Genomic DNA, 54,602 nt, shown 5'->3' with positions numbered 1-54,602 from the left:
CCGACTCGCTCGGAGGCGCGGACGCGGTCCGCGATCCCCGCGGCTTCGCCCTGAAGTTCTACACCGAAGAGGGCAACTACGACCTCGTCGGCAACAACACCCCGGTGTTCTTCATCAAGGACCCGATCAAGTTCCCCGACTTCATCCACTCGCAGAAGCGTGACCCCTTCACGGGCAAGCAGGAGCCGGACAACGTCTGGGACTTCTGGGCGCACTCCCCCGAGGCCACCCACCAGATCACCTGGCTCATGGGCGACCGCGGCATCCCTGCCTCGTACCGTCACATGAACGGCTACGGCTCGCACACCTACCAGTGGACCAACGAGGCGGGCGAGGCCTTCTTCGTCAAGTACCACTTCAAGACGAACCAGGGCATCCGCAGCCTCTCCGCCGACCAGGCCGCCGAGCTCGTCGGCAAGGACGCCAACTCGCACCAGACCGACCTGCTCCAGGCGATCGAGCGCGGTGTGAACCCCTCCTGGACCCTGTACGTCCAGGTGATGCCGGCCGCCGAGGCGGTGGACTACCGCTTCAACCCCTTCGACCTCACCAAGGTGTGGCCGCACGCGGACTACCCGCTGCAGCGCGTGGGCCGCCTGGTCCTCGACCGCAACCCGGACAACGTCTTCGCCGAGGTCGAGCAGGCCGCGTTCTCCCCGAACAACTTCGTCCCGGGCATCGGTCCCTCGCCGGACAAGATGCTCCAGGGCCGTCTCTTCGCCTACGCCGACGCCCACCGCTACCGCCTCGGTGTCAACCACACCCAGCTGCCGGTGAACGCCCCCAAGGCGACGGTCGCGGAGAACTACGGCCGGGACGGCGTCATGGCCACCCGCCAGGGCTCGCGCCACGACAAGAACTACGAGCCCAACTCGTACCACGGCCCGGCCCAGACCGACGCGGCGCTCTCCGCCCCGCTCGCGATCCACGGCTGGACCGGAACCCACGAGGCGCCGCAGCACACCAAGGACGACGACTTCTTCCAGGCCGGTGAGCTCTACCGCCTGATGTCCGAGGACGAGAAGAACCGTCTGGTCGCCAACATCGCCGGCGGTCTGTCCCAGGTGTCCCGCGAGGACGTCATAGAGAAGAACCTCGCGCACTTCGCCGCCGCCGACCCGGAGTACGGCAAGCGCGTCGAGGAGGCCGTCCGCGCGCTGCGCGAGGACTGACGGACCAGCACCACCCAGACTGCGTACGGCATCTGACGGAAGGTCAGTGTCGTACGTGGTCCGGATCACCGACCCGGATGAGGGGTGGCCGGCGATCCGGACAAGCGTGAGGACCGCGGCGGCGCCGAGCCAGTGCGGTGGTAAGGGCGACAGCCCTCCTTCTTGACCTGAAAGAAGGAAGGCCGCTCCGCCCGTCGACGCCGCCGCGGTCCCAACGCCCCCAGGGCCCTCCTCGAAGAGGCCCCCCAAGACTCCGCCCGGCGGCGCGAACGTCCTGTCGCGCCAGCCTCGTGCCGTCGGGCGGTCACAGACGGAAGAGCGCGGAACCAGGTTTACGGTCCCTGGTTCCGCGCTCTTCTGCGCTCTTCCACCCGCCCGGTCCGTAGCAGCCCCAGCGCATCGTTTCTGCGGTGAAGATCCCCACCCGGCCGGGCGAGCGCACCGCCATTCCGCTACCGTGCGCCCCGTGACCGGCGCTATCCACCAGGACATGATCAAGAACCTGATGCGCGGGCTCGCTCCCCTCGCCCTCGTCCTGTGCCCCCTCGCCGCCCCCTCCCCCGCTCTCTCCGCAGGCGTCGTCCTCTTCCCCGACGCGCTCGCCGCGCTCACCGAGGACGCCGAGAACCCGGCCGGCTACAAGGAGACGGCGTTCCCCCACTGGAACCAGGGCCTCGACCCCGCCGACGGCTGCGACACGCGCGCCGAGGTACTCGTCGCCGAAGCCGTCGACGCCCCGAAGACCGGCGCCGGCTGCGCCCTCACCGGGGGCAGGTGGACCTCGTACTACGACGGACAGAACGTCACCGACCCGGCCCGTCTCCGCGTCGACCACCTCGTCGCGCTCGAAGAGGCCTGGCAGTCGGGGGCGTCCGGCTGGACGGCCGCCCGGCGCGAGAAGTACGCCAACGACCAGGGGGCGGCCGCGACCCTCGTCGCCGTCACCGCTCGCAGCCAGAAGGACAAGGCCGGGCGCGACCCCGCCGAATGGGTGCCCGCGGAGAACGCCCGGTACTGCCGTTACGTCGGCGAGTGGGTGGGCACCAAGCTGCGCTGGGGCCTGACGGTCGACAAGGACGAGATGGAGGCGCTCAAGCTGTTCGCCGACGGCCCGTGCGAGGACACGGTCGTGCACCGCTCGACGGCACCCCGGTAGGCCCCTCGGACCCCCGGCCGGGTACGGGCGCAGGGCCGGTCGCGGCCCGGCGGCGCGTGAACGCGGGGCGGCCCCCGCCCCGGTGCTCATCGGGGCGGGGGCCGTGTCACGGCTCCGCGGTCGGACGTCCTGCGTGATCGGACCTGCTCTCCGGTCGGACGTCCTGCGTGATCGGACCTCAAGGGTCTGGATCAGACCTTGAGGGCCTTCATCAGACCTTGAGGGCCTTGATCGCGGTCGGCGCGTGGGCCGGCTCGGTGGCCAGCTCCTCGAACTCCGTGACGTCGCTCATGTCGACCGTCTTGCTCATGGCGATGTTGGTGATGCGCTCCAGGATCGCCTCGACGACGACCGGGACCTGGTGCTCGACGGCCAGCTTCTTGGCCTGCTCCAGGGCCTCGCCCAGCTTCTCCGGGTCGGTCACGCGGATCGCCTTGACGCCCAGGCCCTCGGCGACCTTGACGTGGTCGACGCCGTAGACGCCGATCTCCGGGGTGTTGATGTTCTCGAACTCGAGGTTGACCTCGAAGTTGATGCCCAGGCCGCCCTGCGCCTGCCGGATGAGCCCCAGGTAGGCGTTGTTCACGAGGACGTGGACGTAGGGGACCTTGTGCTGGGCGGCGACCGCCAGCTCCTCGATCATGAACTGGAAGTCGTAGTCGCCGGAGAGCGCGACGACCGGGGTCTCCGGGTCGGCGGTGGCGACGCCGATCGCGGCCGGGATGGTCCAGCCGAGCGGGCCGGCCTGGCCGCAGTTGATCCAGTGGCGCGGCTTGTAGACGTGCAGGAACTGTGCGGCGGCGATCTGGGAGAGGCCGATGGTGGTGACGTACCGCGTGTCCGGGCCGAAGGCCTTGTTCATCTCCTCGTAGACGCGCTGCGGCTTCATGGGGATGTTCTCGAAGTGCGTGCGGCGCTGGAGGGTGGCCTTGCGGTCCTGGGCGGAGGCGGCCCAGGCGGAGAAGTCGGGCAGCGTGCCGGCGGCCTTCAGCTCCTTGGCGATCTCGATGAAGAGTTCGAGCGCGGCCTTGGCGTCGGAGGCGATGCCGTAGTCCGGGGCGAAGATCTTGCCGAGCTGCGTGGGCTCGACGTCGACGTGGACGAACTTCCGGCCCTTGGTGTAGGCGTCCAGGTTGTACCCGGTGTGACGGTTGGCCCAGCGGTTGCCGATGCCGAGGACGAAGTCCGACTCCAGGAAGGTCGCGTTGCCGTAGCGGTGCGCGGTCTGGACGCCGACCATGCCGGCGGCCAGCTCGTGGTCGTCCGGGATGGTGCCCCAGCCCATGAGGGTGGAGATGACCGGGATGCCGGTCAGCTCGGCGAACTCGACGAGGAGGTCGGTGGCGTCGGCGTTGACGATGCCGCCGCCGGCGACGATCAGCGGACGCTCGGACTCCAGGAGGAAGCTCAGCGCCTTCGCGGCCTGGGCGCGGGTGGCCCGCGGCTTGTAGACCGGCAGCGGCTCGTAGGTCTCCGGGTCGAACTCGATCTCCGTCAGCTGGACGTCGATCGGCAGGTCGATGAGGACCGGGCCGGGCCGGCCGGACCGCATGAGGTGGAAGGCCTGCTGGAAGACGCCGGGGACCTGTGCGGCCTCCAGGACGGTCGTGGCGGCCTTCGTGACCGGCTTGGCGATGGTCGCGATGTCGACGGCCTGGAAGTCCTCCTTGTGGAGCTTCGAGACCGGGGCCTGGCCGGTGATGCAGAGGATCGGGATGGAGTCCGCGATCGCCGAGTACAGGCCGGTGATCATGTCGGTGCCCGCGGGACCCGAGGTGCCGATGCAGACGCCGATGTTGCCGGCCTTGGCGCGGGTGTAGCCCTCGGCCATGTGGGACGCGCCCTCGACGTGACGGGCGAGCGTGTGGTTGACGCCGCCCACGTTCTTGAGCTCGCGGTAGAAGGGGTTGATCGCCGCGCCGGGGACGCCGAACGCCTGGGTGACGCCTTCGCGCTTGAGGATCTCAACGGCCGCTGCGGCGGCGGTCATACGAGGCATGGGAGTGCTCCTGCTTCGGCCGGGCGGATCCAAGCCCACCGGTCGGCTCGGGGAGCCCGGTCAGCTTGTTTCCGTAATGCGGAAATACTGTTCTGCTATACGGAAGCAATGTAGGACGGGCTCCGGAGAGCCGTCAAGAGAAGTCCGAGCAGCGGGATCACGGAAGTGGCCGAACACCCTCCCTCGGGGCGGCCGATGGGTGGACGATGGGACGGAACGACAAGGGGGTTGACCGTGGGCGAGTCGATACCGGTGCGCTGCCCGGCATGCCGGCGCACGCAGGCATACGCGGCACCCGTCTTCCCCTGCGCGTGCGGAAGCCCGGTGGCGCCGCCGGTGCGGGCGGGCGCGACGGCGGAACCGATCACGCACCGGAACTGGACGGACGAGTGGGTCACCGTCCGCTGTGAGGCCTGCGGCCGCGAGGACGACTGGCCCCACCCGGAACTGGGCTGCGCCTGCGGAACGGTGTTGCGGATACCGGTACGGCCGGTGGACCCGGGAACGCGGACGTCGGACGGGACGGGCTCGTCCGGTACGGCGCCGGGGCCCGCGCCCCGGGGCCCGTCCGGGCCCTCCTCCTCCGGGCGGCCCGGTGGCAGCGGGACGGACGGCGCCGCCGGTACGGCACCGGCGCACGCGGCCGAGCCCGGCTCGGAGTGGTTCCGTACGCGTCCTACCGGGGGGCGCGGGGCCCGCGGGCCCGGTGCCGGCTCACCCGGCGCCGACACCGGCATCGGCACAGGCGGCGCGGGAGCGGGACCGGGAGCCTCCGGGCCTGTCGGTGCCGGGTCCGGCACCCCTGGACCCGGCACCGGCGAATACGGCACCGGCGGACACGGCACCCACGGTCAAGGCAGCAGCGGGTACGGCACCACCGAGCACGGCCCGAGCGGGCCTCGCGCCTCCGAGCACGGCCCGAGCGGGCCTGCCTCCTCGTGGCACGGCACCGACGAGCCTGGCACCTCCGGGCATGGCGCCGACGGGCACGGCGTCGGCGGGCCTGGCACCCCCTCGCCCCGTGCCCCCTCCCCCGGCCCCGGCACCCCCGGTCCCGCCGCTCACCGGCGGCGTCCCGAGCCGCCCCGGCCCGTGGAGCCGCCCCGGCCCGTGGGGCCCCGGACGTTCGCCGAGCGGTATCCCACGCGCATTCCCCTGCCGCCCACCGCCCCGCGCCCGGTACCGGCGCGGGGGACGTTCCGGCCCGTGACGATCCGGACCGCGCGGGACGCCGTCGCCGCGGCCGCCGGGTATCTGCGCTGGCTGGGGTTCCGGGATGTCGTCCAGCCGGAGGAGCGCCCCTCGTCCGGGGTGGACCTGCGGGCGCCGGGGCTCGTCGCGCAGGTCGACCCGAGCACCCGGCCCACCGGGCTGCGGGCCGTCGAGTGCCTGTGGCTCAACGGGCTGAGCGCCTCCGCCGTGAGCGTGTTCTTCTCGCTCGCGGGCTACACGCCGGAGGCCCGCGCCCGCGCCGCCGAGGTAGGTCTCCCGCTCTTCGTCCTCGACCTGACCGGCACCCCGCAGCCGGTGAACACGGCAGCGGACGATCTGGCCGCGGGCGCCTGAGCGAGGTGCGCCCCACGGGCCCCGCCCCGGCACTTCGGCATTCGGATCCGGCCATTCACGCGTGACGATCACGCCCTGCCGGGCACAACACCCTCGGGGGTGGGTGTCATGCCGACGGGAATGTGGTGGTTCATCGGAGCGGCCTGCGGGCAACTGGTGTTCGCCGTCGTGTTGCTGCGAACCCGCAGCCGGGAAAGCGGAGCGCCGCGCACGGACGACGTGCCGCCGCCGCAGGCCCTGGCGTTGCTGCGGGGCGGGCGGCGGGCTGCCGTCACGGTGGCGCTGGTGGCGCTGCACCAGCGCGGAGCGGTCGCGGCGGGCCGTAAACATACGATTCGGGCCAACGGCGGGCCGGGCCGCACCAGGGACCCCGTACAGCTGGGGGTGCACCGGGCACTGCACCGGGCCTTCGCGCTGCGGGACCTCGCACTGCGTCCCGAGGCGCGGCGGGCGGTGGACGCGCTGCACGGCGAGCTGCGCGCGACGGGTCTCCTGCGGTCGCCCGCGCGGCGAGGGGCGGCGGGGACGCTGCTCGGCTGCGTACCGCTGACGGTGGGGGTGGGGGCGTACGCGACGGGGCCGTCGAACACGGTCCAGGCCGCGGTACTCGCGGCGGGGGCGCTGCCGGCGCTCGTGGCGGTGGTGCTGCTACGACTTCCGCCCGCCACCCGGGCGGCGCGGCTGCTCCTGGCCGAGCTGCGGGCGCGGTACCCGCTGCCGGCGCATCGGCGCGAGGTGACGGACGGGGGGCTGGTCCAGCTGTACGTGGCGCTGTACGGCGACCCGGCGCTCTCCTTGTTCCTGCCGCGTTTCTCGTCGGAGGGCGGGCTGCTCGACCGCCCCTGGGAGGCGGAGCGGAACCGGCCGCCGACGGATCGCGGAGCGGCCGGGGGCGAGCGTCCGGGGTGAGGCCGCGCCATACTGCCGTATGCGCATCAGAGCGGCCGCTTCGGCCGAACTCCCGCTGCTCCAGGACATCGAACGGGCGGCGGGCGAGCCGTTCCGCATGCTCGGCATGGCAGCGATCGCCGACGACGACCCCCTGCCGCTGGACGTCCTGGAGGCGTACCGCCACGCGGGCCGGGCGTGGGTGGCGGTGGACGCCGCCGACCGCCCGGTCGCGTATCTGCTCGCCGACACGGTCGACGGGTCGGCGCACATCGAGCAGGTGTCGGTGCATCCGGCCGTCGCGCGCCGGGGCGTGGGCCGGGGGCTGATCGAGCATCTGGCGGCCACCGCCGGGGCGCGGGGCCTGGCGGCGCTGACCTTGACGACGTTCACCGAGGTGCCGTGGAACGCGCCGTACTACACACGGCTCGGTTTCCGCCCGCTCGCGGAGTCCGACCCGGCGCTGACGGAGGGGCTGCGCGCCATCAGCCACGCGGAGGCGGCCCACGGCCTGTCGGCCTGGCCGCGCGTCTGCATGCGCCGGGAGGTGCGGCGCCCAGCCTGACTCCGCATGCGCCGCAAGGTGCGGAGCCCGGCCTGACGCTGCATGCGCCGAAAGGTGCGGCGCCCGGCGTGACACGGAGGACGTGCCTCAGGAACTCCCGTACCGCTGCCGTAGTTCCACCTTCCGCACCTTCCCGCTCACCGTCATCGGGAACTCGGTGAGGATCTCCAGCCTGCGCGGGATCTTGTAGTGGGCGAGCCGGTCGCGGCAGAAGGTCGTGACATCGTCCAGGGTGGGCGCGTCGGCCGGGTCGCGGGGGATGACGCAGGCCATGATCTCCTCCCCGTACCGGGCGTCGGGGACGCCGACGACCTGGACGTCGGCGATCTTCGGGTGTCCGTGGAGGAACTCCTCGATCTCCCTCGGGTACACGTTCTCGCCGCCCCGGATGATCATGTCCTTGATGCGGCCGACGATCTGCACGTAGCCGTCGTCGCGCATCACCGCCAGATCACCGGTGTGCATCCAGCGGCCGCCGTCGATGACCTCCGCGGTCTTCTCGGGTTCGTCCCAGTAGCCGAGCATCACGCTGTAGCCGCGGGTGCACAGTTCGCCCGCCGTGCCGCGTTCCACGGTGAGGCCGCTCGCGGGGTCGGTGATCTTCACCTCGACGTGCGGCAGGACCCGGCCGACCGTACCCGTGCGGCGCTCCAGGTCGTCGTCACGGCGGGTCTGGGTGGAGACCGGCGAGGTCTCGGTCATGCCGTAACAGATCGACACCTCCGCCATGTTCATCTCGGCGACGACCCTCTTCATGACCTCCACCGGGCACGGCGAGCCGGCCATGATGCCGGTGCGCAGAGTGGAGAGGTCGTACGCGGCGAAGTCGGGGAGGTTCAGCTCGGCGATGAACATCGTCGGGACGCCGTAGAGCGAGGTGCAGCGCTCCTCCTGCACCGCCCGGAGGGTGGCCGACGGGTCGAAGGAGGCCGCGGGGATCACGATGCGGGCGCCGTGCGAGGTGGCGGCCAGGTTCGCCATCACCATGCCGAGGAGTAAGGGACCACCTGTGCAATGTCCACCCCGCCTGCGCACAAGAGGAAGCCCCGGCCGTCCTCCACGGGGGAAGAGGACGACCGGGGCGGTCAGGGGTGGCGCCGGCTCGACGTCGGCCGCCTCGTCCCCCGGTGGGGGTCGGACTGGCGCCAAACTGTCAAACCAGGGGGAACTTCCAGGAAGCCCTAAGGAGGTCTATAGGGTTCTCTATATTTCTCTCTACTTTGACCCTAAAGAAGAGAAGTAAGGGTAAGAAACACGCTCTGAGCTGCGGAAACGCGCCGTCGACGCGGGTGTCGGAACTGACCCTCCCGTCGGGGATTCTGACCCCCGACGGGAGGACGAGGCCGCCGCTCGACGCTGCACGGGCGGGACGTGAGCCGACCTCGACGTCCCGCCCGCTCCCGGCACGGGCGCTCGCGAGACGCACCGCGCGGGCCTGGCTCCGCTCCCCCGCCATGGGATCGTCCCCGCAGTAAAGGCCGGCCGGAGGAGCGGAAATCTAGAGCTGAGCGACTATCAGCGCAACGGTGCAGATCCAGACCACCGCGCTGACAGTCACCACCACGGCGTGCCTCATTCGGTGCGCACCACCACGGCTACGTCCTCGAACTTCCGGGCGAAGATGCCGTGCCCGGTGGCGCCCGCGTGCGCCATGCACTCGACGTCGGCCTGTTTGACGTCGGCCGTTGGCGCGACTTCCCACGTGCAGTCGGGATTCAGGCACCGGGCCGTGGCGGTGACTTCGGAGTCGGGGTGCCTGGTGATGCGGTGCGTCACGAACCGCATAACCGTCCCGACGGCGCTCACGGCGTACTCCGCGTCACGGGCGTGGTGTAGACCTGAATTCCCCGCATCTCCGCCTGTGTTGGCGGACGCAGCTCCTCGGGTGAGACCGACCACTCTCGACCACCGCCAGGCGGACGGAGAAAGACACTTCCCTCGTACCGGTCGACCACACGGCCGATCCGTCCGTCTGCATCGACCGCGTACCGGCTCCTGGCCGGCTGCCACTGCTCTTCGGACATTGCACACCATCCCCTCAAGTCCCCTGAGCGTCGCTCAGTACATCGGGACGGCGGAACTACGTACAAAACCCACTTCGGGACGTCCCGGAGGATGTAGAACGTCCCTAGCGGCGTCTCGCGTCCTAAGGGGAGACTGGTATGCAGAACGAGCGTCTACGGGTGGCCATGACGTCAGATGGGTGGACTCATGCATCGCTTGCAAGCGCTGTCGGGGTGGACCCGAAGAGCGTAGAGCGGTGGGTCAACCTAGGCAGAACTCCGCGACGAGACACGGCGCTCAGAGCAGCCGAGACATTGGGGGAGGACGTGCACGCACTCTGGCCGGCGCTGCGTCAGGCTCGAAGCGCCAGAGCCATAAGCCCCGAGCTTGTCGCGGTTTACGACCAACGCGCAGACCTTCCCGTGTCGACGTTCGTCGACCTAATCGCCCCCGCACGCGAGCGTGTCGACATCCTCGTCTACGCCGCCGCGTTCCTCCATGAGGCGTATCCGCGGCTGAACGAGCTCCTCAGGGAGCGTGCGGCCGACGGGTGCCGGATCCGGATTGCAGTAGGCGACGCCGACAGTGAGAACGTGCAACAGCGCGGTCAGGAGGAACGGTTTGGACACGGCATTGAGTCGCGATGCCGGCTCGCGCTCATGCACTACCGATCTTTGGTCGGGGCAGAGAACGTCGAGATCCGGACGCACGGCACGACGCTCTACAACAGCATCTATCGCGGTGACGATCAGTGCCTCGTCAACGCCCATGTGTGGGGCGCCAACGCGTATGCCGCCCCGGTGTGGCACCTTCGTCGGAGTGGCGATGGCGGGATGTTCGACACCTATGCCGCCAGCTTCGACGCCGTGTGGGCCACGGGCGCTCCCGTGGCAGGCTAACGTCATGGCCCGCCGCGAGTACTACGACGATCCGAATGCCCCGAAGCCCAACAGCATGGTGGTGGCTGCTTCGGCCTTCGTCACTGACGACGAGGGGCGCATCCTCCTCCAGCGCCGTACGGATAGTGGGTTGTGGGCGCTTCCCGGGGGCGGCATGGAGCTGAGCGACAGCCTCCCCGGGACAGCCGTCCGCGAGGTCAAGGAAGAGACCGGACTCGACATCGAGGTGATCGGCCTCGTCGGTACGTACACCGACCCCCGGCACATCATCGAGTACAGCGACGGGGAGGTCCGGCGCCAGTTCAATGTGTGCTTCCGCGCCCGGGTGATTGGCGGCAGGCTGCAAATCTCGGACGAGTCCACGGAGCTCCGGTTCGTGGTGCCGTCGGACGTCAGCAGCCTGCCCATGCATCACACTCAGCGGCTCAGAGTTCAACACGCACTCGAACACCGTGCAGCGCCGTACCTTGGCTGATCGACGTCAGAGCCACCCGAAGAACCGCGCCTGACGTCGCCAGAGCCGGCCATGCTCCGGTGTACAAAACCGCTTCACGCGCCCCGGTCCGCTGGTCTGCGGCACTTCGGCGGTGCAGTGCGGGCACGTGACGGGGGTCGCCTTGATGGGCTTCGTAGTGTCCATGGCCTACCTCTCAAAGTCTTGGGGGTGGCGCCCGCAGCCATGACGGGGGCGGACGTCGGAACGGGTGGCTAGTGGATGTTCCGCCCGTAGGCGGACGCAGTGATCAGATCTGCGTCGCGCACGTCGATCTCAGTGCGCACCACGTCCGTTAGCTCGCGCTCACCGATGAACGTGCGGGACTCGACGACAATGTTCGGCATCCGCGAGCTACTGCCGGCCTGCACCGTCGACGCCTGGCGGACCATGGCCGTCGAGTCGTTGTGGCTGTAGACCTGCGTCGGGTGGAGGAAGCGGACCAACTCGGGCCCACGCTCGCCGACCCATGCCAGCTCGCCGACGCCAGGGAACCCACCGGCGGCGTAGCCACCCGGACGCCCGTAGGCCGCCGGGAGCGAGCCGTAACGGTCCGTGGCGTAGCGCATCGACGAGTAGATGTTCGCCAGAGTAGATCGCTGTGCGTCCGCCTCCCGTTTCGGGGGTCGAATCAGCCCACCCGGCGTCCGTTCGGCGCTCCAGCGGGCTCCTGAGGACACCTCAGCCGGATCCCCCAGACCCGTACAGACAGAGAGGACCAGCACCTGTACGGTCTTGAGGTTTTCCGGCAGGGGGTCACCCCCCTGGTCCGGGCTAGTCGTCACGCTGCCGCCGAACAATGGTTACTTGCGGGGCAGTTGGCCGTGCTGTAGCTTATTGGGGGCGTGTACCGGCTGGAAACCTACACACGCGCCTGACCCTTCCCGAATCCGAAAAGGACGAACTGATCGTATTTGGCCTCGCCGTGACGGCGCAGGCCCAGGAGCTGCCTTGTCGGCTCCTAGCTGGAGACCACACCGACAGGTGAGGCATGTCTCCACGCAGTACGCGTCAGTGACACTCGGGAGGAAACAGCGTGACGTCCAGCGGCACCACCACTATCTGTGCGCACCCGGTTCGCGACATCACGATCGTGATGCTCGTCGGCGCGGTGGTCGGCCTTCTTTCCTTTATCGTCGTCACCGAACTTGGTGGCACCGTTCTTGACGGCCTCACCAAGGCGGGAACTGCGTGCCTCGCGGTTACGGGTGCGGGCCTTATCGTGCTCCAGTACCTCAAGCGTTAACGTCTTCGGGAGGGGCGACCCAAGGGTTGCCCCTCCGAGGTACAGAGCCCCTCAGCGCTCCATGCTGTAGCCGTTCTCAGCGAACGGGTTGCGGTTGCTCGTCGGCACCGGCTTCTTCGCGGGACGCTTACCGTCCTCGTCGAGCCCGTGCCGATCTCGGTAGAGCGCGGCGCCAGCGCTGACGCCTCGTCCTCCGCTGCCAACGTCGACTCCACGGGGACCGCCGGAACGGTAGACCGGTGCGGGCGGCTCAGGGATACCGAAGGCTTCGAGGAACGCCACAGCGTCCGCGCTCAGTTCCTCAGGAGTCTCGCCGCGCAGGAACGCGCACATGGGCGGAGTCAGCCCGTGCGCTTCGCCGGCCGCGAGCTGTTCGGGAGTGCTTGCTCAGGGGGTGAACGTTCTCCTCCTGGGCCCGCGGACCTCGCGAGGTCCGCTCCAGAGCTGCGTTCAGCTGCTTGAGCTGAACATCGGTGAAGACCGGGTCCAGCTTGATGGCCACAGCTTCACCATGCCTTGGGGCGCCGTCCGGGCCCAGCCGGACCTTCGGCGCCTTGGGGTCGCCTAACACCCGGCGCGCCTCCTGAATGGCACGGCCGGTCAGAACATGCCTGAGCGACCCCTTGGACCAACCCCGGCCCGTCGGGCCGGGGTGGCCTTCAGCGTTGAGGATGGCTTCAACCTCGGCCGGAGTCTTGCCGTCTTCGACAATGAGACGCCGGGCTCTGTGCAGGGTCGGGTAGGCCTCGTTCTTCTCGCCCACGTCCAGGACGAGGCGGCTCTCACCGCGGACGCCCTGGCTCTCGATGCGGTAGCCGTACGGCGCCACCCCGCCAGGGTGTCCGCCCTCTTCGGCCTTCTCCTGGACGCCACCCTGCGTGCGGTCTCTGAGGGTGATCAGCTCGTCCTCGGCGCGGTCCTGCGCCTTGCGCATGCGACTACGACCCTCGTCGGTGGTGTTGTCGTAGTCGCCCTTCACGACCGCGGTGAAGATGCCGTAGTCGTCTTCGAGCTTCCACACCCACGGCCAGAAGGCCTTGTCCCGCCGGCCGATAGCTCGCTCTTCGTACACGCAGACCACGTCGAAGGGCCGCGGCATCGTTCCGCGCCCCGCCGGCGCGGTCAGGCCGCTGTCGTGCAGCGGTGTATCGGCGCCTCCGGCTCGTGCAGGGGGCAGTGATGGTCGTACGCCACGCCGCAGAACCGGCAGCGTGGGATGTGCTTGAGCCCGCACAGGCAGGCGGGCGAGATGCTGCGGGGCAGCGCGGTGACAGCCTCGACGACCTCTTTGGCAACCTCGTTGCCGCGGTAGAAGTCCCAGGCGTCCCGGGCATTCCAGAGCATGGGCGCCAGCATGAAGCGCCCCCTGCCCTTCTTCCGCATGGGGTCCCAGGCCAGGGCCTGGCCCGCCTCCCGGGCGCTCAGCAGCCCCGCAAGTGCCTTGCGGACTTTCTCCTCGGAGTCGAGGATGCCGCGGCACGAAAACGGCCCCAGGACGACCGTGCGGGTCTCTTCCTGGGGCCCGTACTGGATCTGGCCGACTACGGCCAGGCGGTGCGTCCGTGACCGGACGTCATCCAGAGCCTGTATCGCGAGCGCGGCGACTTCCTCAGCCGTCTTCTCGCTGTTCTCCGGGCCGCGCGTCACCGGCTTCTCCTTCTTGCAGAAGGCGGAGGAGGCGGCATGAGCACCCCCGTCAAGCCCCGAGACGGTGAAGGGCTGTCTGCGTTCGGCGATGCGGAAGCTGGGGGCGCACACGCGCATGGAGGCGGTGGTGGCGGCACGGAGGGCGGGGGTCCTGCCGTGAGGGCGGGTGCGGTCAGTCGTCCCGGGGCGGTGCGGTGGGCGGGGGCGCTGCGGTGAGGGGCGGCGCCGTCAGTTGTCCGGGGCTGCGCGGAAGACGATCTCGTACGGGACATCCTGCGCGGCCATGATGCGCAGGGTGCGCTCGGCCTCGGCGGCGAGCTCGGCCCGTGCCGCCCGGCCGGGCGGCGTGAACGGCTCGATCGTCATCGTGGTGCGCTCCTTGGTCTCGTCCAGGAACCAGAGTCCGGCGAGGAACCCGTCGACGAGGAACGCCCGGTGGGCCTGGTTGCCCGTCCAGGTGCGGGAGCGGTTCTCGGCGGGGACGACACGGGTGCGGTCGGCGTGCGAGAGGAGCAGGTTGTCGAACTCGGGGAGGAAACGGGGCGGGGTGGGGGTGTCCTGGTCGGGACGGGGGGCGTCGGGCAGGTCGAAGAGCTCGGTGCCGCGTTCGGACCGGAAGACGAGGAGCCGGGGACGCAGCCGCTCGAACGCCTCGCCCAGCCGGGTCAGACCGCACCACGTCTGCATGTCCTTGACGGAGGCGGGTCCGAAGGCGCCGAGGTAGCGCAGCACGGTCTCGTCGAGATCGGCGGCCTGGTCCGCGCCGTCTGGGAACCACGTCCCGATGGTGGTGAGCGCGACCTGACCGCCGCGCCCCCAGAGCCCGCGCGGGGTGACCTGGACCAGGGGCAGGAGGCAGCGGGCGGCGACGGAGAGGGACTGCGGGTCGGCGTCGGGCCACTCCTTGAGGAGTTCCTCGCGCAGCTCCTTCGGAGTACGGGGCCGTTCCTCGACGAGCGCGCGGGCGAGGGCGGCGAGCCGGTCGAGGTCGACGCCGTCGAGCCCTCCACGGGAGACGAAGATGGCGAGCTCGCGGTCGATGGCCCCCGGCTGGACGAGCGCCCGCAGGGCTCCAGCGTCCCGCGCGGTGTGGGTGTGCACGGTGGACCGCATGGTCACGATGCGGGCGACGGCCCGGGACTCCATCAGCGCGGACAGCTGCTCGGGCCGGAACCCGTCGAGGCGGGCGGCGAGCGCGTAGTAGGGAGGCTTGGTGTTCTGCGCCTGGAGGCCCAGGAGGTGGCCGACGGCTTCCTCGACACCCGTCGGAGCGAGGCTCAGGAGCAGTTGCCGGGCGAGCGTGGCACGGTTGAGGGCGCGAGGACCGAGCACGGGGTGGTTCGTCTGGAGGGCCATGACGGGAACGCTACTCGCGCTTGCGGACAAGTACGGTCCGCAAGGGAGCGTGGTAGCTGCCAGGGAAGCCGGGGCGAGGCGGAGCCGCCCGGGCGAGGGGGCGCGACCCCGCAGCAGACAGCCGCCGACCGGCACCACACGCCGCGCCCGGGTCGTTCGTCCGCTATATCCTGCCCGGAGACCCCAGGAGGTGTACGAGATGTCCGACCGCCGCCCCCGCGCGGCGTGGCGCCGCACCCCGGCAGAGCCGCCCGCGGCCACCTCCCCGGAACCGCCCGCGGCCGGGTCGAGCGTGGTGCAGGCCGGCCTGTACCGGGACGGCCACCGGGTCTCCTCCCCCGAGACGCTCGCGGAGACCTTCCGGCAGCTGCGCGAGCACCCGGACGGCATGGCGTGGATCGGCCTCAAGGGTCCGACCGAAGACGAACTCCACTCCCTCGCGGCCGAGTTCGACCTGCACGAGCTCGCCGTCGAGGACGCGATGGAGGCCCACCAGCGTCCCAAGCTGGAGCGGTACGGCGACACCCTCTTCGTCGTCCTGCGGGCCGCCCGCTACCTGGACGCCCAGGAGGAGGTCGACTTCGGCGAACTGCACGTCTTCGTGGGCCGGGACTTCCTGATCACGGTCCGCCACGGCGCCGCCCCGGACCTCTCGGCGGTCCGCCGCCGCATGGAGGAGGACCCGGAACTCCTCGCCCTCGGCCCGGAAGCGGTCCTGTACGCGATCCTCGACGCGGTGGTCGACGGCTACGCCCCGGTGGTGGAGGGCGTGCAGAACGACATCGACGAGATCGAGACGGAGGTCTTCGGCGGCGACCCGGCGGTCTCCCGCCGCATCTACGAACTGTCGCGGGAAATGGTCGAGTTCCAACGCGCGACCCGTCCCCTCGTCGGCATGCTCCACGGCCTGATGGCCGGCTTCGCCAAGTACGGCACGGACGAGGAACTCCAGCGCTACCTCCGCGACGTCGCCGACCACGTCACCCACACCAGCGAACGCGTCGACGGCTTCCGCCAGGCCCTCACGGAGATCCTCACGGTCAACGCGACCCTGGTCACGCAACAACAGAACGCGGAGATGAGGGCGTTGGCGGAGGCGGGCTTCGAGCAGAACGAGGAGATCAAGAAGATCTCCTCCTGGGCCGCCATCCTCTTCGCTCCCACGCTGGTGGGAACGATCTACGGCATGAACTTCGACTCCATGCCCGAGTTGAGCTGGGGCTTCGGATACCCCTTCGCAGTCGGGTTGATGGGCGTGGTCTGCGTCAGTCTGTACGTGATTTTCAAGCGGCGGGACTGGCTGTAGGGAGCGAGAGATCCCGCTGCGCGGCCGTCAGACGGTGCTTGCGTCCGGGCAGGCCGAAGGTGGGGTGCCAGGTGGCCCACAGCGACATCCAGACGATGCCCGCCTTGATCCGCGCGGCCTTCCGGCCGCCCACGTACGACCACTTGGCCCGCCCTTCGTCGCCGACCATCTGCAGGATCCCGTCCCTCCGCCCGAGGCTGATGTGGTTGCCCACGTACTCCAGCTTGGTGGTCGCGATCTCACGGCCGGTCAGGCATCCCACGATCGGGGTCACGGCCTGCCTGCCGGACGACTTCGCCACCGCCGTCTGCCGCACCCTGCGCATCGCCCGCCCGGACGCCCTCACGCGGAGCCGCAGCGTCACCCATCTGGCGGATCCCGCCTTCGCCGGCTCGATGATGGTTCGTCAGATTCTCGGCGCCACACCCGTCGAACGCAAGGTGCTGCTCTTCGCCGCGCTCCTCGTCGCCGCCACACGCCACGGCCTCGCCGAACTCCTCGGTCGGCACCCCTCGGACGTCGCCCGACCCGCCGGCAGCGGCGTCGGTCGCCGGGCGCTGCGTGGCGGCGCCCCGGCACCGGTCGTCGACACGTACCGTGCGTCCATGACGACAGCACCGGAAGGGGACCCGGTCGAGCCGGGCGACGTTCGCGCCGCTCGCTCCGCCATCGAGGCGTACCTGAGCCGCACGCCTCCGGAAGGGGAGCATCATCCTCCGCAGGGCGCCGACAGTCCGGAACGGGATCGTCTTCCGCGCGGCGCCGGCGGCCCGGCGGGTGGTGAGCGTCGTATCGACGACGCGACGGCGGAGCGCATCGCCCGCGAGGCCTGGGACGCGGTCAGCGCGGCCACGCCTCCTCCGCCCGACCCCGACTCCGACGCGGGCCCCGCGCGGATGACCGAGGAACCCGCGGAAGTCACCGAGCGCCGCAACGAGGCCATCGCCATCGCCCGCGGGCTGCAACTCCTCGGCTACCACCTCGACGAGACGCTCCGGCCGGGGCCCGACATGGCCGCCGGATAGACGGTCGCGAGGGCGGCCGATGCCGCCGCTGCCGCCGCCGGGGACGCCGGGGACGCCGGGGAGCGTCCTCGGTGACAGGGCCGTACGGGGGAGCAGGCCGCACGCGGGTACCAGGGCCGTACGAGTAGCAGAGCCCCTCGCAGGTACCAGGGCCGTACAGTCATCTGAGCCTTACGGCGCATCACGTACCGCCTGATCCGACGCCCCCGACCCGGGCGCGGGACGTCCTCCGGGCGGTGCGGGCGGTGGGGCCGACGGCGGCCGGCTCGCCCGCGCCTCCGGTCGGGAACGGTCCTTCCTCACGTGTGTACGAAGGAGCGGGCCGGGCAGGGGCCCGCCATGAGGACCCGCCGTGGACACGTGACGCACCCGAGCCCCTTGGAGGGCCGCGTCGCTGTCGTCACGGGCGCCGCCCGGGGGCTCGGCGAGGGCTTGGCGCACGCCCTGGCGGAGCGCGGCGCGCGGATGGCCCTCCTCGGCCTGGAGGAGGAGCGGCTCCGCCGCCTGGCGGCCGACCTGCCCGTCCCGGCGGCCCATTGGGCGGTGGACGTGGCGGACGCGGACGCGCTCTCGACCGTCGCCGAAGCCGTACGGGACATCCTGGGCCGTCCCTCCGTCGTCGTCGCGAACGCCGGTGTCGCCCTCGGTGGGCCCCTCCTGGAGTGCGACCCGGCGACCTGGCGACGGGTGGTCGACGTCAACCTCGTCGGCAGCGCCCTGACCGCGCGTGCCTTCCTGCCCGATCTGCTGCGCACCCACGGCTACTACCTCCAGGTCGCCTCGCTCGCGGCCCTCGCGCCCGCGCCGCTGCTCACGGCGTACTGCGCCTCCAAATCCGGGGTGGAGGCGTTCGCCCACGCGCTGCGCGCCGAGGTCGCCCACCGGGACGTCGGCGTCGGCATCGCCTATCTGAGCTGGGCCGACACCGCCATGATCCGGGCGGCCGACGAGACCGCCGCCTTTCGGATACTGCGCACCCACATGCCCTGGCCGGCGTCCGCCACCCACGCGACCGCCCCCTTCGTCCGCGCCATGGTCCGAGGCGTCGAACGCCGGTCCGCCCATGTGTACGCCCCGCCGTGGCTACGGGGCGCCCACGCTGTACGGGCCTGCCTGCCGCCGGTCATCACCTACCGGTCCCGGCAGGTCCTCGCCGCTCATGGCGGTGACCCCCTGCCGCCGACCGGGCTCCTCGGCCCCGGTGGCACGGCCGCCGACCACCCCCGTCCCGCCGGACCGCCGGTCAGGACCCACACCCGCAATCAGGAGGAGCAATGGCCGTACGACACCGACTGATCCACGCCGCACCGCACGAGGTGTGGCACGTGCTCGCCGACGCTTCGCGCTACGCGGACTGGGTGGTGGGTACGAGCGAGTCGCACGAGGCCAGAGGCACGTGGCCCGAGCTGGACTCGGCTCTGGAGTACACCGTCCGGATCGGGCCGTGGCAGGTCTCCGGGACCACCGTCGTACGACGGGTGGACGCGCCCCGGGAGCTGGAGCTGGAAGTCGACAGCGGCCCTGTCGGGACCGCTCGGGTGGCGATCGAGGTTCGCTCGTGGGGTGAGGAAAGCCTGGTCATCGTGGACGAGCATCCGCTGCGGGGTATCGGCGGCCTCCTGCACAACGCCGCACTCGACGCGCTGATCCAGCTCCGCCACCGCGACATGCTGAAACGGCTCGCGGACGTCGTCGAGGAGTCGGCCGGAACCGACGACCACGCGTGGATCTGAGCCCGTGGACGCGCTCGAACACGTCGCCTTCCGCGCGGGGCGCGCCCTCGCCCGCCGCCGGGGTGTCCGGCCGGCACTCCACCCTCACGGGGTGGTCCTGAAGGGACGTCTCGTCGTGCCGGACCACGAACGCCGCTGGGGCGTACCGTGGCTCGACCGACCCGGGACCTACGGGGTGACGGCACGGTGGTCGCGGGCCGCGGGACTGCCGCGTCCGTTCCCCGACGGCCTGGGGCTCGCGCTGCGGATCGAGGACGTCGACGGGCCGGGCCGCGCGTTGGAGCTGCTGCTCACCAGCAGCGGGCACGGTCGGGTGACCCGGCACGTGCCGCTGCCTCGGACGTCCGCCACCGCCGGGCCCTACAGCACGTTGCTGTCCTACGTCGTCGGCGACGGGCGGGGCGTGGTGGCGGCGTTCCCGGTGCCGGGGTCGGCGCGGGTGCCGGCCGACCCCGTCGTGGTGGGAGCCGCGCCGGCCTCAAGGGCCCTGGAGTTCGACCTGGGCCTGGGGGCGGCCGGGGGCTGGTGGCCACTGGCACGCCTCCGCCTGCTGCGGGAGGCCTCGCCGGGCCGGTACGCGTTCGATCCCTACCTGAACTCCCTGCCGGACTTCCGGCCCGGTGAACGCCTTGCCGCGGTCCGCGTCGCCGCCTACGCGGGGTCCCGGGTGGGGCGAACGGCGCCGCGCCCTTCCTGAGTGCCCGGACGGTCCCCGGCGGCGGTCCCCGGTCGAGGTGCGAGGCCTCGGGCTGCATCCGGGTGACCGTCTCGCGCTCCGCACCGACGGCATGTGAAGACCGCACGACCCTCTGATCGGCTTCTCAAACCGCTCAATCGTGCGATGCATGTCACACCTGAGCAGTCGCGCATACGTGTGACCAAGGCGGGCATTCGTACGGGCACAACGACGGCTTCGATCACGACGGGGCCGGTCAGAGGCCATGTCCAGCCGTCGAGGGGAGTCACCGTGACCGTCCGGATCGGGGTCGAGGAAGAGTTCCACGTGATCGACGTCGAGAGCGGGGAACTCGTCCCGCGCGCCGACGCGGTACTCGGCAGGCTCGCACGGCATGCCGACGGGTACACACGGGAGCTGCAACAGTCGGTCGTCGAGTCCAACAGCGGGGTGCACGACACCCTGGAGGGCCTCGGCGCGGACCTGACAGCCTCCCGCGCACGGCTCGATCGTGCCGCGTCCTCCCAGGGCCTGGCGATCGCGGCGGCGGGCACCGCCCCCCTGACCCGGCTCGGCACCGTGCCGCCGACCGACGACGACCGCTACCTGCACATGACGGACGAGTACCGTCTGCTCGCGGACGAGCAGCTGATCTGTGGCGCGCAGGTGCACGTGGACGTGCCCGACCGGGACACCGCGGTGCGCGCGATGTGCGCCGTCAGCCCCTGGCTGCCGCCGCTCCTGGCGTTGTCGGCGAGTTCCCCCTTCTGGCTCGGCGCCGACACCGGCTACGCGAGCTGGCGCACGATGGTCTGGCAGCGCTGGCCCACATCGGGCCCGCCCGGGTGCTTCGACGGTGCGGAGGAGTACGACCGGTCGCTGGACGAACTGGTCCGCTCGGGCGTCATCAGCGACCCCGGCATGATCTATTACGATGTCCGCCCCTCGGCGCACATAGGAACCCTGGAACTGCGCATCTGCGACGCCTGCCCTCGCGTCGAGACGGTGGTGCTCATCGCCGCCCTCTTCCGTGCGGTCGTGACCGACGCCTGCGAGAAGATCCGGGCCGACGGAAGCGCCGGGTGCGACGGCCGTCACGAGTGGCTGCGCGCGGCCACCTGGCGGGCCGCCCGGTCGGGCCTCGAAGGGGACCTGGTCGATCCCTCCACGCGGCTCGCGGCACCCGCCCCCGTGGTCGTCCGCGGCATGCTGCGGCGGTTCCGCCCCGCCCTCGAGGCGTCCGGGGACTGGGAGACCGTGTGCTCCCTGGCGGAGTCGGCCCTGGCCCGTGGCAGCGCCGCCCATCGCCTGCGCCGGAAGGCGGCGCGGGAGGACCTCCTCGCGGGTGTCGACGACATCCTGGCCGAGACCAGGGGGGAGCTTCGGCCCGATCGCGGCGGCCGGGCCCGTGGACGCAACGAGCACCTCCGTACCCGACGTGACGCCCGCACGGCGGCACCCACCCCATGAGACGGGAGAACGTGATGACGAGAAGACGCGGGATCCGCGTACCGCTCAAGACGGTCCCGGACCACCCGGGACCGCATGACAGAGCGGGCCGGACGCCCCACCCGGAACAGCCGATCAAGGAGATGCAGACCATGCGAAAACCGGCCCACTCGTCCCTCGCGTCCACTCCGCTCACTGGAGGTCCGGCGTGTGCGGCCTGAGCGGAGAGATCCGTTTCGACGGCGGGCGGCCCGACCTGGCCGCCGTGGAGCGGATGACCGACCGGCTCGCGGCCCGGGGGCCCGACGGTCGCGGTCTGTGGCACCGGGGCGCCATCGCCCTCGGCCATCGCCGTCTGAAGATCATCGATCTCTCGGAGCGGGCGGCCCAGCCGATGACCGATGAAGAGACGGGACTGACCTGCGTCTTCAACGGTTGCATCTACAACTACAAGCAGTTGCGTGAGGAGCTGCGGGGCCTCGGCCACCGCTTCGCCACCACGTCGGACACCGAGGTGGTCATCAAGGCGTACCGGCAGTGGGGCACGGACTTCGTCCGGCACCTCGTCGGCATGTTCGCCGTGGCGGTGGCCGAGCACGCCACCGGACGCCTCGTGCTCGCCCGTGACCGGCTGGGCATCAAGCCCCTCTACACGGCGGCGAGGCCGGGTCGGCTGCGGTTCGCCTCCACGCTCCCGGCCCTTCTCGCGGGCGGCGAGGTCGACACCTCGCTCGACCCGGTCGCCGTGCACCACTACATGAGCTGGCAGTCGACGGTGCCCGCCCCGCGCACCGTGCTCGCCGGCGTGCGCAAGCTTCCGCCGGCGACCGTCAGAGTCGTGGAGCCGGACGGCCGGCACCAGGACCACCGCTACTGGCAGCCCTCCTACACGCGGCGGAGCGCGTTCGCCGGCATGGACTCGGAGGAGTGGCGGGACGCCGTCCTCACGGCGCTGCGCACCGCCGTACGCCGTCGGATGGTGGCCGACGTCCCGGTCGGCGTGCTGCTGTCCGGTGGCCTGGACTCCAGCCTGATCGTCGCCCTGCTCGCCGAACAGGGGCAGCGGGACCTGGCCACGTTCAGCGTGGGGTTCGAGTCGGAGGCCGACGAGGAGGGTGACGAGTTCCGCTACTCCGACCGGGTCGCACGGCACTTCGAGACCGACCACCACCAGCTGCTGGTGCCGTCGGACCGGGTGTCCACCGCGCTCGACGGGGCCGTCGCCGCCATGAGCGAGCCCATGACCAGTCACGACGTCGTCGCCTTCCACCTCCTGTCGGAGCTGGTCTCCAAGGAGGTCAGCGTCGTGCAGAGCGGCCAGGGGGCCGACGAGGTGTTCGGCGGCTACCACTGGTACCCGGCCCTCGCCGAGGTCTCGCGCGAGGACGAGCCCGAGCGGTACGCCGACGTGTACTCCGACCGGCCGCACTCCGAGCTGGCGAAGATCCTCCAGCCGCACATGCTGGCCGACGGCGACCCGTCGCGGCGGTACATCCACACGCACATGGCCGAACCCGGTGCCGAGACCGCTCTGGACGCGGCGCTCCGCACGGAGACCCACGTCATGATGATCGACGACCCGGTGAAGCGGGTCGACAACATGACGATGGACTGGGGCCTGGAGGCCCGGGTGCCGTTCCTCGACCACGAGCTGGTCGAATTGGCCGCCGCCTGCCCGCCCGAGCTGAAGCTCGCCCAGGGCGGCAAGGGCGTCCTCAAGGACGCCGGACGCACGGTGCTGCCCAGGGAGATCGTCGACCGGCCGAAGGGCTACTTCCCTGTGCCCGCCATCCGCCACATGGCCGCCCCCGTCCTGGGACGCGTCCGGGAGGCACTGAACGCTCCCGCCGCACGCCGACGGGGGATCTTCCGGGACGAGTACGTCGCCTCGCTCCTGCAGGCGCCCGACGACCATCGCACCAACCGAGGGGCCAACGCCCTGTGGCAGGTAGCGTTGCTGGAGATATGGCTGCAGACGCACGGCATCGACTGACCGCGGAGAGCCCTTACGGGGCTTCCGGGGCTCCCTGGACGCAGCCGCTGGCCGACGCGGGTTCCCCGGACGGCCCCAGAGGGCTGGCGGCGCACGCCTGCTGGTACCCGACGGTGGACCCCGGCGGTGAGCGCGTGGCCTTCGTCTGCGACCGCGGAGGCGTACCCCAGCTCTGGACCGGACCGGTGGACGGCGAGGAGGTCCGGCTGCTCGACGGCGGCCCGGACCACGTCACCGAGGCGTCCTGGTCGCCCGACGGCCGCTGGATCGCCTACACCGTCGCCCCCGGCGGCAGCGGTCACACCCGGGTGCTCTGCGTCCGCCCCGACGGCTCGGACCGCAGGATCCTGGCCGGAGCGGACCCGGGATCCTCGGCGTACCTGGGCTGTTGGACCCGGGACGGCTCGGCCGTGGCGGTCACGATCGCGGAGCCCGTGACCGACGGGCCGGACCTTCGCGCCCTGGTCGGCCGTCCCCCGGGCTGGACGGGACGCGACGGGCCCGCCACCCTCCTCGGCGCCGGTGCGCCCGGCGCCGAGGACGGCGGCCTTGCCGTGCGCGACCGGCTCGCCGCGTATCTCCTCGATCCGGCCGGCACCTCCGCTCCCGTCCTGCTCGCGGACGAGAGGGAGGCCGCGACGCTCCGGGTGTGCGACGTCAGCCAGGACGGCGGACTTGCCCTGCTGCGCCGCGGTCCGCGCGGCCGACGCGAGGCGGTGGTGGTCCGCGTCTCCGACCGGACGCCCCTGTGCGTGCTGTCCGTCGCCGACGGCGATCCGTGGATCGGCCGCTTCTCCGCGGACGCCCGTACGGTATGGCTGCGCAGCGATCACGAACGGGAGTTCGCCGCGCTGCTCGCCCTGCGCCTGGACGAGGCAGGGCGCCCGACGGACCTCCACACGGTCGCCCAGCGCCCCTCCAGCGACCTGGAACTGCTCGCCGTCGTGGAGAGCGGCGGGCGGGCCGTGCTGTCGTGGAACGACCGGGGCACGAGCGAACTCGAGACCCTGCCGCTCGGTACGAGCGGGACGGCGGCGGCGAACGGCGTGGGCGGGACGGGGCCCGTGAACGGTACGCGCGGGACGGCGCCCGTACGCGGTGCCGGCGGGGCGGGACCCGTGGGCGGTGCGGGCGGGACGGCGCCCGTGAGCAGTACGGGTGGTCCAGCCCGGACAGCGGCGCCGAGCGGTACGCCCGGGGCGGCGCCGCTCGGGTCGCGGGTCGTCGAGCTGGACCACGAGGTGGTCACCCGCGTCACGCCCGCCGGGCCCGACGGGATGCTGGTGGCTCTTTCCGGCTCGCGGCGCAGGCCCGGGGTGTGGCACGTGCCGGGGACGGCGCCGCCGAGGCGTACGCCGTGGTCGGCCCGTGACCACGAGACCGTCCCACCGGGACCGCCCCCGGTCCGACCGATGCCGCTGCGCCCGACGGCCCGCGACGGACTGCTCCTCGGCGGCTGGTACCACCGGGCCCCCGGCCGCCCTCCCGGCGACCCCGCTCCCTGCGTGCTGCACCTGCACGGCGGCCCGGAGGAGCAGGAACGGCCCGTCTTCGATCCGCTGTACCACGAGCTGCTGGGTCGGGGCCTCGACGTCTTCGCGCCCGACGTCCGGGGCTCCTCGGGCTGGGGCCGCTCGTTCCGCGACGCGGACCTCGGTACGGGGCGCTTCGCCGCGATCGAGGACGTCGCCGCCTGCGCGGCCCACGTGATCGAGGCCGGGCTCGCCGATCCCCGGCGGCTGGCCGTCATGGGGCACTCGTACGGCGGCTACCTGACGCTCGCCTCCCTCGTCTGGCACCCGGAGCTGTTCCGCACCGGCGTCACGGTCTGCGGCATGTCGGACTTCGCGACCTTCTTCGCCGGCACCGAGCCGTGGCTCGCGGACTCGGCCGCCCACAAGTACGGTCATCCCGACCGGGACCGGGCGCTGCTGCAGTCGTTGTCGCCGATGAGCCGCGTCGACGCCCTGCGCGTACCGCTGCTCGCGGTGCACGGTGAACACGACACCAACGTCCCGCCGAGCGAGTCCGAGCAGATCGTCCACGCGGCCCGGGAACGCGGCCTGGAGGCGGAACTCCTCCTGCTCCACGAGGAGGGCCACGACTTCCGGCGCGCAGAGAGCCGACGGCTGTTCCGCCGCACGGCGGCGGACTGGCTCCAGCGGTGGCTCACCGCGTGACGCGCGGGGTCCGGCACCCGGACCCCGGCGGTGGAGCCCCTCAGCCACGCGGCACCGCGCCGCCAGGAGGGATCTTCCTGGCGGCGCGGGCAGCGGCATCGGCTGAGGCAGCCGGTCGAACGAGAGGTCCTAGGTCATGGAGCCCCGGGCGGATCGGCCGGTGTCGGAACGCCGGGTGTCGTGGTCGCGCGCGGCAGAGGCGGCCGCGAGGGCCAGGAGCGTGGCGATGACGCCGGTGATGAGGTTGCTCGTGATGGAGCGGGTGTGGGCGACGTCGCCGGCGACGACCCAGGGGGCGACGCAGGTCCAGATGCCGATGGCGGCGGCAGCCCAGGCCATGGAGTGCGTGCGCTCGTAGGAGTTGCCGAGGCCTCCGAGGAGGAGCATGTAGGCGATGCCGGCGATGAGGTTGGTCACCGCGAGCGTGGTGAAGCCGTTGAAGCCCGCGATCCAGGGGGACGCCGCCAGATAGAGGCCGGTGATCAGGGCGAGTGCCTCGATCATCTGCGCTCGTGGCGTTGCAGCGGCGCGGTCGTGCCGTGCGCGCAGTTCCATGAGGTCGGGGTGCTCCTCGATGGGGGCACGGTGTGTTGACGCCATGATGGCCTCCGTAGTGAAGGTGTTGCCTCACTGCCCATACCCCCATAATGGCGACACATTGGTAAAAACCCATCGGCTTTCGGCCGGTTTTCCGCCCGCGGACCCCTTCGTCCGAGGAGGCCCCGTCGTGTCCCGGATCCCCGAGTCCCTGTATGCCCGCGTCCGGCAGGAGGTCGACGCCCGCGCGGAGCGCCTCTGGGAGGTGAGCCTCGCCCTGCACCGCGAACCGGAGACCGCGTACGAGGAGCACCGCGCGGCCCGCCTGCTGGCGGGGGAACTCGAACGGGAGGGCTTCGAGGTGGAACGCGGGGTGGCCGGCCTGCCGACCGCCTTCGTCGCCCGTACGGGGTCGGCGGCCGGGACCCGGGGCGGGCCCGTCGTGGCCCTGCTGATGGAGTACGACGCGCTGCCCCGTCTCGGACACGCCTGCGGCCACAACCTCATCGCGTCGGCGGGCCTCGGTGCGGCGCTCGCCGTACGCGCCGCGCTCGGCGGGATCGAGGGGGCGCTGCTGGCCGTCGGGACACCCGCGGAGGAACGGGGCGGCGGCAAGGTGGCGTTGGTGGGCGCGGGGGTGTTCCGGGAAGTGGACGCGGCGCTCATGTTCCATCCCGGGGTCCATGACTGGGCGTGGGCGCCGTTGACGGCCAGTGCTCAGCTGCGGGTCGGGTTCCACGGCCGGGCCGCGCACCCGACGGGCAGCCCCACGGAGGGGATCGACGCGCTGGGGGCGCTGATCCAGTTCTTCAACACCCTCGGTGTGCTGGACCGACGGCTCCCCCCGGGTTCCCACGTCCAGGGCATCGTGACGGACGGCGGCCGGGCCACGAACATCGTCCCCGCGTACGCGGAGGGCCTGTTCGGCCTGCGGGGCGGGACCACGTCCGCGCTGGAGGCGCTGGTGGAGGAGCTGCGCTCGTGCGCCCGGGGGGTGGCGTCGGCGACCCGTACCCGGGTGGAGGTGGGCGACGTGGGCGGGCGGTACGAGCACTTCCGTGACAACGAGGTGCTGTCGGCCCTGTTCGCCGGCCACCTCGACCGGGCGGGCATCCCGCTGTCGGAGCCCACGGCGGGCGTGTACCTGGGGTCGTCCGACATCGGGAACGTCAGCACCCGCGTACCCGCGATCCATCCGTGGGTCGCCGTCATGGGGCCGGACGGCTCCGACCACACACCGGAGTTCGCGGAGGCGGCGGCGGGTCCCCTGGCACGACAGGTGATGACGGCCGCGGCGGAGGCGCTGGCGTGCACGGCGGTCGACGTCCTGTTGCGTCCTGAGGTCTCGGAGCGGGCCTGGGCACGTCTGCGGGCGAAGGCCGCGGCGGGCCGGTGACAGCCCGCCCGGTCCTCACGGAGGAGGTTCAGGCTTCCGGGACCGCGTCCTTCCCGGCGGCCGTGCGGCGGGCGTAGGTGAAGAGGTGGTTCTCCGGGGCCGCGCGGTCGCCGTCCGGGGTGAAGGCCGACACCTCGTGGTGGAGCACGTCGAGGCCGCAGTCCTCCCGCTGGAGGCGCAGGTACTCCTCCGTCGAGAAGCTGGAGACCCTGACGGGGCGCCCCATCCAGACGATCTCGACGTCCTCCACGTCGGCGGGGACGGTCGCCGTCACCAGGAAGCCGCCCGGCGCCAGCCAGCCGGCCATCCGCTTCAGGGCGGCGGCCGCCTCCGCCCGGCTCATCATCAGCAGCGGGAAGAACGCGCAGACCGCGTCGAAGCCGCCCTCCGGCGCGTCGAAGGCGCGCACGTCGCACTGCTCGAACCGGGCCCCGGGCACCTGGGCGCTCGCGAGGGCGACCATCCCACCGGACACGTCGATGCCGGTCACGTCGCAGCCGGCACGTACCAGGAGGTCGGCCGCCGGGCGTCCGGTGCCGCTCCCGACGTCGAGGACCCTGGCTCCCGCGTCCAGCCGTGCGGTGAGCCAGTCGATCGCCGCCAGCTGGGCCGGCAGCCGGACGAAGGCGCGCTCGTAGGCGATCCCCAGGTCGTCGAACAGCTCCGCCGCCGACACCGGCCGCGCCTTCGTACCGTCGTGGTCCATGGGCGTTCCCCTCCGTCGTGGGGTGCGCACGTGGGGTGCGCACCAGGGGCGGGCCTACCCATCCGAAGCCTTCCGGCAACGCGAACGGCCCGGCCGGGAGGCTGTCGAAGCGGCGAGGGCGGCGATGAGTTTCGGGGAGCCCGGCGGTCTGCCCCGTATGGAGAACACCTCGCGTATGGACACGATCGATCTGGGGGCGGCCGCGGAGCGGGTCGCCCGGCTCGCGGAGGGCATCGGCGACGAGCGGCTCGGCGACCCGACGCCCTGCCCCGAGTACGCGGTACGGGAAGTGCTCGCGCATGTCGTCGGGCTCGGCGTCGCCTTCCGCGACGCGGCCCGCAAGCAGTTCGGGCCGACGACCCGCACGCCGCCCGGCTCGTCCCGTCCGGTACTGGCGGACGACTGGCGGACGGCCCTGCCGAAGGTGCTGGACGAACTGGCCGCCGCATGGCGGGAGCCCGGCGCCTGGGAGGGTGACACCCAGGCGGGCGGGATCGACCTTCCGGCCGCCGTCATGGGCCGGATCGCGCTCGACGAGCTCTTGATCCACGGCTGGGACCTGGCGCGGGCGACCGGCCAGGCGTACGAGGTGAGCGAGGAGGAACTACGGGTGTCCGAGGCCCTCCTGACTCCGGCCGACGACTCCTCCGACGAGGCGTTCTTCGGCCCCGTCGTCGCGGTACCGGACGACGCGCCGCTGTTGGACCGGGTGATCGGCCTCAGCGGCCGTCGGCCCGACTGGCGCCCGGTCTAGAAGTGGCGGACATGCACCCGGGGTGCCGTCCGGGCGGCGGGGCCGCGTCCGGACGGCACCCGGGGTGCCGGGTGCCGTGGATCAGGGCGTCATCTCGTACGTGCCCGAGAGGGCCTCGACCTGCTGCCAGACGCGCTCCGAGCGCGCCTCGTCGACGACCGGGCGGCGGACCGCGCCGAGCGCCCAGTGCTGCTGCTGTTCCGTCGCGGAGTCCTTGCCGTGCAGTTCGACGGCGTGCGAGGAGAAGTCGCGGACGAGGACGGCGAACAACTCGTCGAGGACGTCCTCGTCGAGGCCGGTCAGCGCGGCCTGCTCCAGGACCAGCTGGCCGTGGACGACGAGCGCGAAGAGCTGGCCGACGGCGAGGAGGAGGTCCAGGTCGCGGCTCTGCTCCTCGTCCGGGGCGGCCTTGACGACGAACTCGCAGAGCGAGTCGGCCTGTTCGCGGAGACGGGCAACGTTGGACAGGTGACCGTAGGCGTCGTAGGCGGCGCGCCAGTCGTGGAAACGGACGGAGCCGAGACCACGGGCCGGGCCCTGACGGAAGAGGAACGTGTCGTCCGCCGCGTCCAGGCGGGTGGGGACGGGCTCGTACGCGACCGGGTCGAGCAGGTGGTTGCGCATGAACTTCAGGATCAGCGCCAGGTTGACGTGGACCGTGCCCTCCAGCTTCGGCAGTCCGCGGATCTCCACGGCGGCCTGGGCGAAGTAGTTGTCCTTCTCGAAGCCCTTGGCGGCGATGACGTCCCACATCAGGTCGATGACCTTCTCGCCCTCGGTGGTCACCTTCATCTTCGTCATCGGGTTGAAGAGGAGGTAACGGCGGTCGTCGGGACCGGCGGTGCGGAAGTAGTCGACGGCGCGGTCGCTGAACAGCTTCATGCCGACGAGCCGGACGTACGCGTCGGTCAGCTCGCGCCGCACGTGCGGGAACGCGGTGACGGGCCGGCCGTACAGGATGCGGTTCTGCGCGTGTGTGACCGCCTCGTACATGGCGTGCTCGCAGATGCCGATCGACGCGGTGCACAGGTTGAACTTGCCCACGTTGACGGTGTTCAGGGCGGCGTCGAAGGCGGCCCGACCGGTGTGCAGCACGTCCTCGGTGCCGACCGGGTACTCCTCGAGGCGGAACTCGCTGACGTACTTGGAGGAGTCGACGACGTTCTTGACCAGGCGGTACGCCGGGTGGCGGCTGTCGGCGGCGAAGAAGACGTACCCGTCGGGGCCCTCGACGTCGGTGCGGCGACCGAAGACGGAGACGAGCCCGGCGGCGTTGCCGTTGCCGATGTAGTACTTGGAGCCGGTGGCGCGGAAGCCGCCCTCGCCGTCGGGCTCCAGGAGCATGTCGGTGGAGTAGATGTCGGCGCCGTGCGACTTCTCGGAGAGGCCGAAGGCGAACACCTCTCCCTGGGTGAGGAGTTCGGCGGCGCGGGCGCGGGCGGCGGCGTTGTCGCTCTGCCAGACCGGGCCGAGGCCGAGGATGGTGACCTGCCAGGCGTACCAGTAGTCGAGGCCGTAGAAGCCGAGGATCTCGTTCAGGGCGGCGATGCGGGCGGTGTCCCAGCGCTTGTCGCCCTCCTGCTCACCGGCGGCGGAGGACGGCGTCAGGAAGGTCGCGAAGAGCCCCTCCTCGGCGGCGAAGGCGAGGAAGTCGCCGAGCCAGGCCCGGCTCCGGTAGTCCTCGATGATCTGACGCTTGCCGCGCGCCTCGAACCAGTCGACGGTGGCGCGCAGCAGCCGGCGGGTCTCCGGATCGAAGTGCGCCGGGTCGTAGGTGTGCGGGTTGAACAGCAGAGCGTCGGCCATGACGTCAGCCTTTCCGGCTCGGGATGAGGGTGGTGGTGCGGAAGGTCGGTGCGGGAGGTGGTTCAGTGCTCGCCGGCCTGGAACCGGGCGAGCGTGGCGAGGACGTCGTCGAGCCAGGCGATCATCATCCGCTCGTACGCGATGCCGCCACGGAGCACGACGTGCTGGAGCTCCCGCTCGGCGTCGAGCGGCCCGTCCACGTCAGGTGGCCCGTCCACGTCAGGTGGCCCGTCCGCGGCGAACGGCCCGTCCGCGGCGAACGGCCCGTCCGTAGCGAGCGGCCCGAAGTCGCGGGTCTCGCCGGCGAGATAGCGGGCCAGGCGGTCGGTGTGCGCCCGGCGGTGCCGCTCGACCTCGCCGATCAGGGCGGCCGGGGCGTCGAAGGCGGCGCCCCTGATCTTCACGGCGAGGTCGTGCCGCACGCTCTCGGGTTCGATCGGCTCGTGCAGCCACGCGGAGAGCGCCTCCCGCCCGGCGGCGGCGACGGAGTACTCCTTCTTGTCCGGGCGCCCCTGCTGCGGCACGTCCCGGACGTCGATCCAGCCGTCGCTCTCCATGCGCTTGAGCACGCGGTAGATCTGCTGGTGGGTGGCGGTCCAGAAGTACCCGATGGACCGCTCGAAGCGCCGGGCCAGCTCGTAACCGGACCCGGGCTTCTCGAGCAGGGAGACGAGGATCGCGTGGTCGAGCGCCATGCGCCCGATCCTGCTATGCACCTCGTTGCATAGCAAGCCCGCCCCGGTGAGACGCGGCTCACCCCCGAGCGGAGGCGGCGGCCCTCCACGTCGTCGGGCGACACGCCCTGGGCACGTCGCGGTGCCGAAGACCGAGCTGGTGCAGGACGCCGACGACACGGTGCTCCACCGTCCGCGGACCGGTGGAGGGTGCGGGCCGGGAAACGCGCGCTCCGCCCCACGGGTCCCGACGACCGGACGACCCAGCGCCCGTCGGTATCCACGGAATCGCGTGGGGACGGCCCGTCCGACCCCGGCTCGGGGGCGTGCCGCCGGTCAGGGCCGTCCCGCTCGGCAACGGAGCATCTCCAGCGGAGGGTTGGCGTGGAAGTCGGCCCAGAAGTCCTCGCCGAACTCGCGGACCCCGGCCTCCGAGACCGTGAGCGGGACCCAGGTCAGCTCGGTGAACCCGGCCGACCGCAGCGCCTTCTCGTAGACCTCGCGGCGCGGACGGTTGGCGACGAAGGAGATCGGCGGGTCGAGCAGAGCCGTGATCCGGACCTGAGGCCCGGTCTCGGCCTCCTCGCCGGTCGGTTCGCTGCGGAAGCCGTACTTCTCCGGGGTCGGTCCGTCGAAGCGGTAGTCGGGCGACTGGTTGAGCACGAAGAACTCGCCGCCCGGCCTCAGGTTCCGGTGCACGTTGCGGCACATCCGTTCCGTGGTGGCGTAGTCCTCCGCGTAGCTGAGCAGCTGGACCGCCAGCGCGACGTCGAAACGCCGTCCGAGCGGGCGCATCTCCGCGACGTCGCCCACCTCGTAGCGCACACCCAGCGGCTCGCTCTCCTCCAACCGCCTCGCCACAGCCACCATCTCACCGGACACATCGATCCCGAGGACGTCCGTGGCGCCGCGCCGCCTGAACTCCCTGCTGTAGAAGCCGGTGCCGGAGGCCAGGTCGAGGAGGGACCTGCCGCGCACGTCCCCGACCATGGCCAGGAGACCGGGGATCACGGCGAACCGCTCCAGCGGAAGGGACTTGAAGCCCTCGTACGCCTCACCGATGTCGTCGTACTGTTGCGTACCCACCGTGTCGTCCTCCTGCGCTTCGTCCGGGTCGGGCCTGTGCCGGGCAGTCTTGCTCCGCCCGCGCGGCCCGCCGTACTGACAGAAGCCACGAAGATGTCCGAGAAAACCGGAGAATCCACCATGCGCGTCAAAGCCTTCGACCACCTCGTGCTCAACGTGAGCGACGTCGACAGGGCTCTCGACTTCTACACCGGCCCCCTGGGTCTCGAACCCGAGCGCGTCGAGGAGTGGCGGGCCGGCAAGGTGCCCTTCCCGTCGGTGCGCGTCGACGGGAGCACGGTCATCGACCTCTTCTCCCGGCCGCGCGGCGAGTCCAACGTCGACCACATCTGCCTGGTCGTCGATCCCCTCGACTGGCAGGAGGTCATCGACTCAGGGACGTTCGACGTGGTCGAGGGGCCCGTCCCGCGCTGGGGCGCGCGCGGCTCGGCGCAGTCGGTCTACGTCAGGGACCCGGACGGCAACACGGTGGAGCTCCGCTGGTACCCGCAGGACGCGGGCACCTGATCCGCCTCGTGTTATGAAGGCCCGATGACCCGGACGACATGGACAGAGGGCCGGCGGGTGAGCCTCGCGGCCGACCTCAGGGTGGGCGGTGCGATCACCCTCGCCGACAGTGTCCCGACGGAGGCGGAGACCTCCGTCGGGACGCTGTTCCTCGCGGCGGGGACCGGGGGCACGGTCGTACGGGTCGACCGGCTGGAGAAGGCCCCGGGCCCGGAGGTGCGCGAGTACGAGCGGCTCCACTCGCTCCTCGCCGACTTCGGCCACCAGATGCCCCCGGGCAGCAGGCAGCAGCTCGCCGAGCAGGTGGCGGCGCTGGAACCGGCGTGGACCGCGCACCAGGAGGAGCAGCCGCGCGCGACGGTCCGCGTCCGGCTCGACAACGGCTTCGTCCTGGCCGACGCGCGCGAGGACCTGTTCGTCCCGGAGTGAGCGGCCGGGCCGGTGCGAGGTGTCAGCGGCTCGTGTACGGCAGCAGTGCCATCTCGCGCGCGTTCTTGACGGCGGCCGCGAGGGCGCGCTGCTGCTGGGCCGTCACGCGGGTGACGCGTCGGCTGCGGATCTTTCCCCGGTCGGAGACGAACTTCCTCAGCAGGTCGGTGTCCTTGTAGTCGCTGTACGTGATGCCGGCCGCGTCGAGCGGGTTGGGCCGGGGCGCGGCGGGCTTGCGGGGGTCGTGGCGTCGGGCCATGGTGACTTCTCCTTGGGGTCGGGGGGTCGAGGGAGCGGGGTCAGGCGGCGTCGAGGAGGGCGTCGAACGCGGCGGGCAGGTGCTTCCAGCCCTGGCGTCCCGATCCGTACTCCACGTCCGTCAGGAGGCACGAGTCGAGGAGCTGTTCGAGCCCGTCCCGGTCGAGGCCGGGGGACGTGAAGACGAGGTGCTGGCAGCAGTCGCCGTGGTCGGGGTGCCAGTCCAGTGCGGCGGCCGCCCTGCGTACGGGAGGGACCATGTCCCAGGCCGCGTCGGGCAGTGACGCCAGCCAGGGGCCGACGCTCTCCACGCACAGCGCCCCGCCCGCCGCGTCCCACGCGAGCAGCGTGTCGGGGCGGTCGGCGAGCCAGAAGCGGCCGCGGCTGCGGGCGGCGGCGCAGCAGAGGTCTTCGAGTGCCCGGTAGAGGCGCTCGGGATGGAACGGCCGGCGGCGGCGCCAGACGAAGGTGGCGACGCCCGCCTCGTCGGCGTCCTGGGGCAGCAGCGCGCACGCCGGGTGCTGCGCCGCCGCGGCGGCCTCGATGTCGACGCCGGCGAACGCGGCGCGGGCGAGTTCGGCGGACGCGACGGGTACCTGCCGTGCGGTGGGGTGCAGTTGGGCGAGGAGGGCGTGGTCCTCCTCGTCGGCCTCCTCGCTGTCGACGACGGCGAGGACGGGGGCGTACTCCAGTTGGCGGGCCCAGGTGTCTCCGACGGTCCGCCGGTCGGTGGGGGCGGCCGCGAGGCCGGTCTCGGCGAGGTCGTCGCCGTTGGCGAGGTAGGGCAGGACGAGCGCGGGGTCCACGGCGGTGATCACGCCCGTGAGGGCCAGTCGGTCGCCGCCGTGTCCGGCGACGACCTCCGCCATGGCCTTCGGTTCGACCGAGTCCCAGAGTTCGACGACGGCGAGGCGGGTGAGGCCGCCGTCCGCCATCCGCCGCAGCTCGGGGACCAGGTCCTCGCGCAGTGCGCAGCACGCGCAGTCGTTGACCAGGGGGGTCTCACCCCGGGAGAGGGTGCCTGAGGCGTCGCGGATCACACGGAGCACGGTGCCGCCGGGTGCCTCGGACAGGTCGTGGTGCAGGGCCACGCTCCCCGGCACGGTGGACAGGAGGCGTTCGACGACCTGGGTGCGGGCGTCGGCGTGGAGGCCGGCGACGATCACCACGGGGAGCTGGGTGGTGGGCTTCATGGCAGGGCCTTTCATGGTCGGACGGGTCCCCACTATATGGCAATGGTTTTCATTTCCAAGATGGCGGGGTGGGTACGTGCCGGCAGCCGCCGAAGGCGTACGAGCGCGGCCTGCTCCGCCCGGAGGGCCGAGCCCGACCCGAGCCGCGCCGGTGACGCTCGGCCGCCCGGTCCTCGGCAGCGTCGACGGGCTCCGGTGGCGCCGAACGAGTGGACTCGCCGGAAGGCGCCCGGGGTGGGGAGCCGCCCCGGCCGCGTGCCGGTGGTGATGTTGCCGTCCGTGCCCGTGACCAGGAAGAGGCGTCCCGACATGCGACGTACCCACCAGCGCAGACTGCTCGCCGCGACGCTGCTCGCGGCGTCCGTGCTGACCTCGACGGCGGTCGCCCCCGCCGCCCCCGTACACGCCGTGGGCGTCGACCGTCAGGGCTCGGACGACTGCCGGCCCGGCAGCCTCGGTCAGGGCCTCACGGCGAAGCTCGACAAGACGATCGAGGACGTCCGGAAGCAGGCACGCATCCCCGGTGTCGTGGTCGGACTGTGGATGCCGGGCAAGGGGTGCTACGTCCGGGCGACCGGCGTCGCCGACACCGCCACCCGCAAGCCAATGCCCGTCGACACCTACGTCCGGATCGGCAGCGAGACCAAGACCTTCACCGTCACCGCGCTGCTCCAGCTCGTCGACGACGGCAGGATCCGTCTCGACGACCCGATCTCCGACTACGTCCGCGGCGTGCCCGACGGGAACAGGATCACGCTGCGCCACCTCGCCGGGATGCGCAGCGGCCTCTTCCCGTACACCTCCGATCCGGACTTCGTCCGCGACCTGCAGACCCAGCCCGAACGCGCCTTCACCCCCTGGGAGATGCTCTCGTACGGCTACCGGCACCCCAACACCTTCGCGCCGGGTACGGCGTTCCAGTACTCCAACTCCAACCTCGTCCTGCTCGGCCTGGTGATCGAGAAGGTCACCGGTCAGCGTCTCGCCGACGTCATCCACCAGCGGGTGCTCCGGCCCGCGCACCTGCGCCACACGCTGTTCCCGAAGGGGGCGGAGTTCCCCGAACCGCACGCCCGCGGCTACACCGACCAGACGCTGAGCGGCGCGGTCACCGACGTCACGGACTGGAACCCGAGCTGGGCCTGGGCGGCCGGGGCGATGATCTCGAACCTGCAGGACCTGCGGCGCTGGGCGAAGGTCGTCGCCACCGGCGAACTGCTCAGCCCCGCGACCCAGGCGCAGCGGCTCCGGACGCTGCCGACCGGATTCCCCGGCACCAGCTACGGCCTCGGGATCTTCGACGCCAACGGATGGATCGGCCACAACGGGTCCATCCCCGGGTACGAGACCGTGACGGTCTACCTGCCGTCGCAGAAGGCCACCCTGGTCATCATGATCAACACGGATGTCGACAGCCAGGGCCGGGAGCCGTCCACGCTGCTCGCCAAGGCGATCACGGCGGTCGCCACCCCGGGCAACGTCTACGACGGCGCGGTGGCGCCGCGCTGATCGCGGCGGAGCGGCGGGAGCCGCGAAGAGGGTGACATGAGAAAGGGCAAGGGGAGCACTCACCTCTTGCCACTCTCAACTTATAGCGCACAGGGGGGCTTGCGGCAAGGCCCTGGTGGTACCGCAGAATCGCTGGTCTCAGCCAGCCCCTGCAGAAATGAGTCCCCCTCCGTGCGTGTGCTTTCGTCGGTGGACCGGTCGTACGACACCAGCGCGTTCGACCTTCCCGACCGTCTCTCCCCCAAGGCCGACCCGGCGCTGATCGCCGGCGACGAGCGGCACTTCGCGGCCGTCGCGGAGACCCTGAGGGAGTCGATCGCCGAACTGTCCGGCCGTCTCGACGCGGCGCGGAAGGCGCCCGGCGGCGGCGGCCGGGAGGCGATGGACCGGGACGCCGAGATCCACCGGCTGACCGCCCGGCTGCGCACCCTGCGCCGCTTCGGCCTCGACCTGTGCCTCGGGCGGGTCGTCGGAGCGGACGGCTCCGAGCCCGTGTACGTCGGGCGTCTCGGCCTGACCGACAGCGCGGGTCGCCGGCTGCTCATCGACTGGCGTTCCCCCGCCGCCGAACCCTTCTTCGCGGCCACCCACGCCCACCCGATGGGGCTGGCGAGCCGCCGCAGGTACCGCTGGAACAACGGCCGGATCGGTGACTACTGGGACGAGGTGTTCACCGCCGACGGGCCCGACGAGCACGCGGCCCTGGACGACCAGTCCGCGTTCATCGCCGGCCTCGGCGGCAGCCGGTCGCCCCGGATGCGTGACGTGCTCGCCACCATCCAGGCCGACCAGGACGCCATCATCCGGGCCGGCTCGCGCGGCACCCTCGTCGTCGACGGTGGGCCGGGCACCGGCAAGACCGTGGTCGCGCTGCACCGCTCCGCCCACCTCCTCTACGCGGACCCGCGCCTCGGGCACCGCCGGGGCGGCGTGCTGTTCGTCGGCCCGCACCAGCCCTATCTGGCGTACGTCGCCGACGTCCTGCCCAGCCTCGGCGAGGAGGGGGTACAGACCTGCACCGTGCGGGACCTCGTCGCCGAGGGGGCGCGGGCGGCCGTCGAGCGCGACCCGGAGGTGGCCCTCCTGAAGTCGTCCGCGGACATGGTGCGGGCGATCGAGACGGCCGTCAGGTTCTACGAGGAGCCGCCCGCCCAGGGGATGACCGTGTCGACCGACTGGGCCGACGTCCGGGTGAGCGCGGCCGACTGGGCCGAGGCGTTCGACGCCCCGGAGGCCGGTACCCCGCACAACGAGGCGCGGGAGCAGATCTGGGAGGAGCTGGGCACGATCCTGCTCGCCAAGCTCGACGGCGAGGTCCCCGAGGACCAGTTCCGCAGGGCGCTGCGGCAGGACGAGGACCTGGCCGACGCCCTGCACGGCGCCTGGCCGTTGCTGGAGGCGGCCGACCTCGTCGGAGACCTGTGGTCGGTCCCCGCGTACCTGCGGAAGTGCGCTCCCCGGCTGGGCCGCGAGGAGGTCCGGAAGCTGCAGCGCGAGGACGCCCAGGCGTGGACGGTGTCCGATCTGCCGCTCCTGGACGCGGCGCGGCAGCGGCTCGGCGATCCGGAGGCGGCCCGGCGCAAGCGCCGTCACCAGGCCACGGTCGCCGCCGAACGCGCGCGGATGGCCGACGTCATCGACAACGTCCTCGCGGCCGACGCCGACGGTGAGGGCGCGGTGACCATGCTGCGCGGGCAGGACCTGAAGGACAGCCTCGTCGACGAGGCCGCGCTGCCCGGTGCCGAGCCCGACCTGCTCGCCGGACCGTTCGCGCACATCGTCGTGGACGAGGCGCAGGAGCTGACGGACGCCGAGTGGCAGATGCTGCTGCAGCGCTGCCCGTCCCGGAGCTTCACCGTCGTCGGGGACCGCGCCCAGGCCAGGAACGGCTTCACCGAGTCGTGGCGGGAACGCCTTGAACGGGTCGGGCTCGAGCGGGTCACCGTGGCGTCCCTGAGCATCAACTACCGGACGCCGGAGGAGGTCATGGCGGAGGCCGAGCCGGCCATCCGGGCCGCGCTCCCGGACGCGAACGTGCCGACGTCCGTCCGCGCCGCCGGCATCCCGGTCGTCCACGGATCGGTGGACGACCTCGACGCGGTCCTCGACGACTGGCTCGCCGCCCACGCCGAGGGGACGGCCTGTGTCATCGGCGCCCCCCGGTTCCGGCCGGTGGACGACCGGGTCCGGTCGCTGACGCCTTCGCTGTCGAAGGGCCTGGAGTTCGACCTGGTCGTCCTGGTCGATCCGGAGGCCTTCGGCGAGGGGATCGAGGGGGCGGTCGACCGCTACGTCGCCATGACCCGTGCGACCCGCCAACTCGTCGTCCTCACGAGTTCGTGACGGCGCGCCACGGCCGATCCTGCGATGAGATGACGTATCGATGGGTTCATGACTCACACATGCGAGCCCATCACGGCACCCGTTCTCGGTGACCCGGACGTTCTCGGTGACGCGGTCGTTCCCGGTGACCCGGTCGTTTCCGGTGATCCGGTCGTTCCCCGTGGGGAGTGCCCCGAAGTCGCGTCGCTCGTCGCGCCGTATCTGCGCATCATCCGGTCCGCGCTTCCCCCGGTGGAGGCGGAGCGGTTCCTTGTGCGTGCCCTGGACGCGCACGAGGAGGAGCGGCGCCGGGCGGGCGCGCTCCAGCTCGGGTTCAGCGCGTACCTCTGGGACGGTCTGGGCGACAGCTGGGGCGGGTCCCTGGCGCACGCCTCCGCCTGGGAGGCCATGCAGGCGATCCGTCACCTCGTCCGCAAGGCGCCCACGGCGGACCTCTCCGCGTACCTGCGGCTGGGGATCCGGCTCGTCCGCGAGCCAGGCGCGGGCGCTCCGGCGCGTACGCCGGTGCCGGTGGGCGCCTGACGCGCCGGGCGGGCGCGGGGGGCCGCCCCCGGCCTCGCCCATCCGCACGGCGCCCGCTCTCAGCCTGCGGGCTGCCGGATCCAGTCGTCCTCGCCGGGGTCCGCGCCCTCGGCGAGGGCCGCGAGGCGGTCGACGTAGTGCTGCCATCCCTCGGCGTGGGCCTCGCAGGCCTCGGTGGAGGGGAGCCCGCTGTGGATCAGCCGGAGCAGCGTTCCGTCCGGGGTGGGCCGGAGCGTGAGCTCGATGGTGCTGGAGCCGGGCGGGACGGGCGTCGGGCCGGTGCCCCAGGCCCCACCGGAGCCGGGCGGGACGGGCGTCGGGCCGGTCTCCCAGCCCCAGCTGAAGACGAGGCGTCCCGGTGGGTCGACGGTGATGAAGCGGCCGGCGGCGACGCCGTCGCCGGTGACCCGGGTGCGGTAGGAGCCGCCGGGCTCGAAGGAGAACGTGCCGTCGACGCCCATCCAGGACAGCCATCTCTCGCGGTCGGTGAGGTACCGGAAGACGGCCTCCGGGCCGGCGCCGATGCGCCGCTCCAGGGTGACCGTGTCCATGGGGGTCGGCGGGATCGGGGGATGCGCGGGAGTCGTCATGAGGGCTTCTCGCTTCGTTCGGCCACGTCGGCGAGCCGGGCCGGAGGCGGCGAACCGCTGGGGCCCGTCCTTGCGCAGCGTAACCAGAGGGGCGTCGGGCAGCACCTCGGGCGCAGGGCGTCGACTCCCACTCCCGGCGGCGGGGACGACGGGGGCCCGACGGCCGGTCGCACCCGGGTCCCGGTCGTCGTCCCGGGGGCACGCGCGCGTAGCGTGAGGCTGTCGGCTCCGTCGTCCCTCACCACTGGAGATCCGCCTGTGTCCAGCGCCGCCCCGACCCGTACCGCTGTCGTGGAGTCCCTCATGGACCGCTTCCCGGGAGTCCCTCCGGAGGCCGTGTTCAAGGAGGACCTGCTGCGCGGCGGCCTCGCCTTCGATCCGTCCGCGCTGAGCGGCAACGAGGACGGCGAGGTGAAGCCGAAGTCGTACTTCATCTTCTCCTTCGACCACCGCACGCTGCCGGAGCTGGGCGAGGCGGCGCTGAACCGTCCGCCGGAGGAGATCGTCCTCACCGGCGGACCCTACGGTCTGCGCCGCACGGTGGTGTCGGTACGGGTCAACCCCTCGTCCCCGTACCGGGTGGCGCCGGCCCCCGACGGGGCGCTCGCGCTGTTCCTCGACGGGGTCCGGATCGCCGACGTGGGGCTGCCGCCGATGCCGGAGTACTACCGGCACCCGCTGTCGAACGGCAAGTCCGTGATGGAGGTCGCGCCGACCATCCAGTGGGGTTATCTGATCTACCTGACGGTCTTCCGGGTCTGCCAGTACTTCGGCGCCAAGGAGGAGTGCCAGTACTGCGACATCAACCACAACTGGCGCCAGCACAAGGCGGCGGGCCGCCCGTACACGGGGGTGAAGCCGGTCGACGAGGTCCTGGAGGCCCTGGAGATCATCGACCGCCACGACACGGCCCGTACGTCGACGGCGTACACCCTGACCGGCGGGGCGGTCACCTCCCAGGTGGGCGGGAAGGACGAGGCGGACTTCTACGGGCAGTACGCGCGCGCGATCGAGGAGCGCTTCCCTGGCCGCTGGATCGGCAAGGTCGTCGCCCAGGCCCTGCCGAAGGAGGACGTGCGGCGCTTCCACGACTACGGCATCCGGATCTACCACCCGAACTACGAGGTGTGGGACCGTCGGCTCTTCGAGCTGTACTGCCCCGGCAAGGAGCGGTACATCGGCCGGGACGAGTGGCACCGCAGGATCCTGGACTCCGCGGAGGTCTTCGGGCCGCGCAACGTCATCCCGAACTTCGTCGCCGGGGTCGAGATGGCCCGCCCCTCCGGCTTCCTGACCGTGGACGAGGCGATCGCCTCCACCCGGGAGGGCCTGCGGTTCTTCATGTCGCGCGGGATCACCCCCCGCTTCACCACGTGGTGCCCGGAGCCGACGACACCGCTGGGCCGCGAGAACCCGGACGGCGCGCCGCTGGAGTACCATCTGCGCCTCCTTGAGGCGTACACGGCGACGCTGGAGGAGTACGGGCTGTCGGCGCCGCCCGGGTACGGACCGGCGGGCCCGGGGCGCGCGGTGTTCTCGGTCAGCTCGTTCATGGACGCACTGCCTCCGGCTCCGGGCGAGTGACCCGGCCGAGGGGCGTCAGACGCGCAGTTCCCTCGCCTCGAAGCGGCCTTCGCCCAGGACGAGGACGAAGGACACCTGCTGCCCCTCGGAGAGCGAGCGCTCCTCCCCCTCGATGTCCGCGGCGCTGAAGTAGACCTGTTCGTCGGAGCCGACGGGAACGACGAAGCCGTACCCGCCGGTGCGGTTGAAGGAGTGCACGAACCCGGTGCTCCTGCTGTCCATGGCGGGCCTCCTCGCCGTCACGGGCGGCGCGGTCGAGGGGCTGGGCCCCGGCTCCGGCCGCATCCGCGTCTCAGGGGACTTCTACCCCGTACGGCCACGGTTCGCCCGTCGGACGACGCCGGCCGGAGGCGGCCCGGCCTGGTGTGCGCGTCACTCCCCGCGCCTCGTACAATATTCAACAGAGGCCTGGTGTCGGGGATCCCCCGTGTCCGACACCGGGCCTCGCCATGCTCTCGGCGCCCTCCCACGCACACGCCGAGACGCGGGAAGGTGTCACGGCGCCCCGCCGTTCCCGTGAGCACCCGGCCGGGGGTGGTGTCGGGGCGCGCCCGCGCGGTGGCCCTGCCGGTGCTCGGCGCCCACCTCTGCGGCACCTTCGCGGTGCTCGCCCTCACCCCGTCGCCGGCGTTCGCGCATGCCAACCCGCTGCTGCTCACGCTGGTGGGCGAGTTCGTGGTCAAGAACGTGGGTGCTGCTCGCGGGCGTGGTGGTGGTGACGACCCGCCCGAGCCGCCCGGCCCGCCCGAGCCGCCCGGCCCGCCCGAGCCGCCCGGGCGAGTCCCGGGATCTGTCCGGTAGGTCCTGAGACACGGCGTTTCGGCCGGACGTCGCCGGGCAGCAGCACCTCGTGCCACCGGCGGCGACCGGGGCGCGTACCGAGCGGCGTCAGGGAGAGGACCATGAGCCACCACGACAGGCACGGCAGCGAGCAGGACCGGCACGAACCCCCGCGGACCACACCGTCCGGGGCCGAGGGCGAGAGCGGCGACGCCGAGGCACGGCGCCAGGCGGAGGAGGCGACGCGGGACCAGGGGGACTCCCCGGCGGAGGACGCCCACGGCAGCACCGCCAAGCGGCAGAGCCCCGGCATCGGCCGCGAGGAGCAGCGGGAGCAGCATCCGTGAGTATCCGCCGCGATTCCGGGAAGTCGCACGACTACCAGACCGACCAGGAGGTGCCGGATGTCCGCCGGTAAGAAGGCGAAGCACGCCGCGGAGACCGCCAAGGGCAAGGCCAAGGAGGCCACTGGCAGGGCCGTGGGCAACGAGAGCATGCAGAGGGAAGGCCGCGCCGAGCAGATCAAGGGTGACGCGAAGCAGACGGCGGAGAAGGCAAAGGACACGCTCAAGCACTAGGACGCGCGGGGGACGCCCCCCGCGCCTGCAGTGCCGCGACGCGGACGGCCGGTGGACCGGGTCACCCCGGTCCACCGGCCGTCTTCGCATTCCCGCCGGGATCCTCACCCCTCCCCTGCGGGCGGGCTTCCACCAGCCCGCGCCACATCCACACGGCGAGCCCGCGGGCGAGGGGGCCGGTGACCCGACCGGCGGTGGACCGTGAGGTTTTCGGATTCACCGATCGCTCCAGAAGGAGTGGAGCGGTGCTTCACGCGTCCGTGAGAAGGGTCCGGTACCAGGAGGCGTGGTCGGCGAAGCCCTCGCCGAAGCCCGGTCCCGGATCGCAGCCGAAATCCCGCCAGGGGCGGTCGTCGGCGAACCAGTGGTCGGTGGCGAGCATGTCCAGATGGTGCTGGGCGAAGGGCAGTTCGGCGAGCAGCGCGCGGGCCGTGGGGATGTCCACCGCCGGCCCCCGGGTCTTCCCCGTCCCGAGGGTGAGCAGGTCTTCGGCGGCCGCGAGCAGTTCCCTGACCGCTACCGGCTCGGGATGGTCGACGTAGTACGGGCCCGCCTGGGTCCGGGGCGAGAGCGCCGCGCCGAGCAGGACGCGCGCCAGACTGTCCACGTCGATGAGCGAGTGCAGTGACGTTCCCCCGTCGAGGGGTCCCGGCAGGGCGGCGAGCAGCCGGACCAGGCCGGGCATCAGCTGCCGGTCGCCGGTGCCGTAGACGAGGTGCGGTCGCAGTACGGTTCCGCCGGCGTCCATGACGTGCCGCTCGCCCGCCGCCCTGGTGCGGCTCGTCGCGGAGACCGGGGCGAGGGGCAGGGTGCCGGGGGCGGCGGCGCGGAAGGGGCCACGGCCGTGGACGGAGGCGGTGCTCAGGGCGACGATCCGACCCACTCCGGCGCGTACGGCCGCGTCGACCAGGGCCCGGGTGCCCTCGTCGTTGACGGCGTGGGCCAGTTCCGCGTCCCCGCCGATCGCCGATGCGCAGTGGATCAGGATGTCGACCCCCTCACAGGCGCGGCGCAGGGACACGGGGTCGCGGAGGTCGCCGAGCACGGTCTCGAACGACGCTCCCGGCCCGAGGTCCGGCGGGCGGCGGGTGAGCAGACGTACGGGCGACGCGGGCTCGGGAGCCGAAGCCGTCAACCCGGTCGACGTGGCCGACACCGACGCCGCTGGGGCCGATGCCGCTTGTGCCGTGGCCGCTGGGGCCGTGGCCGTCGCCGCCGTGGCCGTACCCGTGGCCGCGGCCGCCACTCGGCCGCCGATGAATCCGGTCGCGCCGGTGATCAGAATGCGGGGGCCCATCGTTCCGATCCCGTTCAGCCCGCCAGCCGGGAGCCGAGGCCGCCTCCGGCCACCGTCAGTTCCCGGGACGGAGAGGTGAGCATGCAGTGGAAGACGGGGTGGCCGTCCTGTCGGCCCGCGACGCGGACGGTGGTCGTCGAGGGGTCGAGCCCGGGGACGACCTCGGTCTCGATCCAGCAGGGGCTGTCGAGTTCGGCGTACCGGTAGAAGGAGACGTCCATGGCGGTGGGCAGGTACGCGCCGCCGCCGGTCGTCATCGCCGCCGCCTGCCGGGCGGCTTCGAGGAGGACCATCCCGGGCACGTGGTCGTTCGGCCTCCGGAAGAGAGTGCTGTGCGCGGTGTTGATCCGCAGCTGCCACTGGCCGGGGCGGGTCCCGGGGCCCAGGACGACGTCCTTGGCGTGCCGGCGGCCGACCTGGTGCGGGGCCACCTCCGGGATCAGCGGGACGGGGCGTCCCAGCGCGGCCATCCGCTCGCCGCGGATCCTGCGGTACGCCATCGCGGAGGTGCAGCGCGCCTGGGCCTTTCCGGTGCCGAGGAACCGGCCGTCACGGGTGAGCACCAGGGTGCTGCGGAGGTCGCGGAGGCGGCCGCCGCGGCTGCTGAGGTCGGAACAGATGACGTCGACGGTGATGTCGGAGGAGAGTCCGTCGACGGTGAGCGCCTCGGGATCGGCGTCGTAGGACAGGCCCCACATGACGAACTGATCGTCCAGAGGTACCCCGAACTCGGCGTGGGCTATAAGCATGGTGGTCTGGCGTATCGTCTCGGCCACCAGTACGGGGTCGTGCCGGCCCTCTGCCACCGGAGAGAAGAAGGGATGTGCGGCAGGCCAGTGCGCGGAGACGGAGAAGCGATTCTCCCGCAGCCGGGTCCAACCCGTGGGGATGATGTCCGCGGGATCGGCTCGGTGAACGAACTCCCCGGGGACGCGTGTTGTCGCTCCTCGACAATTCTGATCCATGGATTCCCCTTGCGTCCCCGCGCCCCTGGACGGTGTATCCGCCCGGCTTAGAATACGTACAGCCCGGTTTTCTTTTCAATGCTTCACGTGACACGTCGAGCACAGACAGCGAGTCAGCAGGAGGCGCCTTGGCGCAGCAAGCGCGTGCAATTCGAACCCGTCGGGTGATCCTCGAATCGGCCGCGACGGTGTTCGCGGAGCGCGGCTACGAGCGGACGACCATCGGCGAGATCCTCGTGCGTGCCGGGGTGACCAAGGGGGCTCTGTATTTCCACTTTGCTTCCAAGGAAGATCTTGCTCTCGGTGTGCTCGACGCCCAGATGCTGGACGTTCCTCTGGCGCCGCAGGCCGTGAAGCTCCAGGAGCTGGCGGACCAGGCCTTTCTGCTGACCCACCGGCTGCAGCGGGACGCGCTGGTGCGCGCGAGCGTCGCCCTGGCGCTGGACAGCGGCGCCACCGGCGTCGACCGCGCCGCTCCTTTCCGGGCATGGATCGACCAGGTGTCGGAGATCCTCATGGTCGCCAAGGCGCGGGGGGAACTCCTTGTCCATGTGGATGTGACGGACACCGCCGAACTCTTCTCGGGAGCCTTCTCCGGCATCCAGGCGATGTCCCAGATTCTTTGCGATCGCAATGATCTGGCTCATAGGGTCTCCGTGCTGCTCCAGCACTTCCTGCCGAGCATCTGCACTCCGGCCCTGTTGTCCCGTCTCGACATGACCGAGGGCCGCGCCCGGGAACTCGGCGAGGCCTACGACGCGAGCCGGCGCCGCAGGGAAGAAGGAAACCTCGCGGACACCCGAACATAACGAAACCGACCGAACGGTCTTGAGAGCGCCCCGACGTGGACCCGCGTCGGGGCGCTCTGGCGTCGTGGCACTGAGTGTGTTTTGCTGAGGGTACTCAGTGCCACAAGCGTCTAGGGGAGCTCCACATCATGGGCAAGGACTTCGACCTGTATCGGCCTTCCGAGGAGCACGACATGCTCCGGGAGTCGGTCCGTGCGCTGGCGGAGGCGAAGATCGTGCCGTTCGCCGCGGCGGTGGACGAGGAGGGCCGGTTCCCTCAGGAGGCGCTGGACGCGCTGGTCGCCAACGACCTGCACGCCGTGCACGTCCCCGAGACCTACGGCGGCGCCGGTGCGGACGCCCTCGCCACGGTGATCGTCATCGAGGAGGTCGCGCGCGCGTGCGGCAGCTCCTCGCTGATCCCCGCGGTCAACAAGCTGGGCTCGCTGCCGGTGATCCTGTCCGGCTCGGAGGAGCTCAAGCACAAGTACCTCGGCCCCCTGGCCAAGGGCGACGCGATGTTCTCCTACGCCCTGTCCGAGCCCGACGCGGGCTCGGACGCGGCCGGGATGAAGACCCGCGCGGTCCGCGACGGCGACTTCTGGGTCCTCAACGGTGTGAAGCGGTGGATCACCAACGCCGGCGTCTCCGAGTACTACACGGTGATGGCCGTCACCGACCCCGACAAGCGGTCCAAGGGCATCAGCGCCTTCGTCGTGGAGAAGTCCGACGAGGGCGTCTCCTTCGGTGCGCCGGAGAGGAAGCTCGGCATCAAGGGCTCCCCGACCCGCGAGGTCTACCTCGACAACGTCCGCATCCCCGCCGATCGCATGATCGGCGCCGAGGGCACCGGCTTCGCCACCGCGATGAAGACCCTCGACCACACCCGTATCACCATCGCCGCCCAGGCCATCGGTATCGCCCAGGGCGCCCTGGACTACGCCAAGGGCTACGTGCAGGAGCGCAAGCAGTTCGGCAAGCCGATCGCCGACTTCCAGGGCGTTCAGTTCATGCTGGCCGACATGGCCATGAAGCTCGAGGCCGCCCGCCAGCTCACCTACGCCGCCGCGGCCAAGAGCGAGCGCGTGGACGGCGACCTGACCTTCTTCGGCGCCGCCGCCAAGTGCTTCGCCTCCGATGTCGCGATGGAGGTCACCACCGACGCCGTCCAGCTCCTCGGCGGCTACGGCTACACCCGCGACTACCCCGTCGAGCGCATGATGCGTGACGCCAAGATCACCCAGATCTACGAAGGCACCAACCAGGTCCAGCGCATCGTCATGGCCCGCAACCTCCCGTAACCCCCCGCCCGTTGAAAGGAGACAGGCCGTGACCCTGAAGATCGCTGTCTGTGTGAAGTACGTTCCCGACGCGACCGGCGACCGCGGTTTCGCCGACGACCTGACGACCGACCGTGAGGCCGTGGACGGGCTGCTCTCGGAGCTCGACGAGTACGCGGTCGAGCAGGCGCTCCGCATCTCGGAGGAGGCCGACGACGCCGAGGTCACCGTCGTCACCGTGGGTCCGGACGACGCCAAGGACGCCCTCCGCAAGGCGCTGTCGATGGGCGCCGACAAGGCCGTCCACGTCAACGACGAGGACATCCACGGCTCCGACGTGATCGCCACCTCCGCGATTCTGGCCAAGGCCCTGGAGAAGACCGGCTTCGACCTGGTCGTCTGCGGCATGGCCTCGACCGACGGCACGATGGGCGTGCTTCCCGCGCTGCTCGCCGAGCGGCTGTCGCTCCCCCAGGTGACGCTGCTCTCGGAGCTCTCCGTGGCGGACGGTCTGGTGAAGGGCCGCCGCGACGGCGACGCCGCCACCGAACTCCTGGAGGCCCCGCTGCCGGCCGTCGTCTCGGTCACCGACCAGTCCGGCGAGGCCCGTTACCCCTCCTTCAAGGGGATCATGGCCGCCAAGAAGAAGCCGGTCCAGGAGCTGGACCTGGACGACCTGGACATCGACGCCGACGAGGTGGGTCTGGCCGGGGCCTGGACCCTGGTCGACGCGGTGGCCGCGCGCCCGGCCCGTACGCAGGGCACGATCGTCACGGACGAGGGCGACGGCGGCAAGCAGCTCGCCGCCTTCCTCGCGACCCAGAAGTTCATCTGACTGCCCGTCAGCCACACCCGCACAGGAGCAACGAATCATGGCTGAGATCCTGGTTCTCGTGGACCACGCCGACGGGGCGGTCCGCAAGCCGGCCCTCGAACTGCTGACCCTGGCCCGCCGCGTCGGCGAGCCCTCGGCGGTCGTCCTCGGCGCCGGCGAGGCCGCGGCCTCCATCGCCGCCACCGTCGGCGAGTACGGCGCGGCGACCGTGTACGTCGCGGACGGCGCCGAGTTCGCCGAGCAGCTGGTCGTGCCGAAGGTGGACGCGCTCACCCAGCTCGCCAAGGAGAAGGGGGCCGCCGCCGTCCTGGTGACCTCCTCGGGTGAGGGCAAGGAGATCGCGGCCCGCGTCGCGCTCCGCCTCGGCTCCGGTCTGATCACCGACGCCGTGGAGCTGGAGGCCGGGGAGGACCGCCCGGTCGCCACCCAGTCCGTCTTCGCCGCCTCGTACCAGGTGAGGTCGCGGGTCTCGCACGGCGTGCCGGTCATCACCGTCAAGCCGAACTCCGCCGCCCCGGAGGCCGCTCCGGCCGCCGGTACGGTGGAGGAGGTCACCGTCGCCTTCACCGGCAACGCGGCGAAGGTCGTCTCGCGCACCCCGCGCGTCTCCACCGGCCGCCCCGAGCTGACCGAGTCCGCGATCGTGGTCTCCGGCGGCCGTGGTGTCGGCGCGGCGGAGGGCTTCGCGGTCGTCGAGAAGCTGGCCGACTCGCTCGGCGCGGCTGTCGGCGCCTCCCGCGCCGCCGTGGACGCCGGCTGGTACCCGCACGCCAACCAGGTCGGCCAGACCGGCAAGCAGGTCTCGCCGCAGCTGTACGTCGCGGCGGGCATCTCGGGCGCCATCCAGCACCGGGCCGGCATGCAGACGTCGAAGACGATCGTCGCGGTCAACAAGGACGCGGAGGCCCCGATCTTCGACCTGGTGGACTACGGCGTGGTCGGTGACCTCTTCCAGGTGCTGCCCCAGCTGACGGACGAGATCGGCGCCCGCTGACGGTTCCTCTCCCCCGACGAGCAGAAAGGGGCGGGTGGGTGGCACTCTGTGCCACCCACCCGCCCCTTTCGTGTGCCCTCCCCGGGCCCCCGGGTCAGATCCAGCCGTCGAGCGGGACTTCCTCGCAGAGCCGGACGACCGGCCTGCGACCGGTCACGCCGACCCCCGACGAGACCTTGACCCGGACGCCGGGGCGCACCGCGTGCAGCGGCCCGTCGACGCGGCAGCGGACCACGAAGCCCTCCGCCATGTGCACCGGCCAGAGGTCGGCATCGGCCGCGGCGACCCCGCGCCGTACGGAGATCACGCCTTCACCCTCGCTGAGTTCCGGGGTGAGATCCGTCGACCCGCAGGTCGGACAGAGCAGTCGCTGGAACGTCGTGGTGTGGCACCAGCGGCAGCGCTGGAAGTAGAGCTCGACGTCGGGGGCCGACTCCTCCGCGGCCCGGACGGCGGTCCCGCTCCTCATTCCCGTGTGGAACACGATGCCTTCTCCTCGCACTCGGCGGCTCGACCGTGCATGGAGCAAAGATATGGCACTGAGTGCCATCAAATAAAGACCTGAGTTCCCTGAATCGGAGATACCGAGAACCCCGGCGGCCACCGTCGGTTCACCTCAGTCATCGCCGAGGCTCGACTCGACCTCGCGCACCACGCGCCACATGGGGGTGGACCGCTTGGTGATCACCACCACGACGTCCTCATTCTCCTCGGCCGGCGCGTCCACGACCGCGTCCGGGCTCCAGGTGGCGCGGACGAACTCCAGGGCGCGGTCGACCTCCGCGAGCGGGTCGCCCTCTCCTCCCGAGCGCAGCCAGTGCCGCAGGGCGTGGTTGTGGGCGGCGACCACGGCCGCGGCGGCCACGTTGGCGCGCAGGGTGCCGTCCCTGCGGTCGGCCCAGCGGGTGCGCAGATAGTCCCCGAGGGTCCTCTCGTACCGCCAGACGACCGAGACCTCGTACGTGCGGAGCCCGGTCACCTCCCGGGTGAGCCGGTAGCGCTGGACGGAGAAGGTGGGGTTCTCGGCGTACATCCGCATGACGAGCCGGGCGGCGCCGCAGACGCGGACCATGGGGTCGTCGGCGTCGGCGCTCGCCGCGAGGAAGCGGGTCATGTCGGCGAGGCACTGCTCGTGGTCGGGGAAGACCACGTCCTCCTTCGACGGGAAGTACCGGAAGAAGGACCTGCGGCCGACGCCCGCGAGGGTGACGATGTCGTCGACCGTGGTCTGCTCGTAGCCCCGCTCCAGGAAGAGCTGGAAGGCCGCGGCGATGAGGGAGTCCCGCATCGCTGGCTTCGTGGAGTTCGTCGACGCTGTTCCCATGAGCCGAACCTAACATCGGGAACGCCCTCACGCGGCACTGGATGCCGGAAAAATCCGGCACCCAGTGCTCTGTCGAGGGTACGGAGGCTCAGCGGGCGCCCGGACGCCGGTTCAGCGGGCGGCCATGCGGAGCGCTCCGTCCATCCGGATCGTCTCGCCGTTGAGGTAGTCGTGCTCGGCGACCATCGTCACGAGACGGGCGTACTCCTCCGGGCGCGCGAGGCGCTGCGGGAAGGTGACGCTCGCGGCGAGACCGGCCCTGACGTCCTCGCCGAACCCGGCCATCATCGGGGTGTCGACGATGCCGGGGGCGAGGGTGACGACCCGGATGCCGAACTGCGCCAGGTCCCGGGCGGCGGTGACGGTCATGCCCGCGACGCCGGCCTTGGAGGCGGCGTAGGCGATCTGTCCGATCTGGCCCTCGAAGGCGGCGATCGAGGCGGTGTTGACGACCAGGCCGCGCTGCCCGTGCTCGTCGGGCTCGTGCCGGGCGATGGCCTCGGCGGCGAGCCGCATCACGTTGAACGTGCCGAGCAGGTTGACCTCGAGCACGGCCCGGAACAGGTCGAGGTCGTGCGGTCCCCTGCGGCCCAGGACGCGGGCGGAGGGGGCGATGCCGGCGCAGTTCACGGCGAGGCGCAGTTCGGCGCCGTCGGCGTCGATCGCGGCGAGGGCCGCGCGGACCTGCTGCTCGTCGGTGACGTCGGCGGCGAGCAGCCGGACGCCCGCGGGCAGCGGTCCGGCGGCGGCCACGGCCTTGTCCAGGTCGAGGCCGTAGACGGTGGCGCCCCGTGCGGCGAGCGCCGCCGCGGTGGCGGCTCCGAGGCCGGAGGCGGCACCGGTGACGAGAGCGGCGGAGCCGGCGATGTCCATGGAACTCCTCGTTCGTGTGCGGGTGCGACCCTGCCGCTCCCGGGGTTGTCGTTCTGCTTCCGCGCTACTTCGGCGCGTGGGCGAGCCCACGGCTGATGACGAGACGCTGGATCTGGTTGGTGCCCTCGAAGATCTGGGTGATCTTGGCTTCGCGCATGTAGCGCTCGACCGGGAAGTCCCTGGTGTAGCCGTAGCCGCCGAGGACCTGGACGGCGTCCGTCGTGACCTTCATCGCCGTGTCGGTGGCGATGAGCTTGGCCGCGCTGGCCTGGCGGCTGAAGGGGCGGCCGAGGTCGCGGCGCCGGGCCGCGTCCAGGTAGGTGGCGCGGGCCGCGTCGACGGCGGCGGCCATGTCGGCGAGGAGGAACCCGAGGCCCTGGTGGTCGACGATCCGGCGGCCGAAGGTGGTCCGCTCGTTCGCGTAGGCGACGGCGGCGTCGAGGGCGGCCTGGGCGAGGCCCGTGGCGCAGGCGGCGATGCCGAGGCGGCCGCTGTCGAGAGCGCTGAACGCGATCTGGAGGCCCTGGCCCTCCTTCCCCACGAGCCGGTCGGCGTCGAGGAGGGCGCCGTCCCAGTAGGCGGAGGTGGTGGGGACGGCCTGGAGGCCCATCTTCCGCTCGGGTGCGCCGAAGCTCAGCCCCTCGGTGGCGCCGGGGGCGAGGAAGCAGGAGATGCCGTGGCTGCCGGGTGCGGTACGGGCGAAGAGCGCGTAGAACCCGGCCTTGCCGCCGTGGGTGATCCACGCCTTGGTGCCGGTGATGCGGTAGCCGCTGCCGTCCTCCTGACGCTCGGCCTTGCAGGTGAGTGCGGCGGCGTCGGAGCCGGCCTGCGGCTCGGAGAGGCTGTAACCGCCGATGCTGCGGCCCTCCAGCATCGCGGGCAGCCAGCGTTCCTTCTGCTCGGTGGTGCCGAAGGTGTGCAGCGGGTGGCAGGCGAGGGTGTGGACGCTGGTGGCGACGGCGACGGCGGCCCAGCGGGCGGCGAGCTCCTCCAGGACCTGGAGGTAGACCTCGTACGGCTGGCCTCCGCCGCCGTACTCCTCGGGGTACGCGAGGCCGAGGAGGCCTGCCTCGCCCAGGGTGGCGAAGAGCCCTTCCGGATAGGTCTCGGTGGCCTCGTGCTCGTCCACGCGCGGAGAGAGCTCCTTGTCGGCGATCTCCCGGGTGAGGGCGATGAGGTCCGCTGCCTCGGGGGTGGGAAGCAGGCGGTCGACATCCATGGCGACTCCAGCGGCGCGCAAAGTGGTACTGGGGCGGGTACTGCAGTACCGCTCAGCGTAGCGCAGAAGGATGCCGCCGTAACCCCCGGAAAGTCCGGCCTGGAATACTGGCCGGGTGATCGAGACCTCAGCCGCCGACGCCCCGAAGCTCACCGGCCGCGGCGCGGCGCGGCGCGCCGCCCTCTTCGAGGAGCTCGTCGCCCTCCTCGTCGGCGAGGGCTTCGCCCGGCTGACCCTCGACGATCTCGCCGGGCGCCTGCGCTGCTCGAAGCGGACCCTGTACGGCCTCGCCGGCAGCAAGGAACAACTGGTCCGGGCGGCCGTCGTGCACTTCTTCCGACGCGCCACCGCCCGCGTGGAGGCGGTCCTCGCCGCCGAGGCCGACCCGGCCGAGCGGCTCGCGGCCTATCTGCGGGCGGTCTCGGCCGAGCTGGCGCCGGTCTCGCCCCAGTTCTTCGACGACGTGGCCGCCTTCGAACCGGCGGCGGAGGTGTACGAGCGCAACACGCGCGCGGCCGCCGGCCGGGTCCAGCAGCTCATCGAGGAGGGCGTGCGGGCCGGAGTCTTCCGCGAGGTCCACGTGACCTTCGCGGCCGACGTCATCTCCTCCGTGATGGTCCGCATCCAGCGCCGCCAGGTCGCCGCGGCGACGGGCCTCGCCGACGCGGAGGCGTACGAGGAACTGGCGGAACTGCTCCTCAGTGGACTGCGCAAGGGCTGAGCGCCCCGACGGACGGTCCGTGGCCTGTTTCCGTCTCCATTCCCTCACTCTGCGCAGTCATGGCACTACTGTGTGCGGCGTCACCGACCACCCCACCCAGGGAGACCTCCGCGTGGAGCGCAGTCGTACCGTCCCGAGGATCCGCGCCGTACTCGCCGCCATGGGCGTCACCGCCGTCCTCACCGTCACCCCCGCGGCGCAGGCCGCGCCCACCGAGAAGCCCGCCGCCGCTCCCCCGGCGCCCTGCACCGGGGAGTTCCAGGGCGACAAGCGGCTCGGGCCGAAGCACCTGCCGAAGAAGTGGCAGGAGCCGGTGGGGCCGCTGCTCGACCGCTACCACCGGACCGGGAGGCTCTCCTCGGCCGACTTCCTCAAGAAGTACTGGGAGGGCCCCGCCGACACCGGCAGCTGGAAGTACCCGCCGAACGACGGCTTCGGCGAGGTCAACGGCACCGTCGACAAGGCGCCCGAGCTGCTGACGGAGGGCGAGCGCCTGGACCGCTTCGGCTCCGAGTACGGCTCCTACCTGGCCCCGGCCGGTGACGCCTACCCGAAGCGGGCGCTGCCCCCGCAGAACCTCAACACCCGCGACGCCGCCTTCCCCTGCGACTACCACCTGTACGAGGTGACGCGGTCGTTCGTGGTCTGGGAGGGCTCCATCGCCCCCTGGTTCGAGCAGCCGGGCGGCGGCCGCCAGATCAAGCTGGACCCGGCCTTCCTCGACCCGGGCGAGGGGCAGCGGCTCAGCGTCAAGTGGCTGCTCGACAACGGCTACCTGGTACGCGTCCCCGCGTGACCGACCGCCATGCGCTGGGACGGGCACTCCGGGAGGCCGGGGTGCCCGACGCGTACTACTGGATCGAGGGCGTCCACGAGCCGGCGCCCACCCCGCCGGACTTCGTCTATCTGCGGACGGGGCCGGACGGGGACGGCTGGGAGACCGGGGTGTACGAGCGGGGCGGGTACGAGCCGATCGCCACGCACCCCACGGAGTCGGCGGCCTGCGCCCACCTGCGGAGTCTGCTGGGGAGCTGAGACGAGGGCCGCTTTCACGACCTGAACGCGCACCCCCCTTATTTCACGATATGAGTTAAAGCCCAAGTGAAGAGAGCGCACCGGACCCGGGAAAGGTATGTTGCGTTCAGGACTACTTCACCAGGGGGCCCAAGTGACCATGCGGAACGGCCGCACCGTGCGTGACCTGCGGCGCGAGAACCGCACCGCCGTCCTCCAGTGCCTCTACTTCGACGGACCGCTGAGCCGCTTCTCGCTCGGGCCCGCGACCGGCCTCAGCTCGGGTTCGGTGAGCAACGTGGTCGCCGAACTCGTGACGGAGGGCCTGGTCGAAGAGGCCGGCAGTGTCGACTCGGCCGGCGGCCGCCCCCGTACCCTGCTCCGTGTCACCCCGGGCAGCGGCTTCATGATCGGCGTCGATGTCGGCGAGACCCGCGTGAGGATCGAGCTGTTCGACCTCATGCTCACCGAACTCGCGCGCGCGGAAAGGCCCTTGGCGGTCGACAGCCCCCATCCGCACGAGCGGTACGAGGTGGGGGTGGTCGTCGACCATGTCCGTGAGGGGATCGCGGAGGTGCTGCGTATCGCGGAGGTGCCGGCCGGCCGGCTGCTGGGTGTGGGGGTGGGGGTTCCGGGCATTGTGGCCCGTGATGCCGGTGAGGGTGCGGTGGTGCACGGGCAGACGAT

Annotated in this window: 54 protein-coding genes and 6 pseudogenes (1 of these 60 running past the window's edge); 37 read left to right on the top strand and 23 right to left on the bottom strand. The window is 71.7% G+C overall.

Annotation, left to right across the window (positions count from 1 at the left end):
* Together ABZ567_RS10410 and ABZ567_RS10405 are read left to right on the top strand one after the other, a co-directional pair.
* On the top strand, positions 1 to 1,172 hold the 3' portion of the coding sequence (locus ABZ567_RS10410; protein WP_360786642.1) for a catalase. 286 nt of this gene lie to the left of the window's left edge; the window shows 1,172 of its 1,458 coding nt (coding positions 287-1,458); the start codon falls outside the window, past its left edge; it ends in the stop codon at positions 1,170 to 1,172.
* A 490-nt stretch (positions 1,173 to 1,662) separates the two neighbouring features.
* Positions 1,663 to 2,328: an HNH endonuclease gene (locus ABZ567_RS10405; RefSeq protein ID WP_360787580.1), complete on the top strand. Its 666-nt coding sequence runs from the start codon at positions 1,663 to 1,665 to the stop codon at positions 2,326 to 2,328.
* 211 nt (positions 2,329 to 2,539) lie between these two features.
* Here the strand turns inward: ABZ567_RS10405 and gcl are convergent, their stop codons facing one another.
* A complete protein-coding gene (gcl, locus tag ABZ567_RS10400; protein ID WP_360787577.1) occupies positions 2,540 to 4,318 on the bottom strand; it encodes a glyoxylate carboligase in 1,779 nt (592 codons plus the stop codon).
* A 204-nt stretch (positions 4,319 to 4,522) separates the two neighbouring features.
* Here gcl and ABZ567_RS10395 point away from each other — a divergent pair.
* The 4 genes and pseudogenes from ABZ567_RS10395 to ABZ567_RS10380 form a co-directional block, all read left to right on the top strand.
* Positions 4,523 to 4,822, top strand: a pseudogene (locus tag ABZ567_RS10395) (hypothetical protein); the annotation flags it as partial.
* 711 nt (positions 4,823 to 5,533) lie between these two features.
* Entirely contained in the window at positions 5,534 to 5,893 is a 360-nt protein-coding gene (locus ABZ567_RS10390; RefSeq protein ID WP_360787668.1) for a hypothetical protein, read from the top strand.
* Positions 5,894 to 6,001: 108 nt separating this feature from the next.
* Positions 6,002 to 6,802 carry a TIGR04222 domain-containing membrane protein gene (locus ABZ567_RS10385; RefSeq protein ID WP_360786641.1) on the top strand — a complete coding sequence of 267 codons (801 nt, stop codon included), beginning with the start codon at positions 6,002 to 6,004 and terminating at the stop codon, positions 6,800 to 6,802.
* Positions 6,803 to 6,821: 19 nt separating this feature from the next.
* Positions 6,822 to 7,346 (top strand): GNAT family N-acetyltransferase, encoded by a 525-nt coding sequence (locus ABZ567_RS10380; protein WP_360786639.1) that lies wholly within the window; start codon positions 6,822 to 6,824, stop codon positions 7,344 to 7,346.
* A gap of 87 nt (positions 7,347 to 7,433) precedes the next feature.
* Here ABZ567_RS10380 and ABZ567_RS10375 read toward each other — a convergent pair.
* A pseudogene (locus ABZ567_RS10375) lies at positions 7,434 to 8,336 on the bottom strand (AMP-binding protein); the annotation flags it as partial.
* Between the two features lie 582 nt (positions 8,337 to 8,918).
* Complete coding sequence (locus ABZ567_RS10370) at positions 8,919 to 9,152, bottom strand: hypothetical protein (protein WP_360786637.1); 234 nt, start codon at positions 9,150 to 9,152, stop codon at positions 8,919 to 8,921.
* Between the two features lie 356 nt (positions 9,153 to 9,508).
* On the opposite strand from ABZ567_RS10370, the gene ABZ567_RS10365 reads away from it, so the two are divergent.
* Together ABZ567_RS10365 and ABZ567_RS10360 are read left to right on the top strand one after the other, a co-directional pair.
* The gene (locus ABZ567_RS10365) at positions 9,509 to 10,249 is read left to right on the top strand and encodes an XRE family transcriptional regulator (RefSeq protein WP_360786635.1); all 741 of its coding nucleotides are present in this window, start codon (positions 9,509 to 9,511) and stop codon (positions 10,247 to 10,249) included.
* Positions 10,250 to 10,253: 4 nt separating this feature from the next.
* Entirely contained in the window at positions 10,254 to 10,724 is a 471-nt protein-coding gene (locus tag ABZ567_RS10360) for an NUDIX domain-containing protein (RefSeq protein ID WP_360786633.1), read from the top strand.
* Positions 10,725 to 10,957: 233 nt separating this feature from the next.
* Here the strand turns inward: ABZ567_RS10360 and ABZ567_RS10355 are convergent, their stop codons facing one another.
* Positions 10,958 to 11,311 (bottom strand): hypothetical protein, encoded by a 354-nt coding sequence (locus ABZ567_RS10355; protein ID WP_360786631.1) that lies wholly within the window; start codon positions 11,309 to 11,311, stop codon positions 10,958 to 10,960.
* A 467-nt stretch (positions 11,312 to 11,778) separates the two neighbouring features.
* On the opposite strand from ABZ567_RS10355, the gene ABZ567_RS10350 reads away from it, so the two are divergent.
* The gene (locus ABZ567_RS10350) at positions 11,779 to 11,988 is read left to right on the top strand and encodes a hypothetical protein (RefSeq protein ID WP_360786629.1); all 210 of its coding nucleotides are present in this window, start codon (positions 11,779 to 11,781) and stop codon (positions 11,986 to 11,988) included.
* Positions 11,989 to 12,039: 51 nt separating this feature from the next.
* On the opposite strand, the gene ABZ567_RS10345 is transcribed toward ABZ567_RS10350, so the two are convergent.
* Positions 12,040 to 12,321: a hypothetical protein gene (locus ABZ567_RS10345; protein ID WP_360786627.1), complete on the bottom strand. Its 282-nt coding sequence runs from the start codon at positions 12,319 to 12,321 to the stop codon at positions 12,040 to 12,042.
* Positions 12,290 to 13,087 carry a recombinase family protein gene (locus tag ABZ567_RS10340; protein ID WP_360786625.1) on the bottom strand — a complete coding sequence of 266 codons (798 nt, stop codon included), beginning with the start codon at positions 13,085 to 13,087 and terminating at the stop codon, positions 12,290 to 12,292. The genes ABZ567_RS10345 and ABZ567_RS10340 overlap by 32 nt, the downstream gene beginning before the upstream one ends.
* Positions 13,088 to 13,690: 603 nt before the next feature.
* Here ABZ567_RS10340 and ABZ567_RS10335 point away from each other — a divergent pair.
* Positions 13,691 to 13,795 (top strand): annotated as a pseudogene (locus tag ABZ567_RS10335) (helix-turn-helix transcriptional regulator); the annotation flags it as partial.
* Between the two features lie 68 nt (positions 13,796 to 13,863).
* Here ABZ567_RS10335 and ABZ567_RS10330 read toward each other — a convergent pair.
* Positions 13,864 to 14,991, bottom strand: coding sequence for a winged helix DNA-binding domain-containing protein (locus ABZ567_RS10330; RefSeq protein ID WP_360786623.1), 1,128 nt, complete (start codon positions 14,989 to 14,991; stop codon positions 13,864 to 13,866).
* 199 nt (positions 14,992 to 15,190) lie between these two features.
* On the opposite strand from ABZ567_RS10330, the gene ABZ567_RS10325 reads away from it, so the two are divergent.
* The gene (locus ABZ567_RS10325; RefSeq protein ID WP_360786621.1) at positions 15,191 to 16,297 is read left to right on the top strand and encodes a magnesium and cobalt transport protein CorA; all 1,107 of its coding nucleotides are present in this window, start codon (positions 15,191 to 15,193) and stop codon (positions 16,295 to 16,297) included.
* On the opposite strand, the pseudogene ABZ567_RS10320 reads toward ABZ567_RS10325, so the two are convergent.
* Positions 16,275 to 16,586, bottom strand: a pseudogene (locus tag ABZ567_RS10320) (oxidoreductase); the annotation flags it as partial. The gene ABZ567_RS10325 and the pseudogene ABZ567_RS10320 overlap by 23 nt on opposite strands.
* Here ABZ567_RS10320 and ABZ567_RS10315 point away from each other — a divergent pair.
* The 7 genes and pseudogenes from ABZ567_RS10315 to ABZ567_RS10285 form a co-directional block, all read left to right on the top strand.
* Positions 16,585 to 16,767 (top strand): annotated as a pseudogene (locus tag ABZ567_RS10315) (hypothetical protein); the annotation flags it as partial. The pseudogenes ABZ567_RS10320 and ABZ567_RS10315 sit on opposite strands and share 2 nt — an antisense overlap.
* 894 nt (positions 16,768 to 17,661) lie before the next feature.
* Entirely contained in the window at positions 17,662 to 18,618 is a 957-nt protein-coding gene (locus ABZ567_RS10310) for an SDR family oxidoreductase (RefSeq protein WP_360786619.1), read from the top strand.
* Positions 18,597 to 19,055 (top strand): SRPBCC family protein, encoded by a 459-nt coding sequence (locus ABZ567_RS10305; RefSeq protein WP_360786617.1) that lies wholly within the window; start codon positions 18,597 to 18,599, stop codon positions 19,053 to 19,055. The genes ABZ567_RS10310 and ABZ567_RS10305 overlap by 22 nt, the downstream gene beginning before the upstream one ends.
* A gap of 4 nt (positions 19,056 to 19,059) precedes the next feature.
* Entirely contained in the window at positions 19,060 to 19,752 is a 693-nt protein-coding gene (locus tag ABZ567_RS10300) for a phosphodiesterase (protein ID WP_360786615.1), read from the top strand.
* A 270-nt stretch (positions 19,753 to 20,022) separates the two neighbouring features.
* Positions 20,023 to 21,201, top strand: coding sequence for a glutamate--cysteine ligase (locus ABZ567_RS10295; RefSeq protein WP_360786614.1), 1,179 nt, complete (start codon positions 20,023 to 20,025; stop codon positions 21,199 to 21,201).
* Positions 21,202 to 21,388: 187 nt separating this feature from the next.
* Complete coding sequence (locus ABZ567_RS10290; RefSeq protein ID WP_360786611.1) at positions 21,389 to 23,173, top strand: N-acetylglutaminylglutamine amidotransferase; 1,785 nt, start codon at positions 21,389 to 21,391, stop codon at positions 23,171 to 23,173.
* Positions 23,146 to 25,353, top strand: a complete 2,208-nt coding sequence (locus ABZ567_RS10285; RefSeq protein WP_360786607.1) for an alpha/beta fold hydrolase — start codon at positions 23,146 to 23,148, stop codon at positions 25,351 to 25,353. The genes ABZ567_RS10290 and ABZ567_RS10285 overlap by 28 nt, the downstream gene beginning before the upstream one ends.
* 129 nt (positions 25,354 to 25,482) lie before the next feature.
* Here the strand turns inward: ABZ567_RS10285 and ABZ567_RS10280 are convergent, their stop codons facing one another.
* Entirely contained in the window at positions 25,483 to 25,953 is a 471-nt protein-coding gene (locus ABZ567_RS10280; RefSeq protein ID WP_360786605.1) for an SPW repeat protein, read from the bottom strand.
* Between the two features lie 127 nt (positions 25,954 to 26,080).
* On the opposite strand from ABZ567_RS10280, the gene ABZ567_RS10275 reads away from it, so the two are divergent.
* Entirely contained in the window at positions 26,081 to 27,286 is a 1,206-nt protein-coding gene (locus ABZ567_RS10275) for an amidohydrolase (RefSeq protein WP_360786603.1), read from the top strand.
* A 28-nt stretch (positions 27,287 to 27,314) separates the two neighbouring features.
* On the opposite strand, the gene ABZ567_RS10270 is transcribed toward ABZ567_RS10275, so the two are convergent.
* On the bottom strand, positions 27,315 to 27,992 hold the full coding sequence (locus ABZ567_RS10270) for a methyltransferase domain-containing protein (protein ID WP_360786601.1): 678 nt from the start codon (positions 27,990 to 27,992) through the stop codon (positions 27,315 to 27,317).
* Between the two features lie 175 nt (positions 27,993 to 28,167).
* On the opposite strand from ABZ567_RS10270, the gene ABZ567_RS10265 reads away from it, so the two are divergent.
* Positions 28,168 to 28,746, top strand: coding sequence for a TIGR03086 family metal-binding protein (locus tag ABZ567_RS10265; protein ID WP_360786599.1), 579 nt, complete (start codon positions 28,168 to 28,170; stop codon positions 28,744 to 28,746).
* An 81-nt stretch (positions 28,747 to 28,827) separates the two neighbouring features.
* Here the strand turns inward: ABZ567_RS10265 and ABZ567_RS10260 are convergent, their stop codons facing one another.
* The 3 genes from ABZ567_RS10260 to ABZ567_RS10250 form a co-directional block, all read right to left on the bottom strand.
* A complete protein-coding gene (locus ABZ567_RS10260) occupies positions 28,828 to 30,552 on the bottom strand; it encodes an acyl-CoA dehydrogenase family protein (RefSeq protein WP_360786597.1) in 1,725 nt (574 codons plus the stop codon).
* Positions 30,553 to 30,614: 62 nt separating this feature from the next.
* The gene (locus tag ABZ567_RS10255; protein WP_360786595.1) at positions 30,615 to 31,247 is read right to left on the bottom strand and encodes a PadR family transcriptional regulator; all 633 of its coding nucleotides are present in this window, start codon (positions 31,245 to 31,247) and stop codon (positions 30,615 to 30,617) included.
* A 315-nt stretch (positions 31,248 to 31,562) separates the two neighbouring features.
* The gene (locus ABZ567_RS10250) at positions 31,563 to 32,312 is read right to left on the bottom strand and encodes a class I SAM-dependent methyltransferase (RefSeq protein ID WP_360786593.1); all 750 of its coding nucleotides are present in this window, start codon (positions 32,310 to 32,312) and stop codon (positions 31,563 to 31,565) included.
* A gap of 120 nt (positions 32,313 to 32,432) precedes the next feature.
* On the opposite strand from ABZ567_RS10250, the gene ABZ567_RS10245 reads away from it, so the two are divergent.
* Positions 32,433 to 32,819, top strand: a complete 387-nt coding sequence (locus tag ABZ567_RS10245) for a VOC family protein (protein ID WP_360787574.1) — start codon at positions 32,433 to 32,435, stop codon at positions 32,817 to 32,819.
* 24 nt (positions 32,820 to 32,843) lie between these two features.
* On the top strand, positions 32,844 to 33,248 hold the full coding sequence (locus ABZ567_RS10240) for a hypothetical protein (protein ID WP_360786591.1): 405 nt from the start codon (positions 32,844 to 32,846) through the stop codon (positions 33,246 to 33,248).
* A gap of 22 nt (positions 33,249 to 33,270) precedes the next feature.
* Here ABZ567_RS10240 and rpsR read toward each other — a convergent pair whose 3' ends face one another.
* Together rpsR and ABZ567_RS10230 are read right to left on the bottom strand one after the other, a co-directional pair.
* The gene (gene rpsR / locus ABZ567_RS10235; protein ID WP_360786589.1) at positions 33,271 to 33,507 is read right to left on the bottom strand and encodes a 30S ribosomal protein S18; all 237 of its coding nucleotides are present in this window, start codon (positions 33,505 to 33,507) and stop codon (positions 33,271 to 33,273) included.
* A 40-nt stretch (positions 33,508 to 33,547) separates the two neighbouring features.
* Entirely contained in the window at positions 33,548 to 34,699 is a 1,152-nt protein-coding gene (locus ABZ567_RS10230) for a GTP-binding protein (protein WP_360786588.1), read from the bottom strand.
* 309 nt (positions 34,700 to 35,008) lie between these two features.
* Between ABZ567_RS10230 and ABZ567_RS10225 the strand changes: the two genes are divergently transcribed.
* From ABZ567_RS10225 to ABZ567_RS10215, 3 genes are all read left to right on the top strand, one after another.
* Positions 35,009 to 36,208 carry a serine hydrolase domain-containing protein gene (locus tag ABZ567_RS10225; protein ID WP_360786586.1) on the top strand — a complete coding sequence of 400 codons (1,200 nt, stop codon included), beginning with the start codon at positions 35,009 to 35,011 and terminating at the stop codon, positions 36,206 to 36,208.
* A gap of 171 nt (positions 36,209 to 36,379) precedes the next feature.
* Positions 36,380 to 38,551, top strand: a complete 2,172-nt coding sequence (gene helR, locus ABZ567_RS10220) for an RNA polymerase recycling motor ATPase HelR (protein ID WP_360786584.1) — start codon at positions 36,380 to 36,382, stop codon at positions 38,549 to 38,551.
* Between the two features lie 48 nt (positions 38,552 to 38,599).
* Positions 38,600 to 39,073: a hypothetical protein gene (locus ABZ567_RS10215; protein WP_360786582.1), complete on the top strand. Its 474-nt coding sequence runs from the start codon at positions 38,600 to 38,602 to the stop codon at positions 39,071 to 39,073.
* A gap of 59 nt (positions 39,074 to 39,132) precedes the next feature.
* Here the strand turns inward: ABZ567_RS10215 and ABZ567_RS10210 are convergent, their stop codons facing one another.
* Positions 39,133 to 39,663 carry an SRPBCC domain-containing protein gene (locus ABZ567_RS10210; RefSeq protein WP_360786580.1) on the bottom strand — a complete coding sequence of 177 codons (531 nt, stop codon included), beginning with the start codon at positions 39,661 to 39,663 and terminating at the stop codon, positions 39,133 to 39,135.
* A gap of 303 nt (positions 39,664 to 39,966) precedes the next feature.
* Between ABZ567_RS10210 and ABZ567_RS10205 the strand changes: the two genes are divergently transcribed.
* Positions 39,967 to 41,247 carry a radical SAM protein gene (locus ABZ567_RS10205; protein WP_360787571.1) on the top strand — a complete coding sequence of 427 codons (1,281 nt, stop codon included), beginning with the start codon at positions 39,967 to 39,969 and terminating at the stop codon, positions 41,245 to 41,247.
* Positions 41,248 to 41,262: 15 nt separating this feature from the next.
* On the opposite strand, the gene ABZ567_RS10200 is transcribed toward ABZ567_RS10205, so the two are convergent.
* Positions 41,263 to 41,469 (bottom strand): cold shock domain-containing protein, encoded by a 207-nt coding sequence (locus ABZ567_RS10200; RefSeq protein WP_360786578.1) that lies wholly within the window; start codon positions 41,467 to 41,469, stop codon positions 41,263 to 41,265.
* 294 nt (positions 41,470 to 41,763) lie between these two features.
* Here ABZ567_RS10200 and ABZ567_RS10195 point away from each other — a divergent pair, with 294 nt between their 5' ends.
* From ABZ567_RS10195 to ABZ567_RS10185, 3 genes are all read left to right on the top strand, one after another.
* Positions 41,764 to 42,048 (top strand): hypothetical protein, encoded by a 285-nt coding sequence (locus ABZ567_RS10195; protein WP_360786576.1) that lies wholly within the window; start codon positions 41,764 to 41,766, stop codon positions 42,046 to 42,048.
* Between the two features lie 101 nt (positions 42,049 to 42,149).
* On the top strand, positions 42,150 to 42,374 hold the full coding sequence (locus tag ABZ567_RS10190) for a hypothetical protein (protein WP_360786575.1): 225 nt from the start codon (positions 42,150 to 42,152) through the stop codon (positions 42,372 to 42,374).
* 57 nt (positions 42,375 to 42,431) lie between these two features.
* Positions 42,432 to 42,605 (top strand): CsbD family protein, encoded by a 174-nt coding sequence (locus tag ABZ567_RS10185; RefSeq protein ID WP_360786573.1) that lies wholly within the window; start codon positions 42,432 to 42,434, stop codon positions 42,603 to 42,605.
* 250 nt (positions 42,606 to 42,855) lie between these two features.
* On the opposite strand, the gene ABZ567_RS10180 is transcribed toward ABZ567_RS10185, so the two are convergent.
* Positions 42,856 to 43,902 (bottom strand): NAD-dependent epimerase/dehydratase family protein, encoded by a 1,047-nt coding sequence (locus ABZ567_RS10180; RefSeq protein WP_360786571.1) that lies wholly within the window; start codon positions 43,900 to 43,902, stop codon positions 42,856 to 42,858.
* Between the two features lie 14 nt (positions 43,903 to 43,916).
* Positions 43,917 to 44,867, bottom strand: coding sequence for a ScbA/BarX family gamma-butyrolactone biosynthesis protein (locus tag ABZ567_RS10175; RefSeq protein WP_360786570.1), 951 nt, complete (start codon positions 44,865 to 44,867; stop codon positions 43,917 to 43,919).
* 128 nt (positions 44,868 to 44,995) lie between these two features.
* Here ABZ567_RS10175 and ABZ567_RS10170 point away from each other — a divergent pair, with 128 nt between their 5' ends.
* From ABZ567_RS10170 to ABZ567_RS10155, 4 genes are all read left to right on the top strand, one after another.
* The gene (locus ABZ567_RS10170; protein WP_360786568.1) at positions 44,996 to 45,676 is read left to right on the top strand and encodes a ScbR family autoregulator-binding transcription factor; all 681 of its coding nucleotides are present in this window, start codon (positions 44,996 to 44,998) and stop codon (positions 45,674 to 45,676) included.
* Between the two features lie 128 nt (positions 45,677 to 45,804).
* The gene (locus ABZ567_RS10165) at positions 45,805 to 46,956 is read left to right on the top strand and encodes an acyl-CoA dehydrogenase family protein (protein WP_360786566.1); all 1,152 of its coding nucleotides are present in this window, start codon (positions 45,805 to 45,807) and stop codon (positions 46,954 to 46,956) included.
* A gap of 28 nt (positions 46,957 to 46,984) precedes the next feature.
* The gene (locus ABZ567_RS10160; protein WP_360786564.1) at positions 46,985 to 47,770 is read left to right on the top strand and encodes an electron transfer flavoprotein subunit beta/FixA family protein; all 786 of its coding nucleotides are present in this window, start codon (positions 46,985 to 46,987) and stop codon (positions 47,768 to 47,770) included.
* A 37-nt stretch (positions 47,771 to 47,807) separates the two neighbouring features.
* Positions 47,808 to 48,764 (top strand): electron transfer flavoprotein subunit alpha/FixB family protein, encoded by a 957-nt coding sequence (locus ABZ567_RS10155; RefSeq protein WP_360786562.1) that lies wholly within the window; start codon positions 47,808 to 47,810, stop codon positions 48,762 to 48,764.
* Between the two features lie 94 nt (positions 48,765 to 48,858).
* On the opposite strand, the gene ABZ567_RS10150 is transcribed toward ABZ567_RS10155, so the two are convergent.
* The 4 genes from ABZ567_RS10150 to ABZ567_RS10135 all read right to left on the bottom strand — a co-directional run bounded on the left by ABZ567_RS10150 (position 48,859) and on the right by ABZ567_RS10135 (position 52,180).
* The gene (locus ABZ567_RS10150) at positions 48,859 to 49,248 is read right to left on the bottom strand and encodes a zinc ribbon domain-containing protein (RefSeq protein WP_360786560.1); all 390 of its coding nucleotides are present in this window, start codon (positions 49,246 to 49,248) and stop codon (positions 48,859 to 48,861) included.
* A gap of 132 nt (positions 49,249 to 49,380) precedes the next feature.
* Positions 49,381 to 50,088, bottom strand: coding sequence for a TetR family transcriptional regulator (locus ABZ567_RS10145; RefSeq protein WP_360786558.1), 708 nt, complete (start codon positions 50,086 to 50,088; stop codon positions 49,381 to 49,383).
* Between the two features lie 111 nt (positions 50,089 to 50,199).
* Complete coding sequence (locus tag ABZ567_RS10140; protein ID WP_360786556.1) at positions 50,200 to 50,961, bottom strand: SDR family NAD(P)-dependent oxidoreductase; 762 nt, start codon at positions 50,959 to 50,961, stop codon at positions 50,200 to 50,202.
* Between the two features lie 64 nt (positions 50,962 to 51,025).
* The gene (locus tag ABZ567_RS10135; RefSeq protein ID WP_360786554.1) at positions 51,026 to 52,180 is read right to left on the bottom strand and encodes an acyl-CoA dehydrogenase family protein; all 1,155 of its coding nucleotides are present in this window, start codon (positions 52,178 to 52,180) and stop codon (positions 51,026 to 51,028) included.
* Positions 52,181 to 52,295: 115 nt separating this feature from the next.
* On the opposite strand from ABZ567_RS10135, the gene ABZ567_RS10130 reads away from it, so the two are divergent.
* From ABZ567_RS10130 to ABZ567_RS10115, 4 genes and pseudogenes are all read left to right on the top strand, one after another.
* Complete coding sequence (locus ABZ567_RS10130) at positions 52,296 to 52,901, top strand: TetR/AcrR family transcriptional regulator (protein ID WP_360786553.1); 606 nt, start codon at positions 52,296 to 52,298, stop codon at positions 52,899 to 52,901.
* A 160-nt stretch (positions 52,902 to 53,061) separates the two neighbouring features.
* Entirely contained in the window at positions 53,062 to 53,697 is a 636-nt protein-coding gene (locus ABZ567_RS10125; RefSeq protein WP_360787568.1) for a TNT domain-containing protein, read from the top strand.
* Positions 53,694 to 53,936, top strand: coding sequence for a hypothetical protein (locus ABZ567_RS10120; protein WP_360786551.1), 243 nt, complete (start codon positions 53,694 to 53,696; stop codon positions 53,934 to 53,936). The genes ABZ567_RS10125 and ABZ567_RS10120 overlap by 4 nt, the downstream gene beginning before the upstream one ends.
* 133 nt (positions 53,937 to 54,069) lie before the next feature.
* Positions 54,070 to 54,602, top strand: a pseudogene (locus ABZ567_RS10115) (sugar kinase); the annotation flags it as partial.

The organism is Streptomyces sp. NPDC016459 (assembly GCF_040632845.1).
GTDB lineage: Bacteria > Actinomycetota > Actinomycetes > Streptomycetales > Streptomycetaceae > Streptomyces.
Note: the sequence above shows the minus strand (reverse complement) of the source record. Positions and strands in the feature narration are given on the sequence as shown.

Excerpts from the sequence above, each read along its gene's own strand:
- ABZ567_RS10405 (WP_360787580.1), top strand. The coding sequence starts at position 1,663 with ATGATCAAGAACCTGATGCGCGGGCTCGCTCCCCTCGCCCTCGTCCTG.
- gcl (WP_360787577.1), bottom strand. The coding sequence starts at position 4,318 with ATGACCGCCGCCGCAGCGGCCGTTGAGATCCTCAAGCGCGAAGGCGTC.
- ABZ567_RS10385 (WP_360786641.1), top strand. The coding sequence starts at position 6,002 with ATGCCGACGGGAATGTGGTGGTTCATCGGAGCGGCCTGCGGGCAACTG.
- ABZ567_RS10380 (WP_360786639.1), top strand. The coding sequence starts at position 6,822 with ATGCGCATCAGAGCGGCCGCTTCGGCCGAACTCCCGCTGCTCCAGGAC.
- ABZ567_RS10365 (WP_360786635.1), top strand. The coding sequence starts at position 9,509 with ATGCAGAACGAGCGTCTACGGGTGGCCATGACGTCAGATGGGTGGACT.
- ABZ567_RS10360 (WP_360786633.1), top strand. The coding sequence starts at position 10,254 with ATGGCCCGCCGCGAGTACTACGACGATCCGAATGCCCCGAAGCCCAAC.
- ABZ567_RS10355 (WP_360786631.1), bottom strand. The coding sequence starts at position 11,311 with ATGCGCTACGCCACGGACCGTTACGGCTCGCTCCCGGCGGCCTACGGG.
- ABZ567_RS10345 (WP_360786627.1), bottom strand. The coding sequence starts at position 12,321 with ATGTGCGCGTTCCTGCGCGGCGAGACTCCTGAGGAACTGAGCGCGGAC.
- ABZ567_RS10340 (WP_360786625.1), bottom strand. The coding sequence starts at position 13,087 with ATGCCGCGGCCCTTCGACGTGGTCTGCGTGTACGAAGAGCGAGCTATC.
- ABZ567_RS10330 (WP_360786623.1), bottom strand. The coding sequence starts at position 14,991 with ATGGCCCTCCAGACGAACCACCCCGTGCTCGGTCCTCGCGCCCTCAAC.
- ABZ567_RS10325 (WP_360786621.1), top strand. The coding sequence starts at position 15,191 with ATGTCCGACCGCCGCCCCCGCGCGGCGTGGCGCCGCACCCCGGCAGAG.
- ABZ567_RS10310 (WP_360786619.1), top strand. The coding sequence starts at position 17,662 with ATGAGGACCCGCCGTGGACACGTGACGCACCCGAGCCCCTTGGAGGGC.
- ABZ567_RS10305 (WP_360786617.1), top strand. The coding sequence starts at position 18,597 with ATGGCCGTACGACACCGACTGATCCACGCCGCACCGCACGAGGTGTGG.
- ABZ567_RS10285 (WP_360786607.1), top strand. The coding sequence starts at position 23,146 with ATGGCTGCAGACGCACGGCATCGACTGACCGCGGAGAGCCCTTACGGG.
- ABZ567_RS10280 (WP_360786605.1), bottom strand. The coding sequence starts at position 25,953 with ATGGCGTCAACACACCGTGCCCCCATCGAGGAGCACCCCGACCTCATG.
- ABZ567_RS10270 (WP_360786601.1), bottom strand. The coding sequence starts at position 27,992 with ATGGACCACGACGGTACGAAGGCGCGGCCGGTGTCGGCGGCGGAGCTG.
- ABZ567_RS10265 (WP_360786599.1), top strand. The coding sequence starts at position 28,168 with ATGGACACGATCGATCTGGGGGCGGCCGCGGAGCGGGTCGCCCGGCTC.
- ABZ567_RS10260 (WP_360786597.1), bottom strand. The coding sequence starts at position 30,552 with ATGGCCGACGCTCTGCTGTTCAACCCGCACACCTACGACCCGGCGCAC.
- ABZ567_RS10255 (WP_360786595.1), bottom strand. The coding sequence starts at position 31,247 with ATGGCGCTCGACCACGCGATCCTCGTCTCCCTGCTCGAGAAGCCCGGG.
- ABZ567_RS10245 (WP_360787574.1), top strand. The coding sequence starts at position 32,433 with ATGCGCGTCAAAGCCTTCGACCACCTCGTGCTCAACGTGAGCGACGTC.
- ABZ567_RS10240 (WP_360786591.1), top strand. The coding sequence starts at position 32,844 with ATGACCCGGACGACATGGACAGAGGGCCGGCGGGTGAGCCTCGCGGCC.
- rpsR (WP_360786589.1), bottom strand. The coding sequence starts at position 33,507 with ATGGCCCGACGCCACGACCCCCGCAAGCCCGCCGCGCCCCGGCCCAAC.
- ABZ567_RS10230 (WP_360786588.1), bottom strand. The coding sequence starts at position 34,699 with ATGAAGCCCACCACCCAGCTCCCCGTGGTGATCGTCGCCGGCCTCCAC.
- ABZ567_RS10225 (WP_360786586.1), top strand. The coding sequence starts at position 35,009 with ATGCGACGTACCCACCAGCGCAGACTGCTCGCCGCGACGCTGCTCGCG.
- ABZ567_RS10215 (WP_360786582.1), top strand. The coding sequence starts at position 38,600 with ATGACTCACACATGCGAGCCCATCACGGCACCCGTTCTCGGTGACCCG.
- ABZ567_RS10210 (WP_360786580.1), bottom strand. The coding sequence starts at position 39,663 with ATGACGACTCCCGCGCATCCCCCGATCCCGCCGACCCCCATGGACACG.
- ABZ567_RS10205 (WP_360787571.1), top strand. The coding sequence starts at position 39,967 with ATGGACCGCTTCCCGGGAGTCCCTCCGGAGGCCGTGTTCAAGGAGGAC.
- ABZ567_RS10200 (WP_360786578.1), bottom strand. The coding sequence starts at position 41,469 with ATGGACAGCAGGAGCACCGGGTTCGTGCACTCCTTCAACCGCACCGGC.
- ABZ567_RS10190 (WP_360786575.1), top strand. The coding sequence starts at position 42,150 with ATGAGCCACCACGACAGGCACGGCAGCGAGCAGGACCGGCACGAACCC.
- ABZ567_RS10185 (WP_360786573.1), top strand. The coding sequence starts at position 42,432 with ATGTCCGCCGGTAAGAAGGCGAAGCACGCCGCGGAGACCGCCAAGGGC.
- ABZ567_RS10180 (WP_360786571.1), bottom strand. The coding sequence starts at position 43,902 with ATGGGCCCCCGCATTCTGATCACCGGCGCGACCGGATTCATCGGCGGC.
- ABZ567_RS10175 (WP_360786570.1), bottom strand. The coding sequence starts at position 44,867 with ATGGATCAGAATTGTCGAGGAGCGACAACACGCGTCCCCGGGGAGTTC.
- ABZ567_RS10165 (WP_360786566.1), top strand. The coding sequence starts at position 45,805 with ATGGGCAAGGACTTCGACCTGTATCGGCCTTCCGAGGAGCACGACATG.
- ABZ567_RS10155 (WP_360786562.1), top strand. The coding sequence starts at position 47,808 with ATGGCTGAGATCCTGGTTCTCGTGGACCACGCCGACGGGGCGGTCCGC.
- ABZ567_RS10145 (WP_360786558.1), bottom strand. The coding sequence starts at position 50,088 with ATGGGAACAGCGTCGACGAACTCCACGAAGCCAGCGATGCGGGACTCC.
- ABZ567_RS10140 (WP_360786556.1), bottom strand. The coding sequence starts at position 50,961 with ATGGACATCGCCGGCTCCGCCGCTCTCGTCACCGGTGCCGCCTCCGGC.
- ABZ567_RS10135 (WP_360786554.1), bottom strand. The coding sequence starts at position 52,180 with ATGGATGTCGACCGCCTGCTTCCCACCCCCGAGGCAGCGGACCTCATC.
- ABZ567_RS10125 (WP_360787568.1), top strand. The coding sequence starts at position 53,062 with ATGGGCGTCACCGCCGTCCTCACCGTCACCCCCGCGGCGCAGGCCGCG.